At 70.3% G+C, this 56,081-nt stretch carries 55 protein-coding genes and 1 rRNA gene (1 of these 56 running past the window's edge); 13 read left to right on the top strand and 43 right to left on the bottom strand.

Annotated features, from left to right (window positions below; all coding sequences use genetic code 11):
- From ASG30_RS16040 to ASG30_RS22885, 9 genes are all read right to left on the bottom strand, one after another.
- Positions 1-396 carry the 5' portion of a Bug family tripartite tricarboxylate transporter substrate binding protein gene (locus ASG30_RS16040; RefSeq protein WP_055898916.1) on the bottom strand. 582 nt of this gene lie to the left of the window's left edge, so only the first 396 of its 978 coding nucleotides appear in the window; the start codon lies at positions 394-396; its stop codon lies off the left edge, out of view.
- Between the two features lie 31 nt (positions 397-427).
- Positions 428-1,570, bottom strand: coding sequence for a CaiB/BaiF CoA transferase family protein (locus tag ASG30_RS16035; RefSeq protein WP_055898913.1), 1,143 nt, complete (start codon positions 1,568-1,570; stop codon positions 428-430).
- Positions 1,571-2,013: 443 nt separating this feature from the next.
- Entirely contained in the window at positions 2,014-2,313 is a 300-nt protein-coding gene (locus ASG30_RS16030) for a hypothetical protein (RefSeq protein ID WP_235579824.1), read from the bottom strand.
- 42 nt (positions 2,314-2,355) lie between these two features.
- The gene (locus tag ASG30_RS16025) at positions 2,356-4,773 is read right to left on the bottom strand and encodes a xanthine dehydrogenase family protein molybdopterin-binding subunit (RefSeq protein WP_082522143.1); all 2,418 of its coding nucleotides are present in this window, start codon (positions 4,771-4,773) and stop codon (positions 2,356-2,358) included.
- A complete protein-coding gene (locus tag ASG30_RS16020; protein ID WP_055898910.1) occupies positions 4,770-5,825 on the bottom strand; it encodes an FAD binding domain-containing protein in 1,056 nt (351 codons plus the stop codon). The genes ASG30_RS16025 and ASG30_RS16020 overlap by 4 nt, the downstream gene beginning before the upstream one ends.
- On the bottom strand, positions 5,822-6,400 hold the full coding sequence (locus ASG30_RS16015; RefSeq protein WP_055898907.1) for a (2Fe-2S)-binding protein: 579 nt from the start codon (positions 6,398-6,400) through the stop codon (positions 5,822-5,824). Before ASG30_RS16015 ends, ASG30_RS16020 begins: the two co-directional genes overlap by 4 nt.
- 144 nt (positions 6,401-6,544) lie before the next feature.
- On the bottom strand, positions 6,545-6,907 hold the full coding sequence (locus ASG30_RS16010) for a hypothetical protein (protein WP_156385580.1): 363 nt from the start codon (positions 6,905-6,907) through the stop codon (positions 6,545-6,547).
- Positions 6,908-6,913: 6 nt separating this feature from the next.
- Positions 6,914-9,442: a cytochrome c oxidase subunit I gene (gene ctaD, locus ASG30_RS16005; RefSeq protein ID WP_055898901.1), complete on the bottom strand. Its 2,529-nt coding sequence runs from the start codon at positions 9,440-9,442 to the stop codon at positions 6,914-6,916.
- A complete protein-coding gene (locus ASG30_RS22885) occupies positions 9,439-10,443 on the bottom strand; it encodes a cytochrome c oxidase subunit II (protein ID WP_235579823.1) in 1,005 nt (334 codons plus the stop codon). The genes ctaD and ASG30_RS22885 overlap by 4 nt, the downstream gene beginning before the upstream one ends.
- Positions 10,444-10,612: 169 nt before the next feature.
- Between ASG30_RS22885 and ASG30_RS15995 the strand changes: the two genes are divergently transcribed.
- Positions 10,613-10,999 carry a c-type cytochrome gene (locus ASG30_RS15995; protein ID WP_055898897.1) on the top strand — a complete coding sequence of 129 codons (387 nt, stop codon included), beginning with the start codon at positions 10,613-10,615 and terminating at the stop codon, positions 10,997-10,999.
- Between the two features lie 7 nt (positions 11,000-11,006).
- A complete protein-coding gene (locus tag ASG30_RS15990) occupies positions 11,007-11,867 on the top strand; it encodes a c-type cytochrome (protein ID WP_055898894.1) in 861 nt (286 codons plus the stop codon).
- Positions 11,868-11,882: 15 nt separating this feature from the next.
- Here the strand turns inward: ASG30_RS15990 and ASG30_RS15985 are convergent, their stop codons facing one another.
- From ASG30_RS15985 to ASG30_RS15965, 5 genes are all read right to left on the bottom strand, one after another.
- Positions 11,883-12,383, bottom strand: coding sequence for a hypothetical protein (locus tag ASG30_RS15985; RefSeq protein WP_055898891.1), 501 nt, complete (start codon positions 12,381-12,383; stop codon positions 11,883-11,885).
- 92 nt (positions 12,384-12,475) lie between these two features.
- Positions 12,476-13,642, bottom strand: a complete 1,167-nt coding sequence (locus tag ASG30_RS15980) for a mandelate racemase/muconate lactonizing enzyme family protein (protein ID WP_055898889.1) — start codon at positions 13,640-13,642, stop codon at positions 12,476-12,478.
- 55 nt (positions 13,643-13,697) lie between these two features.
- Positions 13,698-14,258 carry a DUF1439 domain-containing protein gene (locus tag ASG30_RS15975; protein ID WP_156385579.1) on the bottom strand — a complete coding sequence of 187 codons (561 nt, stop codon included), beginning with the start codon at positions 14,256-14,258 and terminating at the stop codon, positions 13,698-13,700.
- A 38-nt stretch (positions 14,259-14,296) separates the two neighbouring features.
- A complete protein-coding gene (locus ASG30_RS15970; RefSeq protein WP_055898883.1) occupies positions 14,297-14,677 on the bottom strand; it encodes a hypothetical protein in 381 nt (126 codons plus the stop codon).
- 86 nt (positions 14,678-14,763) lie between these two features.
- Positions 14,764-15,678 carry a LysR substrate-binding domain-containing protein gene (locus ASG30_RS15965; RefSeq protein ID WP_055898880.1) on the bottom strand — a complete coding sequence of 305 codons (915 nt, stop codon included), beginning with the start codon at positions 15,676-15,678 and terminating at the stop codon, positions 14,764-14,766.
- Positions 15,679-15,739: 61 nt separating this feature from the next.
- Here ASG30_RS15965 and ASG30_RS22635 point away from each other — a divergent pair, with 61 nt between their 5' ends.
- The 7 genes from ASG30_RS22635 (at position 15,740) to ASG30_RS15930 (ending at position 23,136) form a co-directional block, all read left to right on the top strand.
- Entirely contained in the window at positions 15,740-16,855 is a 1,116-nt protein-coding gene (locus ASG30_RS22635) for a TIR domain-containing protein (RefSeq protein WP_055898877.1), read from the top strand.
- A 107-nt stretch (positions 16,856-16,962) separates the two neighbouring features.
- Positions 16,963-18,033: a tartrate dehydrogenase gene (locus tag ASG30_RS15955; protein WP_055898874.1), complete on the top strand. Its 1,071-nt coding sequence runs from the start codon at positions 16,963-16,965 to the stop codon at positions 18,031-18,033.
- Between the two features lie 49 nt (positions 18,034-18,082).
- Positions 18,083-19,054 (top strand): tripartite tricarboxylate transporter substrate binding protein, encoded by a 972-nt coding sequence (locus ASG30_RS15950; RefSeq protein ID WP_055898872.1) that lies wholly within the window; start codon positions 18,083-18,085, stop codon positions 19,052-19,054.
- A gap of 9 nt (positions 19,055-19,063) precedes the next feature.
- A complete protein-coding gene (locus ASG30_RS15945) occupies positions 19,064-19,549 on the top strand; it encodes a Mut7-C RNAse domain-containing protein (protein ID WP_055898869.1) in 486 nt (161 codons plus the stop codon).
- Between the two features lie 127 nt (positions 19,550-19,676).
- Entirely contained in the window at positions 19,677-20,900 is a 1,224-nt protein-coding gene (locus ASG30_RS15940; protein WP_055898859.1) for a hypothetical protein, read from the top strand.
- 116 nt (positions 20,901-21,016) lie between these two features.
- Positions 21,017-21,706, top strand: coding sequence for a response regulator transcription factor (locus ASG30_RS15935; protein WP_055900124.1), 690 nt, complete (start codon positions 21,017-21,019; stop codon positions 21,704-21,706).
- Positions 21,700-23,136, top strand: coding sequence for a sensor histidine kinase (locus ASG30_RS15930; RefSeq protein ID WP_055898856.1), 1,437 nt, complete (start codon positions 21,700-21,702; stop codon positions 23,134-23,136). Before ASG30_RS15935 ends, ASG30_RS15930 begins: the two co-directional genes overlap by 7 nt.
- A 3-nt stretch (positions 23,137-23,139) precedes the next feature.
- Here ASG30_RS15930 and ASG30_RS15925 read toward each other — a convergent pair whose 3' ends face one another.
- The 22 genes from ASG30_RS15925 to ASG30_RS15820 form a co-directional block, all read right to left on the bottom strand.
- Positions 23,140-23,814 (bottom strand): HAD family hydrolase, encoded by a 675-nt coding sequence (locus ASG30_RS15925; protein WP_055898853.1) that lies wholly within the window; start codon positions 23,812-23,814, stop codon positions 23,140-23,142.
- A 29-nt stretch (positions 23,815-23,843) separates the two neighbouring features.
- A complete protein-coding gene (locus ASG30_RS15920; protein ID WP_055898850.1) occupies positions 23,844-25,304 on the bottom strand; it encodes a TrkH family potassium uptake protein in 1,461 nt (486 codons plus the stop codon).
- Positions 25,304-26,698: a Trk system potassium transporter TrkA gene (trkA, locus tag ASG30_RS15915; RefSeq protein WP_055898847.1), complete on the bottom strand. Its 1,395-nt coding sequence runs from the start codon at positions 26,696-26,698 to the stop codon at positions 25,304-25,306. The genes ASG30_RS15920 and trkA overlap by 1 nt, the downstream gene beginning before the upstream one ends.
- Before the next feature lie 58 nt (positions 26,699-26,756).
- Positions 26,757-27,884, bottom strand: coding sequence for an acyl-CoA dehydrogenase family protein (locus tag ASG30_RS15910; protein WP_055898844.1), 1,128 nt, complete (start codon positions 27,882-27,884; stop codon positions 26,757-26,759).
- A gap of 19 nt (positions 27,885-27,903) precedes the next feature.
- Positions 27,904-29,253, bottom strand: a complete 1,350-nt coding sequence (locus ASG30_RS15905) for a glutamate carboxypeptidase (RefSeq protein WP_235579822.1) — start codon at positions 29,251-29,253, stop codon at positions 27,904-27,906.
- Positions 29,254-29,293: 40 nt separating this feature from the next.
- Positions 29,294-29,959 (bottom strand): SDR family oxidoreductase, encoded by a 666-nt coding sequence (locus ASG30_RS15900; protein ID WP_055898841.1) that lies wholly within the window; start codon positions 29,957-29,959, stop codon positions 29,294-29,296.
- A 4-nt stretch (positions 29,960-29,963) separates the two neighbouring features.
- Positions 29,964-31,145: an acetyl-CoA C-acyltransferase gene (locus ASG30_RS15895; protein ID WP_055898838.1), complete on the bottom strand. Its 1,182-nt coding sequence runs from the start codon at positions 31,143-31,145 to the stop codon at positions 29,964-29,966.
- 18 nt (positions 31,146-31,163) lie between these two features.
- Entirely contained in the window at positions 31,164-31,649 is a 486-nt protein-coding gene (locus ASG30_RS15890) for a hypothetical protein (protein ID WP_055898835.1), read from the bottom strand.
- The gene (aceK, locus tag ASG30_RS15885) at positions 31,646-33,442 is read right to left on the bottom strand and encodes a bifunctional isocitrate dehydrogenase kinase/phosphatase (protein ID WP_055898832.1); all 1,797 of its coding nucleotides are present in this window, start codon (positions 33,440-33,442) and stop codon (positions 31,646-31,648) included. The genes ASG30_RS15890 and aceK overlap by 4 nt, the downstream gene beginning before the upstream one ends.
- A gap of 3 nt (positions 33,443-33,445) precedes the next feature.
- Positions 33,446-34,099: a carbonate dehydratase gene (gene can, locus ASG30_RS15880; protein ID WP_055898829.1), complete on the bottom strand. Its 654-nt coding sequence runs from the start codon at positions 34,097-34,099 to the stop codon at positions 33,446-33,448.
- Between the two features lie 122 nt (positions 34,100-34,221).
- Positions 34,222-35,397 (bottom strand): isovaleryl-CoA dehydrogenase, encoded by a 1,176-nt coding sequence (locus tag ASG30_RS15875; protein WP_055898825.1) that lies wholly within the window; start codon positions 35,395-35,397, stop codon positions 34,222-34,224.
- A gap of 20 nt (positions 35,398-35,417) precedes the next feature.
- Positions 35,418-35,882 (bottom strand): PaaI family thioesterase, encoded by a 465-nt coding sequence (locus tag ASG30_RS15870; protein WP_055898823.1) that lies wholly within the window; start codon positions 35,880-35,882, stop codon positions 35,418-35,420.
- A 44-nt stretch (positions 35,883-35,926) separates the two neighbouring features.
- Positions 35,927-36,340, bottom strand: a complete 414-nt coding sequence (locus ASG30_RS15865; RefSeq protein WP_055898820.1) for a MerR family transcriptional regulator — start codon at positions 36,338-36,340, stop codon at positions 35,927-35,929.
- Positions 36,341-36,445: 105 nt separating this feature from the next.
- Entirely contained in the window at positions 36,446-37,360 is a 915-nt protein-coding gene (locus ASG30_RS15860) for a M48 family metallopeptidase (protein ID WP_055898817.1), read from the bottom strand.
- 52 nt (positions 37,361-37,412) lie between these two features.
- Positions 37,413-38,147, bottom strand: coding sequence for a lysophospholipid acyltransferase family protein (locus ASG30_RS15855; RefSeq protein WP_055900118.1), 735 nt, complete (start codon positions 38,145-38,147; stop codon positions 37,413-37,415).
- Between the two features lie 3 nt (positions 38,148-38,150).
- Positions 38,151-38,717, bottom strand: a complete 567-nt coding sequence (gmhB, locus tag ASG30_RS15850) for a D-glycero-beta-D-manno-heptose 1,7-bisphosphate 7-phosphatase (RefSeq protein ID WP_055898815.1) — start codon at positions 38,715-38,717, stop codon at positions 38,151-38,153.
- A complete protein-coding gene (gene glyS / locus ASG30_RS15845; protein ID WP_055898812.1) occupies positions 38,714-40,828 on the bottom strand; it encodes a glycine--tRNA ligase subunit beta in 2,115 nt (704 codons plus the stop codon). Before glyS ends, gmhB begins: the two co-directional genes overlap by 4 nt.
- Positions 40,828-41,757: a glycine--tRNA ligase subunit alpha gene (gene glyQ / locus ASG30_RS15840; protein WP_055898810.1), complete on the bottom strand. Its 930-nt coding sequence runs from the start codon at positions 41,755-41,757 to the stop codon at positions 40,828-40,830. The genes glyS and glyQ overlap by 1 nt, the downstream gene beginning before the upstream one ends.
- Before the next feature lie 10 nt (positions 41,758-41,767).
- Complete coding sequence (lnt, locus tag ASG30_RS15835) at positions 41,768-43,306, bottom strand: apolipoprotein N-acyltransferase (RefSeq protein ID WP_055898807.1); 1,539 nt, start codon at positions 43,304-43,306, stop codon at positions 41,768-41,770.
- A complete protein-coding gene (locus ASG30_RS15830) occupies positions 43,303-44,187 on the bottom strand; it encodes an HlyC/CorC family transporter (protein ID WP_055898805.1) in 885 nt (294 codons plus the stop codon). The genes lnt and ASG30_RS15830 overlap by 4 nt, the downstream gene beginning before the upstream one ends.
- A gap of 93 nt (positions 44,188-44,280) precedes the next feature.
- Positions 44,281-44,949 carry a GNAT family N-acetyltransferase gene (locus ASG30_RS15825; RefSeq protein WP_082522141.1) on the bottom strand — a complete coding sequence of 223 codons (669 nt, stop codon included), beginning with the start codon at positions 44,947-44,949 and terminating at the stop codon, positions 44,281-44,283.
- Between the two features lie 102 nt (positions 44,950-45,051).
- Complete coding sequence (locus ASG30_RS15820) at positions 45,052-45,534, bottom strand: Lrp/AsnC family transcriptional regulator (protein WP_055898799.1); 483 nt, start codon at positions 45,532-45,534, stop codon at positions 45,052-45,054.
- Between the two features lie 107 nt (positions 45,535-45,641).
- Between ASG30_RS15820 and hppD the strand changes: the two genes are divergently transcribed.
- Together hppD and ASG30_RS15810 are read left to right on the top strand one after the other, a co-directional pair.
- Positions 45,642-46,775: a 4-hydroxyphenylpyruvate dioxygenase gene (gene hppD, locus ASG30_RS15815; protein ID WP_055898796.1), complete on the top strand. Its 1,134-nt coding sequence runs from the start codon at positions 45,642-45,644 to the stop codon at positions 46,773-46,775.
- Positions 46,776-46,886: 111 nt separating this feature from the next.
- Positions 46,887-47,465 carry an adenylate/guanylate cyclase domain-containing protein gene (locus tag ASG30_RS15810; RefSeq protein ID WP_055898794.1) on the top strand — a complete coding sequence of 193 codons (579 nt, stop codon included), beginning with the start codon at positions 46,887-46,889 and terminating at the stop codon, positions 47,463-47,465.
- Here the strand turns inward: ASG30_RS15810 and ASG30_RS15805 are convergent.
- The 6 genes from ASG30_RS15805 to ASG30_RS15780 all read right to left on the bottom strand — a co-directional run bounded on the left by ASG30_RS15805 (position 47,437) and on the right by ASG30_RS15780 (position 53,118).
- On the bottom strand, positions 47,437-48,093 hold the full coding sequence (locus ASG30_RS15805; protein ID WP_055898791.1) for a Crp/Fnr family transcriptional regulator: 657 nt from the start codon (positions 48,091-48,093) through the stop codon (positions 47,437-47,439). The genes ASG30_RS15810 and ASG30_RS15805 overlap by 29 nt on opposite strands.
- A 59-nt stretch (positions 48,094-48,152) precedes the next feature.
- A complete protein-coding gene (locus ASG30_RS15800; RefSeq protein ID WP_082522140.1) occupies positions 48,153-48,803 on the bottom strand; it encodes a helix-turn-helix transcriptional regulator in 651 nt (216 codons plus the stop codon).
- 142 nt (positions 48,804-48,945) lie between these two features.
- Positions 48,946-50,064, bottom strand: a complete 1,119-nt coding sequence (locus tag ASG30_RS15795) for a response regulator (RefSeq protein WP_055898789.1) — start codon at positions 50,062-50,064, stop codon at positions 48,946-48,948.
- 41 nt (positions 50,065-50,105) lie between these two features.
- Positions 50,106-51,011, bottom strand: coding sequence for an alpha/beta fold hydrolase (locus tag ASG30_RS15790; RefSeq protein ID WP_055898786.1), 906 nt, complete (start codon positions 51,009-51,011; stop codon positions 50,106-50,108).
- A complete protein-coding gene (locus ASG30_RS15785) occupies positions 51,011-52,609 on the bottom strand; it encodes a GMC family oxidoreductase (protein WP_055898783.1) in 1,599 nt (532 codons plus the stop codon). Before ASG30_RS15785 ends, ASG30_RS15790 begins: the two co-directional genes overlap by 1 nt.
- Positions 52,606-53,118, bottom strand: a complete 513-nt coding sequence (locus ASG30_RS15780; RefSeq protein WP_055898781.1) for a hypothetical protein — start codon at positions 53,116-53,118, stop codon at positions 52,606-52,608. The genes ASG30_RS15785 and ASG30_RS15780 overlap by 4 nt, the downstream gene beginning before the upstream one ends.
- A 67-nt stretch (positions 53,119-53,185) precedes the next feature.
- Here ASG30_RS15780 and ASG30_RS15775 point away from each other — a divergent pair, with 67 nt between their 5' ends.
- Both ASG30_RS15775 and ASG30_RS15770 read left to right on the top strand, forming a co-directional pair.
- Complete coding sequence (locus tag ASG30_RS15775; RefSeq protein ID WP_055898778.1) at positions 53,186-53,929, top strand: FFLEELY motif protein; 744 nt, start codon at positions 53,186-53,188, stop codon at positions 53,927-53,929.
- Positions 53,930-53,974: 45 nt separating this feature from the next.
- The gene (locus ASG30_RS15770) at positions 53,975-55,660 is read left to right on the top strand and encodes an AMP-binding protein (protein WP_055898775.1); all 1,686 of its coding nucleotides are present in this window, start codon (positions 53,975-53,977) and stop codon (positions 55,658-55,660) included.
- Between the two features lie 141 nt (positions 55,661-55,801).
- On the opposite strand, the gene rrf is transcribed toward ASG30_RS15770, so the two are convergent.
- Positions 55,802-55,914, bottom strand: a 5S ribosomal RNA gene (rrf, locus tag ASG30_RS15765).
- Positions 55,915-56,081: the final 167 nt, after the last annotated feature.

Below are 56,081 nucleotides of genomic sequence, written 5' to 3'. Positions count from 1 at the left end.
TGCCACGATCAGCGGCACCTGGCCCATGTAGGCGACCGGCGCGAAGGCGGTGTCCTGGTCGTAGGGCAGCTTCTTCATCAGGCTCTTGAGCGCCGCGTTCGTGCTGTTGGTGCCGATCAGGATCGTGTAGCCGTCGGGCGTGGCCCTGGCGACTTCGGCGGCGCCCAGCATGCCGTTGACGCCCGGCTTGTTGTCCACCACCAGCGGCTGGCCGAGCGATTCCTGCATCTTCTGCGTGAAGGCGCGGGCGATCTGGTCGGTCGCGCTGCCCGGCGCGAACGGCACCACCACGCGGATCGGCTTGCTGGGGTAACCGGACGCGCCTTGCGCGAAGGCCGTCGAGGCGGCGAGAAGGGTGGCGGCCAGGACGGCGCGCCTGCAGAGGCCGGATCGCATCGGTGTTGTCTCCTTCATTGGAAAAAAATGCTCAGGGGTTCGGCAGCGGCGCGAGCCCGTGCCGCGCATTGTGCTCACCCAGCCGCGGCGCCGCGGCCGTCAGCGCCGGGCGCTGGCCGTCGACCGTGAAGGGCAGCGCCGTCAGGCGCATCCCCTCCTGTGGCAGCGATTGCAGGATGCCCAGCGCCTGCACCTGCGGGTGCGCCACGGCCTCGGGCAGCGAATGGATCGGCGCGCAGGGCACGCCGGCGCGCTCCAGCCGGTCCAGCCATTCGGCGCGCGGTCGCGCCTGCAGCAGCGGCACCAGCTCGGCGAACAGCTGCGCCTTGTGCTCGAGCCGGGCGCGGTTGGTGGCGAAGCGCTCGTCGCTCGTCCACTGCGGCCGGCCGAGTTCGTTCGCCAGCTTGGCGAACAGGCGGTCGTTGCCGCAGCACACCAGCAGCGGCGCGTCAGCGGTGTCGAAGGCCTCGTAGGGGACGAACCCCGGATGGCCCGAGCGGTGGCGGTCGGGCTGCCGGCCCTCGTTGACGAGGGCGTCGACCTTCTGCGAGTTCCAGCCCATCGCCGCTTCCAGCAGCGAGGTGGCGACGATGCCGCCGCGGCCGGTGTGCTGGCGGCGCTGCAGCAGCGCGAGCGCGCCGATCACGGCCCACATGCCGCTGCCCTGGTCGCACAGCGAGGCGCCCGCGCGCATCGGCGGATCGTCCGGCCCGCCGTTGATCGCCGACAGGCCGCTGAAGGCCTGCACCAGCGGCTCGTAGCCGGGACGCATGCGCATCGGCCCGGTGGCGCCGAAGGCGGAGATCTCGCAGTACACCAGGCGGGGATGGCGCGCGCACACGTCGGGGCCGGCAATGCCCAGCGCGTCGGTCACGCCCGGGCGAAGGTTGTGCACCAGCACGTCGGCGGTGGCGAGCAGCTGCTCCAGCGCGAGCCGGCCTTCCTCGGACTTCAGGTCCAGCGCGACCGACTGCTTGCCGCGGTTGAACACCTGGAAGATGAGCGAGTCGCCGCCGCGGAAAGCCGCGCCCATTCGGCGCGCGTCGTCGCCGCCGTCGAGGCGCTCGACCTTGATCACTTCCGCGCCGAGGTCGGCAAAGATCGCCCCGGCGAACGGCCCGGCCAGCACCTGGCCGAGTTCGAGCACGCGCAGGCCGCGGAGGATGTCTTGCATGGGGGGCAGTCTAGCGGGGGTGTGGGTTTGGCAGGTGCGCGCTCGGGCGGTTGGGGTGCGCGGCAGGGATCGACCCAAGCCGCGCTGCTCGCTTCGGCTCCGGGGCGCCCCCACCCTGCCCTCCCCCGGAGGGGGAGGGAAAAGACAAGGGCTCCGGACCGAGAAACGCACAACGAGCAGCGGGTATTCCTCCCTCCCCCTCCGGGGGAGGGTTGGGGTGGGGGCGCTGGCGGTGGAGAGCGCAGTGTGAGACTCCCTCCCTGGGCCCTGCCAACGAATCACCTCCGCCTCCAGCGGCAGGGGGTCCCCGGCGGGGGGCGATTTCTGTGCCGAGCGTCGCGCAGTGGTGCGGGCCCTGCGAGCGTCAGCGAAGCAGGCGGAGAGGCACAGCATGAGCCCCCCCGCCGGGGACCCCCTGCCGCAGGCCACGAACAGCAATGCGCCTAGCCTTCCTCCCCGCGATAAGGCTCAGAACCAGACGCCCGCCCCAACGGAACCGACGGATCCAGCCGCCGCTTGTAGTGCGCGTAATCCTTCGAAGGATCCGCCACCCCCGCCTGCCCCACCGACTCCGGCAACTCCGACTGGATCGCCACGTGGCTGATCCCCTGGCCTTCACGCCGACGCGCACGCAAGGTCTCGGCGAACTTCAGCGCCTCCCCCAGCCGGTCGGAAGCAAACGACGCATGGCGCGCCGACGCCACGCCCGCACGATCCTGTTCCAGCCAGTAGACGACGATCACGCGGCCATTGTCTCGCAGGCCTGCGCGCAACGGCGACAGGGATCAGGTCTGCCGCGCCATCCGGCCATCGGCCGCCTCCTCGGTGCGCGGCGACCGCACGGGCGATCCGCGACCGGCCGCCGAACCCGCGCGCATCGACCGGAACACCGCAGCGTCCCCCGCCGCCCAGCCATCGCCGGGCGCCATCACCTTGTCGGGCGACATCGGCGTGGTGCGCAGGCGGCGGCCGGTCGCGTGGAAGATGGCGTTGGAGATCGCCGCGGCCACGCCGAGGATGCCGATCTCGCCCACGCCCTTGGCGCCGATGCGGCTGACGACGCGGTCGTCCTCCTGCACGAACAGCACGTCGATGTCGTGCACGTCCGCGTTCACCGGCACGTGATACTCGGCCAGGTTGTGGTTCATGAAGCGGCCCAGCCGGTGGTCGGTGTGCGTCTCCTCGTGCAGGGCCTGGCTGATGCCCCACACCACGCCGCCGACCACCTGGCTGCGCGCCGCCTTGGCATTGACGATGCGCCCGGCGGCCACGGCGCTCACCACGCGCGTCACGCGCACGCGACCGAAGTCCTCGTCCACCCGCACCTCGCAGAACACGGCCGAATGCGTGGCACGGGCGAACTTGTCCTTCGCCTTCTGGTCGGGCTTGAGCTCGAAGCGCGCCTGCACCGGCCCGCCGCCATTCCAGGCCAGCAGGTCCGTGAGGGCCACCGCGCCCTGCCCCGCCTCCGCCGCACCGCCGTCCGCTTGGCGCCAGCGCATCTGCTCTTCGGCGAAAGCGACCTCCGTGGACCGGTGACTGCTCCGGAAGGGTGAGCTTCGCATCGTCCGCGCCATGCTCCACAGCTTGCGCCGCAGCTCGTCGCACACCCCCGCGACGGCCGAGCCCAGCGTGGCCACGTGCGAGGAGCCGCCTTCCAGCGGCGCCTGCGGCAGGCTGGAATCACCCAGCCGGAAAGTCACCTGCTCCAGCGGCAACCCCATCGCCTCGGCCGCCACCATGCACAGCGCCGTGTACGTGCCGGTGCCGATGTCGCTGGCCGCGCTGGCCAGCTCCAGGCGGCCGTCGGGGTGCAGGGTGGCGCTGACCTGGGCCGAGTCCTGCATCGCCTCCCACATCCCCGTGGCCATGCCCCAGCCCACCAGCTCGTCGCCCTCGCGCAGGGCGCGCGGCTGCGGCGGCCGCCGCGACCAGCCGAAGCGCTCGGCGCCCTGCTCGTAGCACTCGCGCAGCGCCTTGCTGGAGAAGGGCTTGCCGGACGTGGGATCGCGCTCCGCGTAGTTCTTCAGGCGCAGCGCCAGCGGGTCCAGGCCCAGTTCGTGCGCCAGTTCGTCCATCGCCACCTCGAGCGCGAACAGGCCGTGCGTCGCGCCCGGTGCGCGCATGTCCAGCGGCGTGTAGCGGTCCAGGTCCACCAGCCGCTGGCGCAGCCGGATGTTGTCGCAGCGGTAGAGGCGGGCGGACCAGTCGACCACCGTCTCCTGGAAGTCCTCCAGCCGCGAGGTCTCCTCGATGGCCTCGTGCACGATGGCCCGCAGCGTGCCGTCGCGGTCGGCCGCCAGCTTCACCCGCTGCCACGCCTGCGGCCGGTGCCCGAAGGTGAACATCTGCTGGCGCGTCAGCACCACCCGCACCGGCCGGCGCAGGTGCAGCGCCGCCATCACCGCCAGGTAGAGCTGGTACTGCGGCCGCAGCCCGGAGCCGAATGCGCCGCCCACGTAGGGGTTGCGCACGACCACCTCGTGCGGCTCGAACCCGAACACCCGGCAGACCACGTCCCGGCTGTTGATCGGGCCCTGGGTCTTGTCGTGGATCACCACCTTGCCGTCGCGCTCGAAATGCACCGTGCTGGCATGCATCTCCAGGGGGTTGTGGTGCTCCACGCCCTGGTGGAACTGCACGTCCACCTGGATCGGAGCGGCGTCGAACGCGGCATCGGCATCGCCGATCGGGCCGGGCGGTCCGTCGCCGCCGGCCGGCTCGTGCGCATCGCCGAGGTTGGACAGCAGGTCCGTCTCGTACAGGCTCTCGCGGTACTCGGCGCGCACGAGCGACGACGCCCAGCGGGCGGCCTCGAAGCTCTCGGCCACCACCAGCGCGATCGGCTGGCCGTTGAAGAACACCTCGTCGCCCAGCAGCGGCTTGAAGGGCGAGCCGGAGGGCGAATCCTCGTCGCGGTAGCAGTCGTCCTGGCGCGGAAGGTCGGGTCGATGGCCGTGCCACAGGACGTCGACCACGCCCGGCACCGCCAGCGCGTCCTCGATGTCCAGGGCCAGCAGGCGCCCGCGCGCCACGGTGCTGTTCACCACCACGCCGAACAGCATGCCGGGCCTGGTGTGCTCGGCGGCGTAGCGCGCACGGCCCGTCACCTTGGCGCGGCCATCGATGCGGTCGACTTCGTCGCCGATCTTCACCGGCCCGGTGCCGGGCTCGGCGACCGGAAGCGCTTCACGCAAGATCATGGCCGTGACTCCCGGAAGGCGCCGGTGTTGATGGTCTCGCCCCGCACGGCCATCTCCAGCGCGCGCACCACGGCGCGCCGCGCCAGCGGGATCTTGAAGCCGTTGTCGCCGGGGCCGAAGCCCTGGGGACGCGCGCCTTCGATCAGCCGCCGCGCGGCCTGGTCGAACAGCTCGCGGCCCGGTGCCTCGCCGACGAGCATCTCCTCGGCTTCGCTCCGGCGCCATGGCTTGTGCGCCACGCTGCCCAGCACCAGCCGCGCTGCGCGGATGCGGCCGTCCTCGCCCAGGTCGAGGGCCGCGGCCACCGACACCAGGGCGAAGGCGAACGAGGAGCGCTCGCGGATCTTGAGGTAGGTCGAGTGCGCGGCGAACTGCGCGGCCGGCGGCAGGTCGATGTGCAGGATCAGTTCGTCGTCGCCCAGCGTGGTGTCCTGCTGCGGCCGGTCGCCGGGCAGCCGGTGGAAGTCCGCCAGCGCGATGTCGCGTTCGCCGCGCGGCGAGCGCACGTGGACCACCGCCTCCAGCGCCGCCAGCGCCACCGCCATGTCCGACGGATGGGTGGCGATGCAGTGCTCGCTCGCACCCAGGATGGCGTGCTGGCGTGCCAGCTGGCCGATGGCCGAACAGCCGCTGCCCGGCGCTCGCTTGTTGCATGGCACCTGCGAGTCGTGGAAGTACCAGCAGCGCGTGCGCTGCATCAGGTTGCCGCCGTTGCTGGCCATGTTGCGCACCTGCGGGGACGCGCCGGACAGGATGGCGGCGCTCAGCAGCGGGTACCGCTCGCGCACCAGCGAATGGTGGGCGGTGTAGGCGTTGCGCGCGAGCGCGCCCAGCCGAAGGCCGCCGTCGGGGCGCGCTTCGATCCCGGCCCAGGGCGACAGGCCGTTGATGTCGACCAGCCGGCGCGGCCGCAGCACGTTCTCCTTCATCAGGTCCAGCAGGTTGGTGCCGCCGGCGATGAAGCGCGCACTGGTGACGGTGAAGAGCGCGGGCTCGGCCAGGCCGAGCGCCTCGTCCAGGTCGCCGGCCCGCACGTAGCCGAAGTCGTTCATCTGGGGAGGCTTTCAGCGGTGACGCGGCCGACGGATCCGGCTTCGCGCTCGCCGGCATCGGATGCGGATTTCGGGGCCAGCGCGACTTCGCACACCGCCCGCAGGATCTGCGGGTAGGCGCCGCAGCGGCAGAGGTTGCCGCTCATCAGCTCGCGCACGTCGTCCTCGGTGCGGGCCTGGCCTTCCTGGATCAGGCCCACGGCCGAACACAGCTGGCCCGGCGTGCAGTAGCCGCACTGCAGCGCGTCGTGCCGCAGGAAGGCCTGCTGCAGCGGATGCAGTTCGTCGCCGTCGGCCAGCCCCTCGACCGTGGTGACCTCGCAGCCGTCGCGCATCACGGCCAGCGTGAGGCAGGACAGGATGCGCTCGCCGTCCACCAGCACCGTGCAGGCGCCGCACTGGCCGTGGTCGCAGCCCTTCTTGGTGCCGGTGAGCGAGAGGCGGTCGCGCAGCAGGTCCAGCAGCGTGACCCAGGGCGGGACTTCGAGCTCGTGGCGGCGTCCGTTGATGCGAAGCCGGACGGCGTGCAGCTGCGGGGGCGCGGCGCCGGCGGCGTCGGAAGGGAGTCTGGCCATGGGCACCTGATCGGATGGGGGTTGTTGCGGAAGGGTTTGCACCCGGCGCGAGCCATTCTGGAAGGCACCCCCGTGCCGGCGCTGTCGGACGCCGCCGCGTGGCGGTTGCAACGGCCGGTCGCCGTTCTCTGCCGTGGGGCGGGCTCAGCGCACCGGGCCCCAGCAGCCCGGCACCAGGAACACCGCCAGCGTCTCCCAGGCGATGGCGAGCAGTGCCAGCGCGTTGAGCGCCAGCGCGATGGCGCGCAGGAAGTCCCGGTTCTGCGCCGAGCCGCTGCGGGGGCGCGCGGCCAGGCTGGCCACCAGCACCGCGGCCGCGACCAGGCCCAGGGCGACGATCGCCCACGCCTCCCACGCCAGGCCCAGCCATTGCGGGCCAGGCCCGGGCCGCGCGCAGGCAACGCCGGTGAAGCCGTAGATCGCGAGGAAGTGCGCGCCCCACACCATCGGGCCGGCGAACAGCAGCAGGAGGTCGTGGCTGGCGGCGGACAGGCGCATGGCGTTCACGGCTTCTCAGGTCGCCAGCCGCGGAAAGCCGTGCACCAGCGCCAGCCCGGCCAGGCCCTGGGCCACGGTGTAGTACCAGAACAGCAGGGTGTTGTCGAAGGTCTGGCGCCGCCGCGCCGACAGCATCCCGCACAGCGAGCGCGCCAGCGTGTACAGGCCCATGCAGGCCACCGTGGCCACGAAGAAGGCCTGCAGCGCGCCGACCATGTAGACGGCCGCGCCGTACGCGTTCTGCGTGGGCCGCAGCGCCGTGGCCAGGTGCGCGCGCAGCTCGACCACGATCGAGGCGCAGAGCAGCACCACCGCCACCGCCAGCACGAGCTGCAAGCCGCGTTGGCCGCCCGGGCCGGACCGCGCGAGCCGTCGGCTGCACCAGCCCACCGCCACGCCGCTGGCCGCCAGCAGCGCCGCCGACGCCAGCGGTCCAGCGGCGCCCGGCAGCGCGCCGGCATCGCGCGGCCACACGTCGGGCGACACCGTCCAGAGGAACAGGTAGGCGAACACCATCGACGCGAAGATCGAGCCCGACACCAGGATCAGCACCACCATGGCCCACCAGGAGTGCGAGGACGGCCCCGTCATCTGCACCGGCAGCATCAGGCCGCCGCCGATGTCCACCGGCGGATGGTCCGGGTCGGGATCGCTGGGCCAGAGCCACAGCAGCAGCATCACGATGGCCAGCACGCCGAACAGCAGCGCCGGCAGCACCAGCTTGACGGTGAGCAGCAGGAAGAAGCCCGCCGTGCCCAGCGCCGACAGCAGCGGCGCCCAGCCCGGGCCGGGCATCTGCAGCACGTACTGCGGCTCGGCGTCGATGGCGCTGGTGACGATGGTTTCGCGCCGGTGGGTGGGCGCATTGGGCAGGTACCAGCGGCCCTCCTCCACTTCGCGCGGCAGCTGCGGGCGCTCCCACAGCGGCTCGCGGCCGGCCACGCGCGGGATGCTGCGGCTGGCGTAGTTGCCCGTGGGCAGCCACTCCAGCGTGCCGGCGTTCCAGACGTTGCCGGCGTTGGTCTCGCTCATCCGGAAGTGCAGCGCCAGGTCGATCACCACCACCAGCACGCCGGCCGCGACCAGGTAGGCGCCGCCGGTGGACAGCAGGTTGAGCGCGCCCCACCCCGGATGGTCGTCATAGGTGTAGACGCGGCGCGGCATGCCCATCAGGCCGGTCAGGTGCATGGGGAAGAAGGTGACGTTGACGCCGACGAACATCAGCCAGAACGCCCACCTGCCCATGCGCTCGGACAGCGCGAGCCGGCTCACGTAGGGCGTCCAGTAGTACAGCGCCGCGAACAGCGGGAACACCATGCCGCCGATCAGCACGTAGTGCAGGTGGGCGACGATGAAGTAGGTGTCGTGCGCCTGCCAGTCGAACGGCACCACCGCCACCATCACGCCGGTCAGGCCGCCCAGCACGAAGACGAAGAAGAAGCCCAGCACGAACAGCATCGGCGTCTTCAGCGGCCGCATGCGCCGCGCCGCGGCCACCGTGGCGATCCAGGCGAACACCTGGATGCCGCTGGGCACGGCCACCGCCATGCTGGCCGCGGAGAAGAAGCTCACCGACAGCTGGGGGATGCCGGTGGTGAACATGTGGTGCACCCACAGGCCGAAGCTGAGGAACCCCGTGCCCACCAGCGCCAGCACCACCAGCCGGTAGCCCACCAGCGGCTTGCCGGTCATGGCGGGGATGATCATGGACACCATCCCCGCCGCCGGCAGGAAGATGATGTAGACCTCCGGGTGGCCGAAGAACCAGAACAGGTGCTGCCACAGCAGCGGATCGCCGCCCTTGGCCGCGACGAAGAACGGCCACTGGAAGCTGCGCTCCACTTCCAGCAGCAGCGTGGCCAGGATCACCGCCGGGAAGGCGAAGATGATCAGGCCGGCCACCACCAGCATGGACCAGGCGTAGATCGGCATGCGGGCCAGCGTCATGCCCGGCGCGCGGGTGCGCAGCACGCCCACCACGATCTCGATGGCGCCGGCGATGGCGGAGATCTCGATGAAGCCGATGCCCAGCAGCCACCAGTCGGCGTCGTCGCCGGGCGAGAACTGGTAGCTGGTCAGCGGCGGGTACATGAACCAGCCGCCGCGCGGCGCCATGTCCCAGAACAGGCTGCCGAAGAAGACCAGGCCGCCGACGGCGTAGGCCCAGTACGCGTACGCCGACAGGCGCGGGAACGGCAGGTCGCGCGCGCCCAGCATGTTGGGCAGCAGCAGCACGCCCACCGCCTCCACCATGGGCACCGCGAACAGGAACATCATCACGGTGCCATGCATCGTGAAGACCTGGTTGTAGGTGTCGGGCGCGAGCAGGTCGTTCCCGGGCACCGCGAGCTGGGTGCGCATCATCAGCGCCAGCACGCCGGCCAGCAGGAAGAACAGGAAGGCGGTGCCCACGTAGAGCACGCCGATGATGTTGTTGTTGACGTCGGTGAGGAAGCGCAGGCCCTTGGGCCGCTCCCACACGCGCTCGAGTTCCTCGAGTTCGCCCGGCGGGCGCGGGAGGGGATTCGGGCACTCCGTCGTCAACGCAGGCCTTCCAGGTACGCGGCCAGCGCGCGCAGGTCCTCGCCCGAGAACTGCCGGTAGGCCGGCATGCGGCTGCCGGGCTTGAGGTGCTGCGGGTCGGCGATCCAGGCGGCCAGCGGGCCGGGGCCGTTGGGCAGGGTGCCCGCGGCCAGGGTCAGGCGCGTGCCGACGTGCGTGAGGTCGGGCCCGAGCCGGCCCTCGGCGGACGTGCCGCGCACGGTGTGGCAGACCCCGCAGCGGGCCTGCTCGAACAGCGCGCGGCCCTGGCGCGCCAGCGGCTCGGCGGGCTCGGCGGCCGGACGGCGACTGGCTTCCCGCCAGGCCGCGTGCTCCGCCGGCGGCTGTGCCACCACGTGCAGCGCCATCTTGGCGTGCTGCTGGCCGCAGTACTCGGCGCACTGGCCGCGGAACACGCCCGGCTCGGCCGCGCGCAGCCGCAGGCGGTTGGTGCTGCCCGGCAGCATGTCCAGCTTGCCGGCCAGGCTGGGCACCCAGAAGCTGTGGACCACGTCGTTGGACACCAGCTCCAGGTCGACCGGCTCGCCGACTGGGATGCGCAGCTCGTTGGCGGTCTCCAGCAGCGTCGCGCCGTCGGGGCCCAGGTAGCGCACGCGCCACCACCACAGCTCGCCCGTCACCTGGATGCGGGTGGCGGCCGGCTGCGCGTTCGCCCGCTGCATGGCGGCGGCGACGCCGAAGGTGTAGACCAGCAGCGCGGTGAGCACCACCAGCGGGAAGACCACGCCGGCGCCGACCATCCAGCCGCGGCGCGCGAGGCTGGCGCGGACCGAGGCCGGGCCCGCCAGCGCCAGCACGCCCAGCGCCAGCACGGCGACGAAGATGAGGCCGCCGCCGACGAACAGCACCCAGGTGATCTCCAGGATGTGGCCCGCGTCTTCGCCATGCGCCCGCAGCGCCGACTGGTGCGGCGCGGCTGCCTGCGCCAGCGCATCGGCTGCGGCGATCGGCAGCGCGAGCGCGGGCACGGCACGCGTAGACAAGGCTGCGGGTGCGGCTCGCATGAATCTCGATGGATGTGCCCATGTTGAAGGACTTGCCCGCCGCCGTGGGCGCGGGGCCAACCCAACCGAACGGCTTTTTTCCTCGAATTTGTTACGGCCGGGCTGGCACGGCCCCACGCCCGCGCGGTGCCTCGCAGAATCGCGAGGCATGCACCGGCCGGACTCCTCCTCGCGACGACGCGGGCGCTGGCCGGCCCTGCTCCTGGCCGCCTTCGCATGCGCGTGCAGCGACGCGCCGCAGCCGCCCCATGTTCCCGGCGGCGATGCCTCCCGCGGCCGCGCGGCCATCGAGCGCTACGGCTGCGTCGCCTGCCACACCATCCCCGGCCTGCCGGCCCACGGCGCCAACGTCGGCCCGCCCCTGGTCAACCTGGCCGAGCGCGGCTACCTGGGCGGCGTGCTGCCCAACACGCCGCAGCAGCTGGTGCGCTGGCTGCAGGACCCACCCGCCGTGGCGCCGCGCACCGTGATGCCCAACCTGGGCGTGTCGGCCGCGGAGGCCGCCGACATCGCCGCCTACCTGTACTCGCACTGAACGCGCGATGACGATCCGGCTGCGCACCCTGGCCATCGCCCTCGGGCTGCTGATCGCGCTGGCGGCCGGCGTCTCGGCGCTGCTGGTCTGGCGCGGGACCTACGACATCTCGGCGACCAACCAGCACACCGACACGGTGTTCAAGGTGCTGGACTACTCGATGCGCCGCTCGGTGCAGTCGCGCATCGAGCAGGCGCCGGCGCCGCCCGACCTGGGCGAGGCGCGGCGGGTGCGCAGCGGCGCCGTGCACTACCGCGACCAGTGCCTCCAGTGCCACGGCGCGCCGGGCGTGGCGCCCGAGCCGCTCGCTTTCGGCCTGACGCCGGCGCCGGCCAACCTGCTGGCCGCCGGCCGCACCTGGGCGCCGGGCGAGATCTTCTGGGTGGTCAAGCACGGCATCAAGATGACCGGCATGCCGGCCTGGGTCTACCGGCTGGGCGACGACGAGGTGTGGGACGTGGTGGCCTTCGTGCGCGCGATGCCGGCGATGTCGCCGCGCGACTATGCGCAGTTCGCCGCGACGCTGCCCCCGCCCGCGGGCCCGCGGACTTCGGCGAGCACGGGCCTGCGCACCGGCGACGTGGAGGCCGGCCGGCGCGCCACCGAGCGCTACCTGTGCGTGACCTGCCACGTGATCCCCGGCTTCGTGAGCGCCCAGCACCACGTCGGCCCGCCGCTGGACGGCATGGGGAAGCGTTCCTTCATCGCCGGCGTGCTGCCCAACACGCCCGAGAACATGGTGCGCTGGCTGCTGCAGCCGCAGCAGGTCGATCCGCTCTCGGCGATGCCCGCGCTGGGCCTGGGCGAGCAGGACGCACGCGACATCGCGGCCTTCCTGGCCACGCTGGACAAGGTGCCGGCCAAGTAGCCGGCGAGCGGAAAGTCAGTCGCGCTCGCGCAGCAGCAGCGAGCCGATCGCGATGCCGGCGGCGATCGCTCCGAACACGCCCACCATGGAGGGCGTGGACAGCCGGTGCTCGTAGCCCGGGGTGAGCCGCTTGGGCACCACGGTGTAGTCGACCGCCGAGGCGGCGGCGCTGGTGGCGATGCCGCCCAGCACCGCGCCGGGCAGCGTGCCCGCCCAGCGGGTGCGCTGCGTGAACTTCGCATACAGCACCGCCCAGAAGATCGCGGCCGCGTGGTTGGTGAGCAAGCCCAGCGCCGTGTGCCGCCAGGTCGGCGCATCCTCGCGCAGCGCCTCGTCGCCCCACACCCAGTGGCTGACCGCGTTGATCGGCGCGAAGGCGCTGCCGGTCTCGCGTCGCCCGGCGCCCGCCAGCACGGCGGTGGACAGCAGGCTGGCCAGGCTGCCGGCGACCAGGCCTTCCTTCAGCGCCGGCACCCAGCCGGCATCGCTCGCGGTCGTGAAGACTTGCGGTTTCATCCCCGCGAGGCTAGCGGCGCGCCGCGTGGCCGTGTTGCCGCCGGAGGTGAAAGCTGTTGCTTGCCGAAGCCGCCGGCAGAGCTGCGGCGCGCTTACTCGGCCAGCGCGCGCATCTCGCGGATCAGGTCGGCCTTGCCTTCGAAGCCGATGCCGGGCAGCTCGGGCAGCACCACGTGGCTGTCGTCCACCTTCACGCCGTCGGGGAAGCCGCCGTAGGGCTGGAACAGGTCCGGGTACGACTCGTTGCCGCCCAGGCCCAGGCCGGCGGCGATGGCCAGCGACATCTGGTGCCCGCCGTGCGGGATGCAGCGGCTGGGCGACCAGCCGTGCTGGCGCAGCATGTCCAGCGTGCGCAGGTACTCGACCAGGCCGTAGCTGAGCGCGCAGTCGAACTGCAGCCAGTCGCGGTCGGGCCGCATGCCGCCGTGGCGGACCAGGTTGCGCGCGTCCTGCATGGAGAACAGGTTCTCACCCGTGGCCATGGGGTTGGCGTAGTAGTTGCGCAGCGTGGCCTGCAGCTCGTAGTCGAGCGGGTCGCCCGCCTCCTCGTACCAGAACAGGTCGTAGCGCGACAGGGCCTTGGCATAGGCGATGGCGGTGTCCAGGTCGAAGCGGCCGTTGGCGTCCACGCACAGGCGCTGGCCGTCCTTCAGGATGGACAGCACCGAGTCGATGCGGCGCAGGTCCTCGTCCAGCGGCGCGCCGCCGATCTTCATCTTCACCACCGAATAGCCGCGGTCGAGGTACTTGCGCATCTCGTCCTTGAGCTGGCTGTCGTCCTTGCCCGGGTAGTAGTAGCCGCCGGCGGCGTAGACGAAAACCTTGCGGTCGGGCTTGCCGTCGCCATAGCGCTCGGCCAGCAGCTGGAACAGCGGCTTGTCCTCGATCTTGGCCACCGCGTCCCAGACCGCCATGTCGATGGTGCCGATGGCCACGGAACGCTCGCCGTGGCCGCCGGGCTTCTCGTTCCTGAACATGCAGGCCCAGACCTTGTGCGCATCGAGGTTGGTGCCGGCGTCGTCGAGCAGCGACGACGGCTCGGCTTCCATCAGGCGCGGGATGAAGCGCTCGCGCATCAGCTGGCCCTGGCCGTAGCGGCCGTTGGAGTTGAAGCCGTAGCCCACCACGCGGCGGCCGTTGCGGACCACGTCGGTCACCACCGCCACCAGGCTCAGCGTCATCTTGCTGAAGTCGATGTAGGCGTTGCGGATCGGGGAGGAGATGGGAACGGTCTTTTCGCGGACTTCGAGGATCTTCATGGCAGCGGCCTTCCAGGAACGGACCCGGGATCATCGCGCAAGCCGCGCCTCAGATTCAGCGCGCGGACCTGGGCCCGAAGGACACCAGCAGGCCGTCTTCCTGGACCGTGAGGCCCTGCGGCTCGAAGCCCATGGTGTCGGCGACGGCCAGGTCGCGCGCGGTGAACCTGTACAGCACCACTTCGCGCAGCGCTTCGCGCGCCATCACGGGGACCATGGCCTGCAGGGCTTCGACAGCCTCCGGCGGCAGGCCGGGCCCGCGCAGGAACAGCACCTCGGGCTGGTGCGCGCGCACGCTGCGGTCGGCGGCCTCGTAGCTCAGGGCGAAGGCCACGTCCACCTCGGCGGGCGGCACGTCCTGCAGCCGCGCGCCGCTCACCTGGGCCTGCAGCCCGGCACCCAGCTTGTTGCGGGACGGCAGCATGTGCAGGCTGGGCGCGGTCACCTCGATCTCCAGCAGGCCACCCAGCCCGAATCGCAGCGGAAACCGCTGCGCCAGCGACTGGTGCAGCGTCGCCGCGGAAATCTTGTGGCGCGGCCGCGAAGCGTCGTCCTGGGCGAGCAGGCGCCCGGTCGGCCAGCAGGCGAGCGCGGCGATCAGCAACCGGCGGTCCATGGTGATCCCATTGTGGCCGGGGATCGGCCCGCCGTCAGTCAGCGGCTGCAGGCGGCGCGGGCCTTGGGGAAGAACAGGAGCACGATGAACAGCACCAGCAGGGCCAGCACCAGCAGCGTCACCAGCCCCGGCAGGCGCGGCGCGCCGGCACTGGAGAAGATCGGGTAGACGATGCGCCAGACCTGGAACAGCGCCGCCGCCAGGCCCAGCCACCACGCCCACGCGAACCGCATCCAGAGGAAGCAGCCGATGAAGACGGCCAGGAGGCCGATCAGCCAGGCGACCGGGTTGCCCAGGCTCAGGCGCATGGTCAGCGCCTGCGAGCCCGCACCCAGCTGCACCGGTCCGCCGACCAGCACCCACAGTCCGTAGCCGATCGCGAGCAGCGCCGCGATCCGGATGGCGGTCAGCCCGCTCATGCCCGCGGCTCCTTGTGTTCTGCCTGATGAGTCATGCGCGCGATTCTAGGGACGCCGCGGCCGGCCGACCTAGGGAAGTTCGCCGCTCAGTCCGCCGGGCCCGAGTCGCGGCGCAGCTGCGCCGCCAGGTGCTCCACGAAGGCCCTCACCCGCGCCGCGCCCTGCTGCTGCACCGGGTACACCGCATAGACGTCGGCCGGCGGCGTGTGCCAGTTGGCCAGCACCTCGCGCAGCCGCCCGCTCCTGAGGTAGCGCGCCACGTCCCATTCGGCCCGCATCACGATGCCGTGGCCGGCCAGCGCCCACTGCACGGCGATCTCGCCGTCGTTGCTGCTCAGGGGCCCCTGCACCTTCACGGTCTCGGTGCGCTTGCCCGACTGCAGGCGCCACACGCCGTAGGCATCGTCGCCCTGGCGGATGGCGATGGTGTCGTGCCGCGCCAGGTCGGCCGGCGACTTGGGCGTGCCGCGGCGGGCCAGGTAGCCGGGCGAGGCGCACAGCAGCCGCCGGTTGGGCGCCAGGAGGCGCGCGATGACGCGGGCGTCGGGCGGCTCGCCGAAGCGCACGCAGACGTCGAAGGCGTCCTGCGTCAGCGGCGGCGGGCTGGCCGACAGCTGCAGCTGCACCTGCACGCCGGGGTGCTCGCGCACGAAGCTGGAGATCAGCGGCGCGATGCGCAGGCGCCCGAAGCCCAGCGTGGCGTTCACGCGCAGCAGGCCGGCGGGCTGCTCGGTCGCGCCGCGCAGCCGGCCTTCGAGCGCCTCGATCTCCGCCAGGATGCGGCGCGCGTCGGCCAGGTACGTCTCGCCCTCGGCCGTGAGCGCCATGCGGCGCGTCGTGCGGCGCAGGAGGCGCACGCCCAGGTGCTGCTCCAGCAGCGCCAGCCGCTTGCTCACCGCGGGCGTGGTGACCTGCAGTTCGCGCGCGGCCGCCGACAGGCTGCCGCTGCGCACCAACAGGCTGAAGAACTGCATCTCGGCGGAAGCGGCGGGCGTGAACATGCCTGCATTCTGCTCAACGGGACCAGTTAAAGTGGCAGCCGTCGCAGCTTCCCACCTCCGCATGTCGAACGGCAACTCCCACTCGCGCAACCACGGCGCAGCCGATCCCGAGGCCGCGATCGAGCGGCTGGAGCGGCTGGCGCAGGAGGCGCGCCGCTTCGACCTCAGCGGCCTGCAGGACCGCTGGGACCCGCGCATCGAGGGCATGCAGAACCGCATCAACGGCGTGCTGGCCGAGGTCTTGGGCGGCGGCACGGCCGACTACAAGGACCACAAGGTCGGCGCGCTGGATGCGTCGATGGAGACCAGCTTCGGCGACCGCTACACCGACGAGGAGCTGCGCGACGGCATCAAGGCGGGCCTCGACAAGGCCATCTCCAGCATCAACTCGGCGATGAAGGTGCTGGCCAAGCGGATGGAGTCCGGTGCGAAGCCCGCGCCGGCGCCGAAGCATTCGAAGGCGGCACCGACGCCGGCGCCGACTCCCGCACCCACGCCTGCACCTACCCCCGCGCCAACGCCTGCGCCCGCCGCGACGCCTGCTCCGACGCCGGCGCCCCCTCCGGCCTCTACGCCCGCTCCGACTGCGGCGCCCACGCCTGCTCCGACTCCCGCTCCCACGCCGGCTCCGACCCCGGCGCCCACACCCGCCCCGACACCCGCTCCCACGCCCGCCCCCACGAAACCGCCCATGCCGACACCTGCCACCCCGTCCCCTTCCACGACCTCCGCCGCCACCGGCGGGCGCCGCGTCGCCATCGTCGGCGAGCCGGACGACGCGGGCACGCGCTCGGTCGCCGCCTTCGTCGAGCAGCTCGGCCTGGAGGCGGTGACGCTGGGCGCGCCGGCCGTGAGCGACGACAGCACCTTCCTGGACCGTTTCGAAGGCGTGCGCGGGGCCGACTACGCGATCGTGCTGGTCCCGGCCACCGACCTCGCCCCCGCGGCGGGTGGTGCCGGCCTGAAGCCGCAGACGCTGATGGAGATCGGCTTCCTGTTCGGCCTGCTGTCGCGGCGCAAGGTCTGCTTCCTGGCCGGCGGCAAGGCCGCGCTGGCGCCCGAGCTGGAAGGCCTGGTGCAGCTGCACGCCCGCGACGAGGCCCAGCTGTGGCACCTGCTGGTCGCGCGCGAGATGCGCAAGGCCGGGCTGGACGTCGACATGAACAAGGCCGTCTGAGCCGCTCCCCATTCTTCACCTGGGGGTGAAGGGTCGCTTGAGGACCGCGCCGATTCGGCGCCGCCCGCAGCCCCCATGATCGGTCGCTCACAACCCAAGGAGCGACGATGAAGACACACCGTATCGCCTGCATTCCCGGCGACGGCATCGGCAAGGAAGTGGTCCCCGCGGGCCAGCAGGTGCTGCAGGCCCTGGCCGCCTCGCAGGACGGCCTGCGTTTCGAATTCCAGAGCTTCGGCTGGGGCGGCGACTGGTACCGCGAGAAGGGCGAGATGATGCCGGCCGACGGGCTGGACGAGCTGCGCGGCTTCGACGCCATCCTGTTCGGCTCGGCCGGCGACCCGCAGATCCCCGACCACGTCACGCTGTGGGGCCTGCGGCTGAAGATCTGCCAGGGCTTCGACCAGTACGCCAATGTGCGGCCCACGCGAATCCTGCCGGGCATCGATGCGCCCCTCAAGCGCTGCACCCCCAAGGACCTGGACTGGGTGATCGTGCGCGAGAACTCCGAGGGCGAGTACGCCGGCGTCGGCGGCCGCGTCCACCAGGGCCATCCGATCGAGGCGGCGACTGACGTGTGCATGATGACCCGCGCCGGCGTCGAGCGGATCATGCGCTACGCCTTCCGGCTGGCCCAGTCGCGCCCGCGCAAGCTCCTGACCGTGGTGACCAAGTCCAACGCGCAGCGCCACGCGATGGTGATGTGGGACGAGATCGCGGTCGCGATCTCCAGGGAGTTCCCCGACGTGAAGTGGGACAAGGAACTGGTCGACGCCTGCACCGCACGCATGGTCAACCGGCCCGCGTCGCTCGACACGCTGGTGGCCACCAACCTGCACGCCGACATCCTGAGCGACCTGGCCGCCGCACTGGCCGGCAGCCTGGGCATCGCGCCCACCGGCAACATCGACCCCGAACGCCGCTACCCCAGCATGTTCGAGCCCATCCACGGCTCGGCCTTCGACATCATGGGCAAGGGCCTGGCCAACCCGGTGGGCACGTTCTGGAGCTGCGTGATGCTGCTGGAGCACCTGGGCGAGACCGCCGCGGCAAGGCGCCTGATGAAGGCCGTCGAGGCCGTCACCGCCGACCCCAAGCTGCACACCGGCGACCTCGGCGGCAAGGCCACCACGGCGCAGGTGACCGATGCGGTTTGTCACCGATTGAAGAACGCCTGAATTTCTGCGACAAGGGTTCATTGGTAAGCATGCCAACAAGGAGACAAGGATGAGAAAGATCGCGATCGCCCTCGGGCTCGCCCTGGCCGCGCCGCTGGCGCTGGCCCAGACCCCGTCCGCGGGCGCCCCGCAGGGCTGCCCCGACAAGAACGTGATGTACTGGCAGGCCTTTCCGCCCGGCGGCGAATCGGACCTGTCGGCGCGCCACCAGCAGGTGGTGCTCAAGAAGAAGTGCCCCGCCGTCGAGACCATCATCCAGTACAAGGCCGGCGCCGGCGGCGCGCTGATGTGGACGCAGATCAACCAGCTGCCCGGCGACGGCGCCAACGTGGTGGGCATCAACCTGCCGCACATCGTGTTCCAGCCGATCGAAGGCACGGTGCAGTACAAGACCCAGGACATCACGCCGGTGTTCTGGTTCCACTTCACGCCCGACATCCTGGTGGTGCCCGAGTCCAGCCCGATCAAGAACTTCCAGGACTTCCTGCGCAACGCCAAGTCCAACCCCGGCAAGCTCAACCTGGGCGGCTCGGGCCTGAACTCGGCCAACCACGCGGCGCACGAGCGCATGAACGCGGCCTTCGGCGTGAAGACCGTGTACGTGCCGTTCAAGGGCACGGGCGACATGGCGACTTCCGTGATCGGCTCCCAGGTCGACGGCGCCATGACGTACGTTCCGTTCGCCATCGCCAACAAGGGCCGCATCCGGCCGCTCGCCGTGGCGATGGAGAAGCGCCATCCGCTCATGCCGGACGTGCCCACCTTCAAGGAACTGGGCGTCGACTGGGTGGACGGTGCCTACCGCGGCATCGGTGTCCCGAAGTCCACGCCGCCGGAAGCGCGCAAGCGCATCAGCGACATGTGGATGGCGCTCAACAGCGACCCGGAGATGAAGGAGCTGGCCAGCAGGTCCGGCTTCGAGCTGGTCAACGTCGGCCTCGAGCAGATGGATGCGTTCATGGCGGACAAGACCAAGCTCTACACCGAGGGCGCCGGCCGCCTGCAGCTGGGCAAGAAGTAAGGGGCTTCCATGGCCGGCGCGGCGCCGCGCTTCGCCGCCGACGCCATGCTGGCGCGCCTGGCGCGCTGGCTGCGGGTCCTGGGCTGGGACACCACGTTCGAGCCCGGACTCGCCGATCCCGAGCTGGTGTTCCTGGCCAACGAGCAGCGCCGCATCCTGCTCACGCGCGACCGGCACCTGCTGCGCGAGCTCAAGCCGCATCGCGCGCACGAAGTGCGCAGCGATGCGCCGCTGGAGCAGCTGCGCGACCTCGTGCTCTCGCTCCGGCTGGAGCCGCCGGCCGAACTCTTCACCCGTTGCACGGTCTGCAACACCCTCCTGTCCGAGCCCCTTTCGCAGGAGCAGCGCGACGAGCTGCTGCCGCCCGACGTGCGCGCCCTGCCCGGCCCGGCCCGCCGCTGCCCGGGCTGTGGCCGCCTCTACTGGCAGGGCTCCCACGCCCGCCGCATGCGGGCCGCGCTGGAGCGAACCCTGTCCGGATGGCTGCCATCGTGAATTGCTTCGCGCATCGCTGGACTCAGCTGTAAAGACCCCGACCTCATCTTTGCACCTCGACACGGTTGTAAGCCCCGCGTCCCGTCGAGGATGAGGGGTCACCGAACTGCTGAGTCTGGAGAACAAGATGAAGAAGAAGCAACGCAGGGGCGCGATCGCCCTGCTGACGACAACCGCGGCCGTGGCCACGCTGATCGCCTGCGGCGGTGGCGGTGGCGGCGGCAGTGCCGCGGCCGGCGCGTCGGGCGACATCCCGGCGGGCAGCACCATCGCCGCGCCGGCGCCCGGGACCGGCGCCGGCGCGACCGGCCCGGCCCCCGTGCTGGCCGATTGCGAGCTGTTCCCGCAGGAGGCGGTGTTCAACACCCGCATCGACGACACCAGCCGCTTTCCGGCCCACGCCAACAGCGCGGCCTGGATCGCTTCGGTGGGCACGTCCACGCCTTTCCGGGCCGACTGGTGGCGCGGCGAGGATCCGACGCAGCGCGACGCCTACTACGGCATGCCGGTGAACGTGGTCGACGGCTCGGCCGCCACCACCTCCTGGAACCAGGTGCAGTACGACTTCAGCCCCTCGGGCGTGAGCAGCCAGGTGGGCTGGCCGCACGAGAGCGACTGCGCCGTGGCCGATGGCGCCGGCGGCCACACGCTCACGCGCGGCTGCAGCGCGGTGCCCGCCGACCAGCGCCGCTTCCCCTTCCCGCGCACCAACGTCAAGAACGAGGGCGGCACCTGCCACGACCCCAACAGCTGCGGCGACCACCACGTGCTGGTGGTCGAACAGGGCGCCTGCCGGCTGTGGGAGGGCTACGCCACCTATCCGATCGGCGGCCAGTGGTACACGATGTCCAGCGCGGCCTGGGACCTGAAGTCGCTGGCGCTGCGGCCCTCGGGCTGGACCGCGGGCGATGCGGCGGGCCTTCCGATCACGCCCTTCCTGGCCAAGGCGGCCGAGGCCGACACCGGCGAGATCCGCCACGCGCTGCGCGTGACGTTCCGCGACGCGGTGCTGGCGCGCAGCTTCAACTGGCCGGCGCGCCACTTCGCCGGCGGCGACACGCCCGGCGGCATCCCCTTCGGCGCGGTGCTGCGCCTGAAGGCCGACTTCGCCATCCCGGACCACTGGACGCCGCAGGCCAAGGCCATCGCGACCGCGGCCAAGCGCTACGGCCTCTACGTGTCGGACATCGGCATGGACTTCTACGTGCAGGGCGAGCCCAACGCGGCATGGAGCGAGCAGATGTTCCGCGACGTCAGCTCGATCCCGCTGTCGCAGATGGAGTTCGTGGACCTGGGCGCGATCACCCGCGATCCGCGCTTCTCGGCCGATTCGATGGCCGCGCGCTGGTAAGACCTGGGCGCCTGGGCTCCCAGGCGCCCTTCACCCCCCACCCGAGGCCCCCGCCAGCCTCAGGCTTGCGGAAACTGCGTAGCATGGACGGGCGGCCGAGCCTGTACACCCCCGCCATGCGCATCCTGCTCATCGAAGACGACCTGGTGCTGCGCGACGTGATGCTGCGCAGCCTGCACGACGCCGGCCACCGCGTGGACGTGGCCGGCTCGGTGGCCGAGGCCGACCAGGTCTGGCAGATGCAGGCCTTCGACGCCGTGCTGCTGGATCTGAACCTGCCGCACGGGCCGGGGCCGCGCAGCGGCCTGGCCAGCGGCCTGGCGGTTCTGAAGGCGGCCCGCGCCCGCGGCGACCGCACGCCGGTGCTGGTGCTGACGGCGCGCAACCGCACCGACGAGCGCATCGCGGGGCTCAATGCCGGCGCCGACGACTACCTGGGCAAGCCGTTCGACCTGGGCGAGGTGGAGGCCCGCCTGCGCGCCGTGGTTCGCCGCACCCAGGGCACGCAGGACCAGGTGCAGGTGGGCGCGCTGGCGCTGGACCGGGTGACGCGCCGCTTCGTGCTGCACGGGCACCCCCTGGACCTGCCGGCGCGCGAGTTCGAGGTGCTGTGGGAGCTGATGACGCCGGCCGGCCGGGTGGTGAGCAAGCGCGAGCTGTCCTCCAAGCTGTCGGACCTGCAGGACTACCTGGGGGACAACGCCCTGGAGGCCTTCGTGTCGCGGCTGCGCAAGAAGCTCGCGAGTGGCGGCGTCCACATCCGCACGCTGCGCGGCCTGGGCTACGTGCTGGAGGCCGAGTGCTGAGGCGCGATGGCCAGCAGCCGCTGTCGGCGCGGCTGCTGCGCCTGGTGCTGCTGCCGCTGGCGCTGACCTGGCTGGCGGGCAGCCTGGTGGCGGCCGGCATCGCCTACCACTTCACCCAGCGCGCCTTCGACCGCTCGCTGCTGGACGACGCGGTGCTGATCGCCTCCAACGTGCAGCTGCGCGGCGACAAGCTGGAGCTGGCGCTCACCCTGGACGAGGTCAACCGCGTGCTGTTCGACCAGGTCGAGCGCATGCTGTTCTCGGTGCGGGGGGCCGACGGCACGCTGGTCGCGGGCCGTGCCGACCTGCCGGCCGCGGGGCCCGACCTGCCGGGCGCGAGAGCCGACCTGGCCGCCGCCGCAGCCGCAGCCGGAACCGGCCCCTTCCGCTTCCGCGACTTCGAGCACGACGGCCTGGCGCTGCGCAGCGTGAGCCTGCACCGTGATTCGCCGATGCCTTTCGACGTGGTGGTGGCCGAGACCACGCGCGGGCGCACCGAGACCCTGCAGCGGCTGGTCTGGTACTCGCTGGTGCCGCAGGGCCTGCTGCTGGTGGTGCTGGCGTTCTGGCTGCGGCGCGCCATCCGCGACGAGCTGCATCCGCTGGCCGAGCTGGAGGCCGCGCTGGGCCGGCGCGGCGCCAACGACCTGGCGCCGGTGCAGGTCCACCACTCCAGCCGCGAGGTGACCGCGCTGTCGGCCGCGCTCAATGGCCTGCTGGCGCGGCTGGACCTCAGCCTGCGCAGCCAGCGCGAGTTCGCCGGCAACGTGGCCCATGAGCTGCGCACGCCGCTGGCCGGCATCCGCGCCCTCGCCGACTACGGGCTGGCGCAGCAGGACCCCCAGGCCTGGCGCGAGCAGCTGCGCAAGATCGCCGCCAGCCAGGCCCGCGCCAGCCGCCTGGTGGACCAGCTGCTGGACCTGGCGCTGGCGCTGGAGGGGGAGGCGGGACTGCAGGTGGGCGAGGTGGCGCTGGACGAACTGGTGCGCGATGCCGTCCTGCGCTTCCTGCCGCGCGCCGACGCGGCCGGCGTGGACCTGGGCGCGCGCGGCATCGACGTGCCCGCGCCGGTGCACGCCGATGCCTCGATGGTGGACGGCATCCTCAACAACCTGCTGGACAATGCGCTGCGCTACGGCGGCCGCAGCGACGGCGAGGCGTCGGCCGTCACGGTGGCGGTGGAACGCACGCCCCGGGAGGTGGTGCTCTCGGTGCAGGACAACGGGCCGGGGCTGCCGGGCGAGCTGCAGGCGCAGCTGGTGCAGCGCGGCGCGCAGGGCGAGACCGGCCAGCTGCTGGGGGAAGGCGCGGGCCTGGGCCTGGCCCTGGTGGCGCAGTACGCGCGCCTGATGAACGCGCGCATGGCCCTGGGCGCCGGCGAGGACGGGCGCGGCTGGCGCTGCGAGATCCGCTTCGCGCCGCCCGCGTGAGGGTCAGGCCAGCATCCCGGGCAAGTCCCGCATGCGGGTGAAGATGCGCACCGCGCCGGCCGCGAGCAGCGCCGCCGGGGCGTCGTGCCCGGCCTCGGGCGGGCTGTAGCCGAACACGGTGGCGCCCGCGGCCACGCCCGCGGTCACGCCGGTCACCGTGTCCTCCACCACCGCGCAGCGGCGCGGGTCCACGCCGAGCGCCGCGGCCGCCGCCAGGTAGACGTCGGGCGCGGGCTTGGACCGCGGCTGCTCATGGCCGCTGAAGATGCGGCCCTCGAACCAGCGCATCAGGCCGCACTTGGCCAGCTGCAGTTCGACCTTGATCCGGTCGGCGCCACTGGCGCAGGCGATGCGGCCGCCGCAGGCCGCGTGGGCCGCGGCGACCGCGTGGTCGGAGTCCTCGATCGGCGTGAGGTGCCGCTCCAGCATGTGGTTGCGCCGGTCGCGGAACTGCGCCAGCCACTCGTCGGTGAGCGGCTTGCCGGTCCGCGCCTCGATGAGGGCCCACTCGTCCTTGACGGCCTTGCCGATGAACAGGCGCATGCATTCGGCCGGCGTGAGCGTCCAGCCCAGCTCCTGCAGCATCTCGCGCAGCACGCCGATGGTGATGGGTTCGCTGTCGACCAGCACGCCGTCGCAGTCGAACAGCACGGCCTCGTAACGGGAAGGAAGGGTCATCGGGGCGGCATCGTAGCAAGCGACCCGGCTCACTTGCGCCAGAACTGCCCGGTGAACAGCACGAACACCGACATCAGCTCCAGCCGGCCGATCAGCATGCCGAAGCTGAGCACCCAGAGCTGGAACTCGGTGAGCAGCCCGAAGTGCCCGGCCGGTCCCACCAGGCCCAGGCCGGGGCCGATGTTGTTCACGCAGACGATGACGGCGGAGAAGGCCGTCACCAGGTCCAGGCCCGACAGCAGCAGCAGCATGGTCAGCCCGATCAGGCTGGCGCCGTAGATCAGCATGTAGGCCAGCACGTTGGCGATGACCTGCCCCGACACCGTGGTGCCGCCCAGCGTGACCGGGTTGACGACGCGCGGGTGGATGATGCGCACCAGCTCGCGCCGGGCCTGCTTGACCAGCAGCAGCATGCGGACCATCTTGATGCCGCCGCCGGTGGAGCCGGCGCACGAGACGAAGCAGCCCAGGAAGATCAGCAGCACCGGCGCGAACACCGGCCACTGCGCATAGTCGGTCGAGGCGTAGCCGGTGGTGGTGGCCAGCGACACCACCTGGAAGGCCGCCGCGCGCAGCGCCGACCAGCGGTCCTCGTGCACCCCGTGCTCCTCCAGCAGCAGCGTGAGCAGCACGATGGACGCGGCCAGCACCGCCGCATAGGCCCGCACCTCGGTGTCGGCCAGGAGGCTGCGCACCGAGCGCTGGCGCCAGGCGATGAAATAGCGGGCGAAGCTGATGCCGGACACCGCCATGAAAAAGATCGCCACGCCTTCGATGACCGGCGAGTCCCAGTAGGCGAAGCTGGCGTCGTGCGAGGAGAAGCCGCCCAGGCCCATGGTGCTGCACATGTGCATGAAGGCGTCGGACCAGGACATGCCGGCCCAGCGGTAGGCCAGCAGGCAGGCGCCGGACATGGCGAAGTAGACCGTCCACAGGCCGCGCGCCGTCTCGGCGATGCGGGGCGTGAGCTTGGCGTCCTTCAGCGGCCCGGGCGCCTCGGCCCGGTACAGCTGCACGCCGCCCAGGCCCAGCAGCGGGAGCACCGCCACCACCAGCAGGATGATGCCCAGGCCGCCGATGAACTGCAGGAAGCAGCGCCACACGTTCACCGAGATCGGCAGGCTGTCCAGGCCCGACAGCGCGGTGGCGCCGGTGGCGGTGATCGCGCTCATGGCCTCGAAGTAGGCATGGGCCACGTCGATGTCCGGCACGATCCAGTACAGCGGCAACGCCGCGAAGGCGGGCAGGACCACCCACACCAGCGTGACCAGCAGGAAGCCGTCCTTGGGCTGCAGCTCGCGCCGGAAGCGCCGGGTGGCGGCCTCCAGCAGCACGCCGGCCACCAGCGTGGCGGCCAGGCTGGTGAACCAGATGCCGCGCAGTGCCGGGTCGTCCAGCCGCCAGGCCCAGGCCAGCGGCACCAGGAAGGCGGCGGCAAAGCCCAGCAGGACCCTTCCCACCACCGACAGGACGGGGCCCAGGCTTTCCATCAGAAGAAGGTGGCGCTCACCTGGAACAGCCGCTCCACCTCGCGCACCAGCTTCTTGTTGGGGATGAAGATGATCAGGTGGTCGTCGCTTTCGATCCGGGTCTCCGGGCTGGGCATCAGCACGCGCTGGCCGTCGCCCTTGCCTCGCACGACCGCCCCCAGGCGCACGCCGGCAGGCAGCAGGCCGTCGACCTCGGGCACGGTGCGGCCCACCAGCCTGGAGGTCTTGGCATCGCCGTGCGCCACGCCCTCCAGCGCCTCGGCCATGCCGCGCCGCAGGCTGTGAACCGCCACCACGTCGCCGCGCCGCACGTGGGCGAGCAGCTCGCCGATGACGGTCTGCGCGGGCGAGACGGTGATGTCGATCGTGCTGCCCTGGATCAGGTCGGCGTAGGCGCGCCGGTTGATCAGCGCCAGCACGCGGCGCGCGCCCAGCCGCTTGGCCAGCATGGCCGCCAGGATGTTGTCCTCGTCGTCACTGGTCAGTGCGAGGAAGAGGTCCATGTCGCCGACGTTCTCGTCGCACAGCAGCTCCTCGTCGGTGCCGTCGCCCTGGAGCACCAGCATGTCGGTCGGCAGTTCGGTGGCCAGGTACTCGCAGCGCTTGGCGCCGCGCTCGATCAGCTTGACGTCCACCTGGCCGCGCAGCCGACGCGCCAGCCGCAGGCCGACGTTGCCGCCCCCGGCGATCATCACGCGCTTGACTGGCTTGTCGGCGCTGTGCACCGCGGCCAGCACCTTGCGCAGGTTCTCCTCGTCGGCCAGCAGGAACACCTCGTCGCCCACCAGCACGCGGGTGGACGGCTCGCAGGGCTGTTCGGCGTCCTGCCGGTAGATGGCCACCACCCGCACCGGCACGTTGGGAAAGTCATTGAGGAAGTCGCCCAGCGTGCGGTCGGCATAGCGGCTGTCGCGGGTGACGCGCACGGCCACCAGCTGCGCGAGGCCCTTGGCGAACTCCAGCACCTGCAGCGCCTCGGGGAACTCGATCAGCTTCTGCAGGTAGCGCACCACCGATTCCTCGGGGCAGATCACGTGGTCGACCGCGAAGCCGCCGCGCTCGAGCAGCTTGCTGCCCTCGACGAACTCCGACGAGCGCAGCCTCGCGATGGTCAGCGGCACGTTGAAGACGTCGTGGGCGATCTTGCAGGCCACCAGGTTGGTCTCGTCCTGGGCGGCGCAGGCGATCAGCATGTCGGCGTCGGGCATGCCGGCGCGCTCCAGCGTGGAAGGGTGCACGCCGTTGCCGGGCAGGCCGCGCAGGTCCAGCCGCTCCTCCAGCTCGCGCAGGCGCTGGACGTCGGGGTCGATCAGGGTGATGTCGTTGCGCTCGGAGACCAGGCTCTCGGCAACGCTCTCGCCGACCCGCCCCGCCCCGAGGATGACGATCCTCATCGGCAAGCCTCCGTGCTTTGCACGCAGGCGCGAGCGCCTTCGGGCGGCGGGGCGGCGCTCATAGCGCGCGCTGGATGAGGATCTTCTGCACGTCCGACGTCCCCTCGTAGATCTGGCACACGCGCACGTCGCGCCAGATGCGCTCCAGCGGGAAGTCGTTGACGTAGCCGTAGCCGCCCAGCGTCTGGATCGCCGCGCTGCACACGCGCTCGGCCATCTCGCTGGCGAACAGCTTGGCCATGGCGGCTTCCTTCAGGCAGGGGCGCCCGGCATCGCGCAGGCTGGCGGCATGCCAGATCAGCTGCCGCGCGGCTTCGAGCTGCGTGGCGCAGTCGGCCAGGCGGAAGCCCACCGCCTGGTGGTTGAAGATCGCCGTGCCGAAGCTCTGGCGTTCCTTGGCGTAGTCCACGGCGACCTCGAAGGCGCTGCGGGCCATGCCCACGCTCTGCGCGGCGATGCCGATGCGGCCGCCTTCGAGCGCGGACAGCGCGATGCGGTAGCCCTCGCCCTCCTCGCCGATCAGGTTCCCGGCGGGGACCCTGCACTGGTCGAAATTGATCTGCGCGGTGTCGCTGGAACGCTGGCCGACCTTGTCCTCCAACCGCGCCACCACGTAGCCGGGCGAGTCGGTGGGCACCAGGAAGGCGCTCATGCCCTTCTTGCCCGCGCCCTTGTCGGTGACGGCGATCACGACGGCGAGATGCCCGTACTTGCCGCTGGTGATGAACTGCTTGACGCCGTTGATCACGTAGTCGCCGCCCTCGCGCGTGGCCGTGGTGCGCAGCGCCGAGGCATCGCTGCCCACGTGCGGCTCTGTCAGGCAGAACGCGCCCAGCATCTCGCCCCGGGCCAGCGGCGCCAGCCAGCGCTTCTTCTGGGCGTCACTGCCGTAGCGCATCAGGATGGCGTTGACCGGGCAGTTGGTGACGCTGATCGCCGTGCTGGTGCCGCCGTCGCCGGCGGCGACCTCCTCCAGCACCAGGGCCAGGCTCACGTAGTCGAGGCCGGCGCCGCCGAACTCCTCGGGCACGCAGATGCCGTAGGCGCCGAGGGCCGCGAGCCCGCGGTGCGCCTCGCGCGGGAAGGTGTGCTCCTTGTCCCAGCGCGCGGCGTGCGGCCACAGCTCTTCCTTCGCGAACGCGCGCACGGCGTCGCGGATCATTTCCTGGTCGGGGGTCAGCAGCATCGCGTGTCGCTTTCGTCGGTCAGCGGCCCGCGCCCAGGTCCATCGTCAGCCGGCTGGCCAGGTACAGGCGGCGCGGGATCGCGTCGACCATCACGTACTCGGCCTGGTTGCTGTGGTAGCCGAAGCCGGGCAGGCCCAGGCTCTCGATCACGGGCTTGCCCGACAGCGCCGCGTACGCCGCGTCGGTGCCGCCGCCGGTGCGTTCCACGACGTTGAGCTTGCCGCCCACTTCCGAGTAGATGGCGACGGCGCGCTGCACCAGCGCGCGGCCGGCGGCATCGGCGTTGAACGCCGGGCGGCCGAACTCCGGCGCGATGGTGATCTCGCTCTTGGGGTTCTTCTTGCGGCCCTGGATGCGCTGCTCCAGCGTCTTGAACAGCGCGTCCAGGTCCTCCTTGCGCGCGTAGCGGATGTTGGCTTCCAGCTCGGCCGCGTCGGGGATGATGTTGGCGACCTGGCCGGACTTGCCGATGGTCCAGTTGAAGCGCAGGTCGCGCGACTTGTCGTCCAGGTCCATGGTGCGCAGCACGATGTCGGAGGCCTCCACCAGCGCGTTGACGCCCAGCTCGGGCGCGGCGCCGGCGTGCGAGGCCAGGCCCTTGACCTTGACGCGGTAGTACACGATGCCCGCGGTGCCCAGGGTCAGGCCCTCGGCCATCGCCAGCGTGGGCTCGAACGACAGCACGTAGTCGCTCTCGGCCGCCAGCTTCTGGATCAGGTCGCGCGAGCCGAAGGAGCCGCGCTCCTCGTCGGTGTTGAACATCACCGTGATCTCGCCGAAGTCCTGGAAGTTGCGCGCCTTGAGCAGCTTGAGCGTGTGCAGGATCATCGCCACGCCGGCCTTGTCGTCGGCGATGCCGGGGCCGAAGGCCCGGTTGCCGTCGACGCGGAACGGTGCCTTGGCCAGCGTGCCGCGCGTGTACACCGTGTCCATGTGGGCCATCATCAGGAGCTTGCGGCCGCCGCGGCCGGCCAGCTTGCCCACGATGTTCTCGCCCACGACGCCGGACGTGGCCGGCACGCGGGTCACGGTGGCGCCCAGCGTCTTGAGCTCGCCTTCCAGCAGGCGGCCCATCTCCGTCATGCCCTGCGCGTCGCCGGTGCCGGTCTCGATGTTGACCAGGCGCTCGAGCGTCTTGACCACGGCCGGCTGCTCGGCCGTGGCGGCCGCGAGCAGCGCGGCGTCGGCCGGGCGCACGGCCGCGGTCGGGGCGGCGGGCGGTGTTGCCTGAGCGGACTGCGCCGCCGGGGTGGGGGCCGCGCTCATCGCGGCAGGCGTCGTGGATGACGTCGGAGCCGTCGACGACGCGCAGGCGCCGAGCGCGAGCAGCGCGGCCAGCAGGCCGGCGTGGGTAAGGTTCGAAGCCATGGTCTTGTTCTTTCTTGTTGCGGGGAAAGGGGCTGGCGCGCTACCAGCCTTCGAACGGCGTGCCGTCGTGGTCGAGGAAGCTTCCGCTCTGGCCGGGGGCCAGGCCGGCGATCGCCCTGCGCATCGACGCGACGCTCTGGGCGGCCGTGAGCGGCGCGCCGGGGCCGCCCATGTCGGTCTGCACCCAGCCGGGACTCATCGCAACGAGAACGGCCCGGGGATGGTCGTGGCTGGCGGCGCGCACCGCCATGTTGAGCGCCGCCTTGCTCGCGCGGTACAGCCAGCCGAAGCTGGAGTGGGTGCCGCTGATGTGGCCCATGCCACTGGTGATGAAGACGAAGCGCCCGCCCGCGGCTTCCACCAGCGGACCGACCAGGGGGATGGCCTGCATCGCGCCCAGCACGTTGGTGCGCATGACGAGGTCGAAGTCCTGCTGCGTGGGCGGCGTGGTCGCGCCCGCGGTGCTGTAGACGCCGGCCACGTAGAGCGCGACGTCGAACTTCTCGCCGCGCAGCGCGCCGGCCAGGCCGCCGACGCTGGCGGGATCGGCCACGTCCAGCTGCAACGGCCGGGCGCCCAGGTCCTTCAGCTTTTGCAGGCCCGCCGCGTCGCGCGCGGTGGCGACGACGTTGTCCCCGGCCGCGCGGTACTGGCGGGCGAACTCCAGCCCGATGCCGCGCGATGCGCCGAGGACCAGGACGTTCACGGCGTCAGAGCAGTTCCAGCGCCAGCGCGGTGCCCTCGCCGCCGCCGATGCACAGCGTGGCGATGCCGCGCTTGCCGCCGCGGGCCTTGAGCGCGTGGATCAGCGTGACCATGATGCGGGCGCCGGAAGCGCCGATCGGGTGGCCCAGCGCGCACGCGCCGCCGTTGACGTTGACGATGTCGTGCGAGACCTTGAGTTCCTCCATCAGCGCCATCGGCACCACGGCGAAGGCCTCGTTCACTTCCCACAGGTCGACGTCGGCCACCTTCCATCCCGTCCTGGCCAGCAGCTTCTGCGTGGCGCCCACCGGCGCGGTGGTGAACCAGTTGGGTTCCTGCGCGTGCATGGCGTGGCCGGCGATGCGAGCGATCGGCTTGCAGCCCAGGCGCTTGGCCGTGCTCTCGGTCATCATCACCAGCGCCGCGGCGCCGTCGTTGATGCTGGAGGACGAAGCGGCGGTGATGGTGCCGTCCTTCTTGAAAGCGGGCTTGAGCGTGGCGACCTTGTCCAGCTTGACCTTGCCCGGGCCCTCGTCCTTGGCGACCACCGTCTCGCCGGAGCGGGTCTTCACCGTGACCGGCGTGATCTCGGTGGCGAAGGCGCCGGACTCGGTGGCTTTCTGCGCGCGGGTGACGGAGGCGATGGCGAAGGCATCCTGCGCCTCGCGCGTGAACTTGTACTTGGCCGCGCAGTCCTCGCCGAAGGTGCCCATGGAGCGGCCCGCCTCGTAGGCGTCTTCCAGGCCGTCCAGCATCATGTGGTCGTAGACCTTGTCGTGGCCCATGCGGTAGCCGCCGCGGCCCTTGAGCAGCAGGTAGGGCGCGTTGGTCATGCTCTCCATGCCGCCGGCGATCATCACCTCGTGGCTGCCGGCCAGCAGCATGTCGTGGGCGAACATCGCGGCCTTCATGCCGGAGCCGCACATCTTGGACAGCGTGACGGCGCCGGCGCTCTTGGGCAGCCCGCCCTTGAAGGCGGCCTGGCGCGCGGGCGCCTGGCCCTGGCCGGCCATCAGGCAGTTGCCGAACAGCACTTCGCCGACGGCGTCGCCCGGGATGCCGGCGCGCTCGACCGCGGCGCGGATGGCCGCGCCGCCCAGGTCGTGGGCGGACAGCGTGGAGAAGTCGCCCTGGAACGACCCCATCGGGGTCCGGGCGGCACTGACGATGACGACGGATTCAGCCATTTTTCACTCCTGTGATGGTCAATAGGTGGAGAGGAGCGCGCCGCGCTCCTCCTCGGCGATGCGGCGCAGGTACTCCTGGAACTCAGGGTCCTCGCCCCGCAGCAGTTGCGGCAGCAGGTTGCGGAAATCTTCGCGCCGGCACCATTCGCGCATGTAGTCGTCCCAGCTGTTCCAGCGGCGGCGGTCCACGTCGCCCATGTCGTCCTTGTACGCGACCAGGAAGGCGCGCTCGAACAGCGACATCAGCATATCGAAGATGACCAGCATGCGCTCGCGCTGCTCGGCCGTGGGGTTGTCCAACGGCTCGTTGGTGCGCAGCTGCAGGTCGGGGTGGAGCAGCACGATCTTGAGGAAGTCGATGTAGGCGTCCGAGAGCAGCTGGTACTGCTCCTCCTCCTCGTTGTCGCGCTCCTTGCGCTGCTCCCAGATGAAGATGGCGAGCGCCGTCGGAAGGCCCAGCACCGTCACCACGTAGCTGGCGAGTTCCCAGGCCTCTGCGCTCATGCATGGGCTCCTGCCGCCGCGTGCTCGAAGCGCTTGTCGTGCTCGTAGGGGAAGACGTCGTGCACGTGGCCGGCCTGGATGCGGGCCTTGTGGCTCTGCCAGAACTCCGCGTCCAGCAGGTCGCCGTGGTGGGCCAGGAACACGTCGCGCACCGACGGGTTGCCCAGGAGGAACGGGCCGAACGTCTCGGGGAAGACGTCCTTGGGCCCGACCGAATACCAGACCTCGCCGGACATCTCCTCCTCCTCGTTGCGCGCGGTGGGCACCTTGCGGAAGTTGCACTCGGTGAGGTATTCGATCTCGTCGTAGTCGTAGAAGACGACCTTGCCGTTGCGCGTGACGCCGAAGTTCTTCCACAGCATGTCGCCCGGGAAGATGTTGGCGGCCACCAGGTCCTTGATGGCGTTGCCGTACTCGACCACGGCGCGCTCCACCTGGTCGGCGGCGCCGGCGTCGAAAGCCTCCTGCAGGTAGATGTTCAGCGGGATCATGCGGCGCTCGATGTAGAGGTGCTTGATGATCACCTCCTCGTGGCCGTCGCCGTCGCGGTCGCTGATCTCCAGCTGGCTGGGCGCGAACTTGCGGATCTCGTCCAGAAGGTCCTCCTCGAAGCGCTCGCGCGAGAAGGCCACCTCGCTGTACTCCAGCGTGTCGGCCATGCGCCCGACGCGGTCGTGCTGCTTGACCAGCAGGTACTTGCCCTTGATCTGCTCGCGCGTGGTGTCCTTCTGCGGCGGGTAGTAGTCCTTGATGACCTTGAAGACGTAGGGAAAGGACGGCAGGTCGAACACCAGCATCACCATGCCCTTGATGCCGGGCGCGATGCGGAAGCGGTCGCTCGAGTGCTTCAGGTGGTAGAGGAAGTCCCGGTAGAACAGCGTCTTTCCCTGCTTGGCCAGCCCCAGCGCGTTGTAGATCTCGGCGCGCGGCTTGCGCGGCATCAGCGAGCGCAGGAACTGCACGTAGGCCGCGGGGATCTCCATGTCCACCATGAAGTAGGCGCGGGCGAAGGAGAACAGCATCTGCAGGTCGTCCTCGCCGAACAGGCAGGCGTCGATGACCAGCTCGCCCTCTTCGTTGTGCAGGATGGGCAGCGCGAAGGGCACCTCGTTGAAGCCGTTGATCAGCTTGCCCACCACGTACGCGCCCTTGTTGCGGAAGAACAGGGACGACAGCACCTGGATCTGGAAGTTGGCGCGCAGCTTCACCTGCGCCAGCCGCGCGCCCATGGCGGCCAGCACGTGGCTGGCGTCGCGGGCCAGGTTCTCGAAGGGGCGCTGCAGCCGGAAGTTGGTGACGATGCGCACGATGTTCTCGTGCAGGGTCTCGCGCGTGGGGTAGTACGCGCGGTAGGTGGGTGCGGCGGCGGGCTCGTCGTTCTCGATGTACTCGGTGCTGACCGCCGGCCGCACGAAGATGAAGTCGTTGTGGAAGTAGGTGCGGTGCAGGATCTTGGTGGTGACCGAGTTGAAGAAGGTCTCCGCCAGCTCCGGCTGGTGGTGCTCGATCAGCAGGCCGATGTAGTGCAGCTTGACCTGGTGCCACACCTCCATCGACTGCTCGCCGGCCTTGTATTCCTTCTCCAGCCGCACCACCGCTTCCTTGACGCGCAGGTCGTAGAACTCGATGCGCTCGCGCTGGGCGCGCTGCTGGCCGTGCCAGTCGGCCATCTCGAAGCGGTGCTTGGCGCGCTGCGACTCCAGCCGGAACAACCGGTAGTGCCGGTTGAAGCCGTCGAGCATCGCCTTGGCGATGTCGTAGGCCAGGGAAGAGTCGAGGCGTTGCGGGAACATGGCCTAGCGGCGCGCCTCTATGACACCTTGCACCGCAGCACGGTAGAGCGGTTCGATCGAATCGACGCTGGTGACGTTCATGTGCAGGTCCTGCAGCAGGCCGTCGTGCACGCCGAACGCCCAGCCATGGATCGTCACCTTCTGACCCTTGGCCCAGGCGTCGGTCATCACGGTGCTGACGCAGACGTTGACCACCTGCTCGATGACGTTCAGGTCCACCAGGGCATCGCCGCGGTTCTCGGGCGAGATGTTGTCCAGGATGCCGCGGTGCCGGTCGCGCACGTCCTGGATGTGGCGGATCCAGTTGTCGGCCAGGCCCACGCGCGTGTTGTTCAACGCGGCGAGCACGCCTCCGCAGCCGTAGTGGCCGACCACCATGATGTGTTCGACCTTGAGCATCTCCACCGCGAACTGGATGGCCGACAGCGCATTGAGGTCGGAGTGCACCACCACGTTGGCCACGTTGCGGTGCACGAACACCTCGCCCGGCTCCAGGCCGGTGATCTGGTTGGCCGGCACCCGGCTGTCGCTGCAGCCGATCCACATGAACTTGGGCCGCTGCTGCTTGACCAGGCTGGTGAAGAAGCCGGGGCGCTCGCGCTCCATCTGCGCGGCCCAGGCCCGGTTGTGGGTGAAGAGGTCTTGGATGTCGGGCATGGGCTTTATTGTCGAGGGACTAGGGGCTAGGGACTGGGGGCTAGGGGTTCTGCGTACCGGGGTACTCCCTAGTCCCTAGCCCCCAGCCCCTAGCCCCTGTTGCTCGCGCTGCGCGCGAGCAACTACATCGTCTCCGCGAACAGCTCCCGCCCGATCAGCATCCGCCGGATCTCGCTGGTGCCGGCGCCGATCTCGTAGAGCTTGGCGTCGCGCCACAGGCGCCCCAGCGGGTACTCGTTGATGTAGCCGTTGCCGCCGAAGACCTGGATGCCCTCGCCGGCCATCCAGGTGGCCTTCTCGGCGCACCAGAGGATGACGGAGGCGCAGTCCTTGCGCACCTGGCGCACGTGGTCGCTGCCCAGCATGTCCAGGTTCTTGCCCACCGTGTAGCAGAAGGCGCGGCCGGCCTGCAGCACCGTGTACATGTCGGCGACCTTGCCCTGGATGAGCTGGAACTCGCCGATGCTCTGGCCGAACTGCTTGCGGTCGTGGGTGTAGGGCACGACGTTGTCCAGCACCGCCTGCATGATGCCGATGGGACCGGCGGCGAGCACCGCGCGCTCGTAGTCCAGGCCGGACATCAGCACCTTGGCGCCGCCATTGACCGTGCCCAGCACGTTCTCGGCCGGCACCTCGACGTTCTGGAACACCAGCTCGCCGGTGTGGCTGCCACGCATGCCCAGCTTGTCGAGCTTCTGCGCGATGGAGAAGCCCTTCATGCCCTTTTCGACCAGGAAGGCGGTAACGCCGCGCGCGCCCAGCTCGGGCTCGGACTTGGCGTAGACCACCAGCGTGTCGGCGTCGGGGCCGTTGGTGATCCAGAACTTGGTGCCGTTGAGCAGGTAGTAGCCGCCCTTGTCCTCGGCCTTGAGCTTCATGGAGATCACGTCGCTGCCGGCGCCGGACTCGCTCATCGCCAGCGCGCCCACGTGCTCGCCGGAGATCAGCTTGGGCAGGTACTTGCGCTTTTGCGCCTCGTTGCCGTTGCGCTTGATCTGGTTGACGCACAGGTTGCTGTGCGCGCCGTACGACAGGCCCACCGAGGCCGAGGCGCGCGAGATCTCCTCCATCGCCACCATGTGGGCCAGGTAGCCCATGTTGGCGCCGCCGTATTCCTCGGGCACGGTGATGCCGAGCACGCCCAGCTCGCCGAACTTGCGCCAGAGGTCCGCGGGGAACTGGTCGCTGCGGTCGATCTCGGCCGCGCGCGGCGCGATCTCGCTCTCGGCGAACGACCGCACGGCCTCGCGCAGCGCGTCGATGTCTTCGCCCAGCTGGAAATTCAGGCCCAGGTTCATGGGATGCTCCTTGTCTCGGTCTAGTGCTTGACGTCGTCGCGTCCGGCGACGGCCATCAGCGTGGTGCTCATGGTGGCCACGAGCTTCTCGCGGCCGTCCTCGATCGCGAAGGCCCGCCCCTCCACGACCGTGATGGTGCGGCCCGGCTTGACCACCGTGCCGACCATGCGGAACTTCTGCCCGCGCGCGGGGGCGACGAAGTTGATCTTGAATTCGATGCTCAGGACGCCGACGTCGGCCGGCATCAGCGTGGAACCCGCGTATCCGCAGGCCGAGTCGAGCGCCGCGCCGACGATGCCGCCGTGCAGGAAGCCGTGCTGCTGGGTCAGGTGGGCCGCCCAGGGCAGCTGGATCTCGACCTCGCCGGGCACGGCGCGCACCAGGGTGGCGCCGAGGGTGGCCATGGCGGTCTGGCGCGCGAAGCTGGCGCGCACGCGCGCTTCGAATCCGTCGTCGGCGGGCTGGAAGGCGGGGGCGTCGGGCATGGCGATTCCGCTGGATTGAAGATTGACGTTTACGTAAACGTCAATTATGCCTGCCGCGCGCGGCCGGGCTCCTTCTCCAGCCGCGCCAGCAGCGCCCGGGCCTCCCGCTCGTGCACTTTCACCTCGTCGAGGTTGGCCTGCAGGTCGGCCATCTGGTCTTCCAGCTGACGGCGGTGCTGCGCCAGGATGGCCAGGAACTTCCTCAGCTGCGGCCCGGTGTCCCGCGGGCTGTCGTACATGTCGATGATTTCGCGGGCCTCGGACAGCGACAGGCCCAGGCGCTTGGCCCGCAGCGTGAGCTTGAGCCGGGTGCGGTCGCGCGAGCTGTAGATGCGGTTGCGCCCGCCGGGGCCGGAGCGCTCGGGCTGCAGCAGGCCCATGTCCTCGTAGAAGCGCATCGCGCGCGTCGTGAGGTCGAACTCCTTCGCCAGGTCGCTGATCGTGTAGGTGGTGGGCATTCGGTTGGGTTGCGGCTGCGGCCGGACGGCCGCGCGGCCTTGCCTGCGATGCGAGGATTACATCTGACGTTTACGTCAACGTCAATTCACCCCGTGGGGGTGGGCTCACCAGGGCGGCAGCGCCTCGTCGCGCAGCGCGCCGCGCAGCTGCGGGTAGTCGGGAACCACGGTGGCCACCGTCTCCCAGAAGCGCGGGCTGTGGTCCATCACCCGCAGGTGCGACAGCTCGTGCGCCACCACGTAGTCGATCACCGGCAGGCGGAAGTGGATCAGGCGCCAGTTCAGGCGGATGGTCCCGTCCGAATGCGCCGTGCCCCAGCGCGTGCCGGCGTTGCTCAGGACCAGCTTGCGCCACTGCACGGACAGCTGGGGCGCGAAGTGGTCCAGGCGCTCGGTGAACAGGCGCTTGGCCTGGCGCATCAGCCAGGCCTGGACCGTGTCGCGGATCTGCTCGGCGGTCGCGGTCTGCGGCAGGCCGACGTGCAATGTGAGGCGGGGCACGCCCGGCAGGGCCTCGCCGGCGGTGTTCAGTTCGGCGGTACCGCCCCGGCGCGGGTCCAGCACCAGGATCACCTGCTCGCCCAGGAAAGGGAAGGCCGCGCCTTCGCGCCACTGGATGCGGGCCGACTCGATGCGGTCCTGGCGCTGCCGGGCCGACTCCAGCTTGGACAGGATCCAGGACGACTTGCTCTGGACGGCGGCGTCCACTTCGTGCATCGGGACCCAGCGCGGCGCGCTGACCGTCAGGCCCTCGGGCCCGACCACGAAACCGATGTTGCGGCGCTTGCCGCGGCGCAGCTCGAAGGCCACGAAGGTGTGGCCCAGGGTGGCCTGCCGGTTGGCGCGCGGATGGTGGAAGGTGGCGGGCGCCAGCACCGCATCCAGCGGCTCCGCGGGCGCGTCCACGTGCAGCGGCTCACTCGGCAGCGGGGCCGGTGGGGCAGCGGAGGGGGCGGGAGCCGCGGGTCGCGGGGGCGCAGGATCGAAAAGATCGAGCGTGAGCTGGATGAGCTTCAGCACGGCCGCGAGTATAGGCAGCGCCGGGCCCGTCGCCGCCCCCGGCGACCGACTGTTACTCGTACGCCTCGGGATCCAGGCGGCGCATCTCGGCCTCGATCCAGGCCTCGACCTCGCGCATCAGCTCCTCGGGCTGGCGGCCCTGGCTCGGGATCGGCTTGCCGATGGAGACGTCGACCACGCCGGGGTGCTTGAGGAAGGACTTGCGCGGCCAGCACTTGGCGGACGTGACCGCCACCGGGATCACCGGCGCACCGGTCTCCACCGCCAGGCGCGTGCCGCCCGACTTGTAGGTGCCCTTCTGCCCGCGCGGGATGCGGGTGCCCTCGGGGAACATGATGATCCAGATGCCCTGCGCCAGCAGGCGCTTGCCCTGTTCGACCACCTTGTTGAAGGCCTGGGCGCGCTGGCTGCGGTCGATGTGGATCATGTCCAGGCGCGCCATCGCCCAGCCGAAGAACGGCACGTGCAGCAGCTCGCGCTTGAACACGTAGGCCAGCGGATGCGGCATCAGCACCGGCATCAGGAAGGTCTCCATGGTCGACTGGTGCTTGACCAGCAGGACGGCCGGCGCGGTGGTGCCCACGGGCAGGTTCTCCCTGCCGATGACGCGCCACTTGACGCCGCAGATCACCCGCGCGCCGTGCACGGCCCAGCTCAGCCAGGTCACGGCCATCCAGTACATCGGGATGCCGCGGCGCCAAATCGAGGCGACCAGCATGACGATCGCCCAGGGCATCACGGTCACCAGCATCCACAGCGCGTGGACGGTGGAGCGAAGGAACGCCAGCACTCAGGTCAGCGGACGCGGCGCGGGCCGGGTCACGAGATAGTCCGCGAAAGCCGCGAGGTCGCGGTGCACGCGCGTGCCGGCCGGGAAGGTCTCGGGCAGCGGGCGGCCGATGAATTCGGCGCCCTTGCCGGTGAGCACCAGGTGCGGCTCGCAACCGGCCGCGACGCCGGCCTGCAGGTCGCGCAGGCCGTCGCCGACCACCGGCGTGCCCTTGAGCTCGATGCCGAAGCGCTCGCCGATCTGCTCGAAGAGGCCGGGCAGCGGCTTGCGGCAGTTGCAGCCGTCCTCGGGCGTGTGCGGGCAGTAGAAGATGGCGTCCACCTTGCCGCCGTGCGCGGACAGCAGCTTGTGCATCTTGGCGTGCATGGCATTGAGCGAGGCCACGTCGAACAGGCCGCGGCCCAGCCCCGACTGGTTGGACGCGATGGCCACGTGCCAGCCGGCGTGGTTGAGCCGCGCGATGGCTTCGAGCGCGCCGGGCAGCGGCTCCCACTCCTGCGGCGATTTCACGAATTCGTCGCTGTCGGCATTGATCGTGCCGTCGCGGTCGAGGATGACGAGTTTCATGTGGCCAGCCTTGAAAGATCGGCCACGCGGTTCATGGCGCCGTGGAGCGTGGCCAGCAGGCCCAGGCGATTGAGGCGCAGGTCGGCTTCTTCGGCGTTGACCATGACGCCGTCGAAGAACGCATCGACCGGCGCCCGCAGCGCGGCCAGCGTCTGCAGCGAGCCGGTGTAGTCGCCGGCCTCGAACTTGGCCTTGGCGGCGGGCGCGAGTTCGCGGGTGGCGGCGTAGAGGGCCTTCTCGGCGTCTTCCTTGAGCAGGACCTCGCTGACGTGCGGATCGACGGCGCCATCGGCCTTCTTCAGGATGTTGCCGATGCGCTTGTTGGCGGCGGCGAGCGCGGGCGCCTCGGGCAGCGCGGCGAAGGCACGCACGGCCTCCAGCCGCGGCTTGACCTGATTCCAGGGCGGGCGGACGGCGATCACGGCGTCCACTTCGGCGGGGCCATGGCCCTGGTCGCGCAGGTAGCCGCCGATGCGCTCGTAGATGAACTGCAGCACCTGCTCGTTGCTTTCCTTCGGCTTGGGCAGCAGCGGGCCGAAGCTCGCGCCGGCCACGTCGACCAGCGACGGCAGGTCCAGCGGCAGGCCGCGCTCGATCAGGATGCGCACCACGCCCAGGGCGTGGCGGCGCAGCGCGAACGGGTCCTTGTCGCCCGAGGGCAGCTGGCCGATGCCGAACAGGCCGACCAGCGTCTCCAGCTTGTCGGCCAGCGCCACCGCCACGCCGACGTCGCCGCGCGGCAGCTCGTCGCCGGCGAAACGCGGCTTGTAGTGGTCCTCGATGGCGTCGGCGACCGGGGCCGGCAGGCCGTCGTGCTGCGCGTAGTAGCGACCCATGGTGCCCTGCAGCTCGGGAAACTCGCCCACCATGTCGGTGAGCAGGTCGGCCTTGGCCAGCCGGGCGGCCGTGTCCGCCGCCTGCGCGAGCGGCTCGCCGCCCAGCTGCGTGCCGATGGCGCGCGCGATGGTGCGCACGCGCTCCATCCGGTCGCCCTGCGTGCCCAGCTTGTTGTGGTAGACCACCTTGGCCAGGCCCTGCACCCGCGACTCGAGCGTCTTCTTGCGGTCCTGGTCGAAGAAGAACTTGGCGTCGGCCAGGCGCGGACGCACCACCCGCTCGTTGCCGCCGATCACCGCCGAGGGGTCCTGCGGGCGGATGTTGCTCACCACCAGGAAGCGGTGGGTGAGCCTGCCCTGCGCGTCCAGCAGCGGGAAGTATTTCTGGTTGGCCTTCATCGTGAGGATGAGGCACTCCTGCGGCACTTCGAGGAATTCGCGCTCGAACTGGCAGGCCAGCACGTTGGGCCGCTCGACCAGGGCGGTGACTTCGTCGAGCAGTGCTTCGTCGTCGATGGCGCGCGCGCCCGCGCCGACCTGCTGGGCCGCGGCGGCGAGCTGGCGCGCGATGTCGGCGCGGCGGGCGTCGAAGCCGGCGATCACAGCGCCCTGCTCCTGCAGCACCGCGGCGTAGCTGTCGGCGTCGGGGATGTCGACCTGGGCCTTGGCGGCCTCGAAGCGATGGCCCTGCGTGGTGCGACCGGCCTTCAGGCCCAGCGCCTCGACCGGCACCACCTCGCGGCCGTGCAGCGCGACCAGCGCATGCGCCGGGCGCACGAACTTCACGTCGCTCCAGCCGTCGGCCAGCTGGTAGGTCATGACCTTCGCGATGGGCAGGCGCGCGATGGCCTCGGCCAGCGCCTTCTGCAGGCCTTCGGCCAGCGTCGCGCCCCGGGCGGTGCTTTCGTAGAACAGCGCTTCGGCCTTGCCGTCGGGCGCGCGCCGCAGCGAAGCGACCGCCGACGCATCGGCGCCCAGCGCCTGCAGCTTCTTGAGCAGCGCCGGCGTGGCCTGGCCCTGCGCATCGAGGCCGACGCTCGCCGGCATCAGCTTCTGCGACACGGCCTTGTCGGCCGCGCGATCGGCCACCGCAGTGACGTGCGCGGCCAGGCGTCGCGGCGATGCGTAGGGCGTGAGGACCGATGCGTCGCCGGCCAGGCCTTGCGACTTGAGCTGCTCCAGCAGCGTGGCGCCGAACGCCTCGCCCAGCTTCTTCAGCGACTTGGGCGGCAGTTCCTCGACGAAGAGTTCGACCAGCAGGTTGGCATTGGCCATCACGCAGCCTCCACCAGCTTGTCGGCGACCATCCTGGCCGTGGCCGCTTCGGCCCAGGCCTTGGGCGCCATCGGGAAGCCCAGCCGTTGCCGGCTCAGCAGGTAGGCCTGCGCCACGGCGCGCGCCAGGTTGCGGATGCGGCCGATGTAGGCCGCACGTTCGGTGACGCTGATCGCGCCGCGCGCGTCCAGCAGGTTGAAGGTGTGCGCGGCCTTGAGCACCTGCTCGTAGGCCGGCAGCGCGAGCTGCTGCTCCATCAGGTGCCTGGCCTGCTTCTCGTGCGCGCCGAACGCGGTGAACAGGAACTCGGCATCGCTGTGCTCGAAGTTGTAGGTCGACTGTTCGACCTCGTTCTGCTTGTAGACGTCGCCATAGGACAGGCCTTCGGTCCACTTGAGGTCGTACACGTTGTCGACACCCTGCAGGTACATGGCCAGCCGCTCCAGCCCGTAGGTGATCTCGCCGGTGATGGGCTTGCAGTCGATGCCGCCCACCTGCTGGAAGTAGGTGAACTGCGTGACTTCCATGCCGTTGAGCCAGACCTCCCAGCCCAGGCCCCAGGCGCCCAGCGTGGGGTTCTCCCAGTCGTCCTCGACGAAGCGGATGTCGTTCTTCTTCAGGTCGAAGCCCAGCGCCTGCAGCGAGCCGAGGTACAGCTCGAGGATGTTGTCCGGCGCGGGCTTGAGCACCACCTGGTACTGGTAGTAGTGCTGCAGGCGGTTGGGGTTCTCGCCGTAGCGGCCGTCCTTGGGCCGGCGGCTGGGCTGCACGTAGGCGGCCTTCCAGGGCTCGGGCCCGATGGCGCGCAGGAAGGTGGCGGTGTGGGAGGTGCCTGCGCCGACTTCCATGTCGTACGGCTGCAGCAGCGCGCAGCCCTGGGCGTCCCAGTACGACTGCAGCTTCAGGATGATTTGCTGGAAAGTGAGCATTGGCTCGATTTTAAGTGCCCGCTCTCCTGCGAAGCCGCGGCAGCGCTCCCAAAACAGGAGCAAGGCCGAGCAGCCACAGCGGCAGCAGGCCCAGGCGCGAGGCCCACCACGCGAACGGGGTGGTGCCGCTGCGGCCCGCCACCTCGCCGGTGAGCGCGCCGCGGGTGTGCGGGGGCAGCGAATGGGTCACGCGGGCCCGGTGGTCGATGATGGCCGTCGCGCCGGTGTTGGTGGCGCGGATCACCGGCCGGGCGAATTCCAGCGCCCGCATGCGGCTGATGTGCAGGTGCTGGTCGATCGCCACCGTGTCGCCGAACCAGCCGATGTTGCTCACGTTCACGAACACGGTGGGCGCGCGGACCGGGTCGGCGAATCGCGCCGCCAGCTCCTCGCCGAACAGGTCTTCGTAGCAGACGTTGGGCGCCAGCCGCTGGCCCTGCCACTCGAACGAGGGCTGGCCGACCGAGCCGCGGTTGAAGTCCCCCAGCGGGATGTTCATCAGGTCGGTGAACCAGCGGAACAGCGGCGGGATGAACTCGCCGAAGGGCACGAGGTGGTGCTTGTCGAAGCGGTAGGCGTCGGCGCCGGGCTTGAGGCCCACCACCGAGTTGGTGTAGCCCTGCTCCAGGCTGCCCAGCGGCATGCCGATCAGCGCCGCACGGTCACCGCGCGAGAAGTGCTCGGCCAGGCCTTGCAGGTAGCCCTCGGGCAGTTGCTGCGGCAGCAGCGGCAGTGCGGTCTCGGGCGCCACCACCAGGCTGGAGCGGCTGGCCTGCAGCTGCTCGGCATACCAGGCCAGTGCGACCGGCACCCCGGTGCGTCCTTCGAACTTCTCGTCCTGCGGGATGTTGCCCTGCAAGAGCGTGACGGACAGGGGCGCGCCGGCGGCCTGGTCGTGCGAGGGAGCCACTTGCGTGCACGCGGCCAGCAGCAGCACGGAGGCGCCGGCCGCGGCCCAGTACCGGCGCGAGCGCCAGGCCTGGGGCAGCCACGACAGCGCCACCGCGATCGCCGCTGCCAACGCACCGATGCCATACACGCCGATCCACGGCGCCAGGAAGGCCAGCGGTCCGTCCACGTGCGCGTAGCCGCCCGCGCCCCAGGGGAAGCCGGTGAACCAGCGCCCGCGCAGCAGCTCGGCCAGCAGCCACAGGGCCGCGAACGAGACGGTGGCGATCAACGGCCCGCGCGGAGCGAGCCAGCGCCAGAACGCCGCAGCGGCCGCGTAGTAGCTCCCCAGGAACGCCGCGAGCGCCAGCACCGCGAACGCCGCCAGCGGCGCCGGCAGGCCCCCGTAGGTGTGCATGGAGATGAACAGCCACCAGAAGGTGCCGGTCAGCCAGGCCGTGGCGAACAGCCAGGCTTGCAGGAAGACGGAGCGCAGCGACGCGGGCCGGGCGATGCACCCCGCCAGCACCGCCAGCGAGGCGACCTGCAGCCACCAGAGCGGCTGACCCGACCACGGCGTGGCGATCGAGATCGCCTGGGCCAGGCCGGCGACGGCGGCCAGCACCCAGGGCAGCGCCGCGGAGCGGGCGGCGCCGATCACCCCGTGTCGTCGTCGCTGTGGGCGGGCGCCACCTTGAACCAACGGACGGCGCCGCCCTTGGTGTGCAGCACGACGAAGTCCAGGCCCGCCATGCGGTGGTGCTCGCCGCGCTTGGGCACGTGGCCCATCTCGTGGGCGATCAGGCCGCCGATGGTCTCGAAGCGGCGGTCGCCTTCGGCCGTCGCCGCCGGCGCCAGGTCGACGCCGAAGGCCTCGTTGACCTTCTCGATCGCCGTGTCGCCGCTCACGCGGTAGGTGCGGTCGGCCAGGGCGAAGATGTCGCCCTCTTCCTCGGCGATGTCGAATTCGTCCTCGATCTCGCCGACGATCTGCTCGAGCACGTCCTCGATGGTGATGAGGCCGGCGACGCGGCCGAATTCGTCGATCACCACGGCCAGGTGGTTGCGGTTGCCGCGGAACTCCCGCAGCAGGTCGTTCAGCCCCTTGCTTTCGGGCACGAAGACCGCGGGCCGCAGCAGCGCGCGGATGTTCAGCTCCGGGGCGCGCTGCAGCTTGAGCAGGTCCTTGGCCAGCAGGATGCCGATGATGTTTTCGCGATCGTCCTCGTAGACGGGGAAGCGCGAGTGCGCCGTGTCGATGACGAGGTGCAGGATGTCGTCGTAGGGCGAGTCGATGCTGATCAGGTCCATCCGGGGGGCCGCGACCATCACGTCGCCGGCGGTGAGGTCCGCCATCCGGATCACGCCTTCGAGCATCACGCGCGATTCGGCGTCGATGATCTCGTTGTCTTCGGCGTCGGCCAGGGTTTCGATCAGTTCATCGCGGGAATCCGGGCCGGGATGGATGAACTCGGCGACCTTCTGCAGGAACGTGCGACGGTCTTCTTTCTCATGGGACCGCGCAGGGTGGGGGTCGGACACAGCCTGTGCGTGCAGTACGTGCGGTGGTTGGGGGACGAATAGGATAGCGCATCGCACTGCGCGACCGTGGCGGGCCGCGGCCCCGCCCACGGTTCAGCTGCCGGAGCGGTGGCGCGCTTCGCGCACGCCCTGCCGCGTCTCCTGCACCCCGTCCAGGAAGTCCCAGAAGCTCTTGGCCTGCTGCTTGAGCCGGTAATCGGTCTGGGCCAGCTGCTCGTTGACCAGCTCGCTCATGTGCGTGTCCAGCGTCGCGGGCGGCAGGCGCAGGAAGGCTTCGGTCTCGGTGCCGAAGCGCTCCAGCGTGGCGCCGGCCGAGCGGGCGATCTTGAGCATGGCCACGTTCTCGCTGAGCGCATGGATGAAGAGCAGCTCCACGCCCTCGTTGCGGGCATGGAGCACGGCGCGCTCGAAGAGGCGCCGGCCAAAGCCGCGGCCACGCGCCCGGGGCAGCACCGACACGCCGAACTCGGCGCAGTTGGCCGAGTTGGGGTCGCGCGAATACGCCAGGTGCGCCATGGCGATGAGCTCCAGGCGCCGGTTGTAGATGCCGAAGATGTCGTCCTGCTCGAAGTCCAGCTGCTCCACGTAGCGCCGGATGTGCTCATCGTTGGCCGCGTAGCCGAACCGCAGGTAGCGGTCTTCGGGCGGCAACGCCAGCAGGTGGGTGGCGATCCGGTCCCGGTGTTCGGGCCCCAGCGATCGGATGGGGACGACCACGGGCAGGAGCCGGGTGTCGGAGGCCATGGGTAGTTCAGAGGCCATGGGACCAATTTAAGGGTTTTCACCGGGCTCCCAAGCCCGGCCGTTCTGGGGAGGTAGTTCTACCTAATCGGCCGTGTCCCTCGTGCCACGGCGGCGGAACTCCTACACGGGCATGGCGGTGGTGGCTTTCACGCTGTCGAGCACGAAGCTGGTCTTGCAGTCCTGCACGCTGGGGTGCTTGAGCAGGGTGTCCAGGATGAAGCGGCTGTAGTGCGCCATGTCCTGCACCACGACGCGCAGCAGGAAGTCCATGTCGCCGGTGAGCGCCGCACATTCGACCACTTCCGGCCAGCCCTGCACGCTGGCGCGGAAAACGTCCATCGGGTTGCGCTTGTGGGACTCGGTGTGCTTTTCAAGGCGCACGTTGATGTACGCCGTCAGCCCCAGGCCCACCGCCTCGGGGCGCACCAGGGCCACGTAGCGGTCGATCACGCGGGCGTCCTCCAGCCGCTTGACCCGGCGCAGCACCGCGCTGGGCGACAGCCCGACCTGCTCGCCGATCACGTCGTAGGTCTCGCGGCCGTTCTGCTGGAGCGCGCGCAGGATGGCCTTGTCGAGCTTGTCGAGTGCGAAGGAGTCGGCCATGTCGCAGGTTTCCTGCGCAAGGATACCTTTTGGAGCCGTTCTCCGGCGGAAACCTGAAGGGGCCTGCGCTTAGAGTTCCGGCTTCACCGCATTCCAAAGGAGACAGCATGGACGCCGCCCCGACCGCGCGCACCTTCACCGCCTGGGACAACCCCATGGGCACCGCCGGCTTCGAGTTCATCGAGTACGCGGCGCCCGATCCCAAGGCCATGGGCGCGCTGTTCGAGCGCATGGGCTTTCGCCCGATCGCGCGGCACCGCCACAAGGACGTGGTGCTGTACCGCCAGGGCGGCATCAACTTCATCGTCAACGCGGAGCCGGACTCCTTCGCGCAGCGTTTCGCGCGGGCGCACGGGCCCAGCATCTGCGCCATCGCCTTCCGCGTGCAGGACGCCAAGTCGGCGTACGAGCGGGCCATCGGCCTGGGCGCCTGGGGCTACGCGGGCCAGGCGGGGCCGGGCGAGCTGAACATCCCCGCCATCAAGGGCATCGGCGACAGCCTGATCTACCTGGTGGACCGCTGGCGCGGGAAGAACGGCGCCCGGGCCGGTGACATCGGCAACATCGGTTTCTATGACGTCGATTTCGAGCCGCTGCCCGGCATCGACGCGCAGGAAGCGCTGGACCCCAAGGGCTTCGGCCTCACCTACATCGACCACCTTACGCACAACGTGCACCGGGGCCGCATGGCCGAGTGGTCGGAGTTCTACGAGAGGCTGTTCAACTTCCGCGAGGTGCGCTACTTCGACATCGAAGGCCAGGCCACCGGCGTCAAGAGCAAGGCCATGACCAGCCCCTGCGGGAAGATCCGCATCCCGATCAACGAGGAAGGCAACGAGAAGGCCGGCCAGATCCAGGAGTACCTGGACAAGTACCGCGGCGAAGGCATCCAGCACATCGCCCTGGGTTCGACCGACCTGTACGACACGGTCGACTCGCTGCAGATGGCCGGCGTGAAGCTGCTGAACACCAGCGAAACGTACTACGAGCTGCTGCCCCGGCGCATCCCCAACCTGGCCGAGGACGTCAACGCGCTCCAGCAGCGCAACATCCTCGTGGACGGCCAGCCGGGCGAGCTGCTGCTGCAGATCTTCAGCGAGAACCAGCTGGGGCCGATCTTCTTCGAGTTCATCCAGCGCAAGGGCAACGAAGGCTTCGGCGAGGGCAACTTCAAGGCCCTGTTCGAGACGATGGAGCTGGACCAGATGCGCCGCGGCGTGCTGGCTACGCAGAAGTCCTGAGTCTGCGGCGCCCCTGTCAGGATTGACAGAGCGGCGCTTGCGAAGCCGGCCCGTGGCCTTGCGCGGGCGGAGGTCAGCTCGACAATTCCCGCTGGTCTTCGCCCTGCCCAGATGAACGCGCCCGCGCCTTCCACCCCGCCGGTTTCCTCGCCCCGCACCCGGGTCATCATGGTGCTGGACGTGGTCGAGTCGGTGCGGCTGATGGAAGGCGACGAGCCCGGTTTCATCGAGCGCTGGCAGCGTTTCGTGCGCGAAGCCGACCAGGTGGTGCCGGCGTTCGGTGGACGCATCCACAAGAGCACGGGCGACGGGCTGATGATCGAGTTCGGGCACGCCGATGACGCGATCGCGGCGGCCTTCGAACTGCTTCGCATCATCGAGGCCGGCAACGAGGGCCGCGGTCCCCATGAGCAGATGCAGCTGCGCATCGCGGCCCACATCGCCCGCTTCGTGGCCGACGAGTACGACATCTACGGCTGCGGCGTGAACCTCACCGCGCGCCTGGTGGACATCGCGCGGCCCGGCGAGGTGTGCGTCACGGCCGCACTGCGCGCGCTGCTCGAGGACGATGCGGCGCGGCGGATGGAAGACACCGGCACGCACCAGCTGCGGCACCTGAGCGAACCCGTCCAGGTGTACCGCGTGCAGCCCGCGCCAACCGTCACCAGCGGGCCGGAAGCTTGCGCTTGAGGACGACGCGGCGCAGGCCCAGTTCGACGTAGCCGCCCCGCTCCAGCTCCTTGAGGATGCGGCTGACCATCTCGCGCGACGAGCCGACGCGGCTGGCGATCGCCTGGTGCGTGAGGGGCGAGAGCACCACCGGCCAGCCGTCGCCCACGGAGCCCTGGTGGCCTTCCAACAGGCTGGCCACTCGCTCGTAGACATTCTTCAGGGCCAGCTGGCGTGCCTTCTCCGTCGCCGCGCGGACCCGCTGGATCATGCGAGCCAGCAGGTGCCGGGCGAAGTCGGGCGATTGCTCCAGGTGCTCGAACATGGCGGCGCGGCCGACCACCGCGCAGACGCAGGCCTCCAGCGTGATGACCGATGCCGAGCGCGGACCGCCATCCAGCCACATGTCGGCGAAGTAGTCGCCGGGGTGCACGAGGTCGTAGGTGATCTCGCGGCCGTCCACGTCGTTGGAGTACACCTTCGCGCGCCCCTGCAGGAGCACGAAGGTGGTGTCGCCCACCTCGCCCTCGTGGACGATCACCGTGTTCCTGCGGAAGCTGCGCAGCACGCCCCGGGAGGCGAAGGCGCGGACGGTGGGGGAGAGCGAGGAGAGGAGACGGTCTTGCGCCGCCGTATCGGACGTGGTCATCGGAAGGTGCGCGGCCACTCTAGCAGCGGTGCCGCGCCAGCCAAGGCCTGGCGGCCTGTTCAATGCATCGGCTCTTGCAGCAGCGGCGCGGGCGCGAGCGGCGGCAGCATGGCGACCCGGTTGACCAGCTCCCGCACGCCGCTGGTCCGCGTCTTGGCGCACAGGCTGCGGACGTGGCTGCGCACGGTGGAGACCGCCACCTGCAACTTGCGGGCGATCTCCGGCGCCGAATGGCCCTGGCACAGGATGGTCAGCACGTTCTCCTCGGCCGTCGTGAGGGAATGGCTGCGCGCGAAGAAGCAGAGCATCAGCGAACCGCACACCGTCGGCCGCGAGAAGACCAGGGCGGCGTGCGCCGCACCGCCCTCCTGCAGGCGGCGCAGGGGAACCACCGCCAGGCTCAGGCGGTGCGCCTCGGCGCCGCCCAGGGCGATCAGACTGCGGCGGCCCGCCGTCGCCTTGGCCAGGGCGCCGTGCAGCGTCTGCAGGTCCTGCGGGGTTTGCACCCGCAGGCGACCGTTCTGCACCCACAACGTGTGCTGGCGGCCCAGCTCATGCCGCGCCGCGTGGTTGGCATGGACCAGGTCGCCCACGCCCGTGGTGACGGCAACGCCGTAGGCGAGTTCGTCCAGTAGCAGGTCCAGTTGCGGCGATGCGGCCGGGTGCGCCGCGCCGTGGTTGCCGGCCTGCGATGTGAGGGTTGCCTGCATTTTTTCCTCCTGAGTCCTGGTGAGGCGCAAGCTTAGGAAGGCGAGCAGGTGCCGGGGCGTGAATAGCGCCGCGCCGGCTTGTGAAATGGATCACCGGACCGGGCGGTCCGGCGGGGCCGCAGACGCTCTGTCCGGCGCCCGTCTACTGGGCCAGGCCGGTGATTTCGGCGACGTCCAGGGGCTCGTTGCGCCCGCTCAGCCGCACGGCCGCGCGCCGACCGACGGTGACGGCGCCGGTCACCTGGCGCAGCGACGCGATGCTGGCCACGACCGACCACCCGAGTTCCCGGGCCTGGTGCTGCAGCAGCATGGTGGCGCTGACCGCGTCGCCCACCGGCAGGGTCTGCGCCACGGGCGAATGCAGCGGGTCGTGCAGCACGGTCAGCGTGACCGGCCCGGCATGGAGGGCGACATGGGCCTCGAAGCGAGGCAACTGCCGGTCGGCGTATGTCGACGAGAGGTACTGCTGGATCCCTCGCCCCGCCTCGATCAGCCCGAAGGCGGCGCGCAGGGCCCTCAGGCCATGGTTGACCGTGCGGGTGTCGCTGGCGTCGACGAACACGGCGAGCACGCCCTCCCCCACGAACTGGATGTGGCGGGCGCCAAAGAGGTTAGCCGAGTCGTTCGCGCTGCCGTAGAACCGCCGCACCAGCTCGGCCAGCTCGGCCGCGTCCAGGCGATCGGCCACGCCGGCGTAGTTGGGGACGTCGACGAAGAGCAGCGTGGCGGAGGGAAACCGCTCGTCGCCGGCGCCGCCGCCTTCCGTGGGCCAGCGGCCGCTCAGCTCGTTGGCCAGCCGCTGCTCGTAGAGCCTGGACAGCTGGTGACGCTGCTCCTCGAGCGCGGACTCGACCGCCCTTTCCACCACCATGCTCTGCAGGCTGGTGTGGATGGCGCGCTTGTTCAGCTGCGCGGCCACCGCTTCGCGCAGTTCGCCCGGGCGCAGGGGCTTGGTGAGGTAGTCGTCGGCCCCGGCGGTCATGCCGATGCGCATGTGCGCCCGCTCCGGCAGCGAGGTGAGCAGGACGACGGGGGTGCGGGCGATCGCGGGATTGCGCCGCAGCGACGCGACCATGTCGAAACCGTTGAGCCGCGGCATCTGGACGTCGCTGACGACCAGGTCGGGGCGCCGGGACTCGACCAGCGACAGCCCCTGTTCCCCGTCCTCGGCGGCGAGCACCTCGTGCCCATCCTTCTTCAGCACGGTGGCGATCAGGTTGCGCGTGAAGGCGTCATCCTCCATCACGACGATCAGGGCCATGGGGTCTTTCTTTCGGCGTCTTCGTCCGCGTCGGATCGATCTTACAGGCGAGCCGCCAGTTCGAACGTGTGGTCCATCACGGCCGGGCGAAACGCCAGGTCGACATGGGCGGCGCCTTCGTGCAGGCGGTTGTCGGCCGCCGGCAGCGTGGCCATGGAAGGCGGGAAGACGACGTTGTCGCAGTTGGAGTACCAGCAGGTGAACAGGCGCGACGCCTCCGGCTCGGCTCCCGGCAGGGCCGCGATCCAGTCGCAGCCCACCTGCATCTGGCGCCCGTTGGGAAGCCGGCTGAACCGCGCCAGCCAGGTGCCGCGGTGGGGCGTGCCGATGGTGACCACGTGCGCCGCACGCGTTCGGCCGCCGCAACGGCGCAGCCAGGCCCGGGCGGCCAGCCCGCCCATGCTGTGGCAGATGAGCAACGGTGCCCGCCCCGTGGCCCGGGTGACGGCGGCGACCGCCTGGTCGATGGTGTCGCAGTAGTCGTCGATCGAGCAGAACACCGGCTCCAGGTTCACCGCCACGAAAGCATGACCGCGGGCCCGCGCCTGGCGCATCCAGGGGTTCCAGAAGCCGCGGTTGCACAGAAAACCGTGGACGAAGACGATCCCGGCCGCCGGCGAGCCGGCCGGCAGGTGGTCGGGCTCGCGCCGCCAGTCGAACGGCTGCCGCCAACCGAAGATTAGGGCGTCGTAGGCCACCTCACGGGCCCATGCCGACAGCAGTTGCCCGAACGAAGGCCGCGGCGCCGGATCGCCCCGACTCTGGAAGCGCAACAGGGCGAACTCGATGCCCAGCGGGGCGGCGTGCGCGAAGGCGATCAGGAGGGCCACGACGCAGGCGACCCAGGGCGACCAGGGCCACAACAGCACCAACGCGGCAAGAGAGGCGGCCAGGAGCCCGATGGGCGCCCACATCTGCAGGCGGGCGAGCTGGGAACCCGGGGACATCAGGCGAGTATGGCCTCGCGTCCGCCGAGGCGCCGGACCAGCCCCTGGCCCAGCCGGTTCACGATGCCGTAGATGGACAGCTGCGGATTGGCGCCGATGCTGGTGGGGAACAGGGAGCCGTCGTGGATGGACAGGTTCTCCAGTTGCCAGTGCACCCCGTCCGGCCGCACCACGCCCAGCTCGGGCCGGCCGGCCAAGCCGCAGCCGCCCATGACGTGAGCGCTGACCACCTTGGTCAGCAGCGGCTTCATGGGCAGCGCGGCGATGGCGGACCGCGCCTCGCTCCAGCTGCGGTACGGGCGGGCGCTCTCGTGGACCGGCAGCACCTGCTGCGCGCCGGCGGCGAACTGGATCTCCGCCATGCTGAGGAAGGCTCGCCTGGCGCCGTCCATGACGAAGTCGGTCAGCGGGTAGTCGAGTTCGGGCGACCCGTCGCTGCGCAGCCGCACCGTGCCGCCGGGCGACTGCTCGTGGAAGCCATCGCGCAACAGGGCGAGCTGCACGTGGGTGCTGGGGAACTGCCGCAGCAGCCCGGACTGCTCCTGGCCATGGCCGGTCACGGTGGACGCGAAGATCACGGGGTGCAGCGGCGGGGCTTCCAGCTTGTAGCCGATGGGGCCGTCGATCGGGTGCGTCTCCAGGAAGTGGTCGGTGTAGATGGTCTGGGGCGCGCCCTGCCAGCCTTCGACTTTGGCGGGCATCTGCGCGGCCGACATCACCACCGGGTGCAGGAAGGTTCGGATGCCGAGTCGTCGATGCGGATCGGGGGCCTGCGAGCGCAGGAGCACGGCGGGGGAGTTGATCGCCCCGCCCGCCAGCACGTAGTGGCGGGCCACGATGCGGGTGGAAGGTCCGGGCTGTCCGGCAGGCGCGCAGAGGAGCGCGCTGACCTTGCCGTTGGCCAGCTCGAAGCGTTCGGCCCGGGTCTCGACCAGCAGCGTGGCCCCCAGCTCCAGGGCCGACGGGATCGTGGTCACCAGCATCGATTGCTTGGCGTTGGTGGGACAGCCCAGGCCACAGGACCCCAGGTTCCAGCATCCCTTGACGTTTCGCAGGATGGCGGCGGCGGGGATGCCGAGGCGGGCAGCGCCACGGCGCAGCAGGTCGTTGTTCTCGTTGGGCGGCGTCAGCCAGGGCCCGATGGAAAGACGCCGCTCCGCCTGCTCGAAAAATGGCGCGAGCGGGTCGTCGGCGAAATCGTGCAGCGCGAAGCGTTCGCGCCAGAAGGCCAGTGTCGCCGACGGCGTGCGGAACGAACTGGTCCAGTTCACCGTGGTGGAGCCGCCCACGCAGCGGCCCTGCAGGATGTTGATGGCCTTGTCGCGCGTCTTGCGGGCGGCGCTTTCCTGGTAGAGCGCCGGGTAGGCGTCGGACTCCAGCTGGCGGAAGTCCGAGCTGCTGCGCAGCGGTCCTTCCTCGACGATCACGACCTTCAGGCCCGACCTGGCAAGCAGTTCCGCGGTGATTCCGGCGCCGGCGCCGGAGCCGACGATCGCGACGTCGCAATCCAGGCGCGCCGGCCGCGGCGCGTGCGCCCCGCCGGTCACGCGCCAGCCGCGGCGCAGGCCGTCGACGATGGGGTCGGGCAGCTTGTTCATGCGCCGACCGCGATCGGGCCGGGGTAGCCGAGGACGGACCAGGTGCTGGGGTCTGAGAAGTAAGCCCCGCCCGTGATGTCGTGGAGCGCTTGGTAGGCCTGTTGCCGCAGGGTGAGCGAGGAGACGCGCATCGACTGCAGGGCGTTGCGGATCTCGGGGACGGTGGCGGTGCTCCAGTCCGGCGCGAGCCCGACAAGGCTTCTCCGACCGGCGCCCGTGGCGAGCAATGCCAGCAGCTGCGAGAGCTCCCGCTGCGCGTGGGCAGGCAATGCGCCGATCAACGCATCGGTGCGATCCAGGAAGGCGGCCAGGGCGTGGGTTCGCTGCTCCTCATCCGCCGGCAAGGAACCGTCCAGGAATGCGCGGGCGGTGTGCGTGAACACGAGGCGGCCGGCCGGGGACAGACGGCCGTTTCGCCATCCAGGCTCGATCCATGCGACCGCGCCTCCGCCGACCGCGAGCACCGCAGCCGCTCCGAGGCCCAGCTTGAGCCAGCTTCTCCTGTGCATGCGGGCACTATCGCAGGCGCCTGCCGCCCTCGGTAGAGCCCCTTGCCTAGTTAGACTGCGGGTTTGCATGGAAGCCGCCCGCGCCATCCGAGATGCCGTCGCCGCCGTCACGCGGCTGCGTCAGAGCGCCGCCGGTGATGCACCGCTGCGCGAGGCCCTCTTCGAGATCAAGCGGCTGCAGTCGCACCGGTTCGCGGGGACCTACGCCGACCTCCTGGCGGGCGGGCCTTTCGAGCCGGCCACGCGCTTCTTCCTCGAGGAGCTGTACGGCAACAAGGACTACACGCGGCGCGACGAGCAGTTCTCGCGCATCGCCGTCGCCATCGAGAAGCTGTTCCCCGCGCACGTGGCCGGCACCGCCGCCGCCATGGCGCAGTTGCATGCGCTGACGGAGGACCTCGACATGCAGATGGCACGCTTGTGGCGCCAGCAGGCGGACGCGCAGGCTCCCTTGGCGCGTCGCTACGTGCTGGCCTGGCAGGCGCTCGGGCGCAGGGACGAGCGTGAACGGCAGCTGGCGTCGGTCCTGGCCCTGGGCCAGGAGCTGGCGCGCCTGACCCGCATGCCTGGGCTGCGCACCATGCTGCGCATGATGCGCGGGCCCGCGGCCGCGGCGGGACTGGGCGATCTGCAGCACTTCCTGGAAGAGGGCTTCGACACGTTCGCCGGCATGGCGCGTCGAGCCGGCACCGTCGAGCAGTTTCTGCAGACTGTGCAGCAGCGTGAGCACCAGTTGTTCTCGCTGCTGTACGGCCGGGACCTTGTCGCCTGCGAGACGGAACTGGTTCGCGTCCTAGGACAAGCCCCGTAGCCCCATCGCGCGCGCTGATGACAATCGCGCGCAAGGAGACCACGGATGGACCGAATCTGGTTGCGCAACTATCCCGATGGCGTGCCGCACGACATCGATCCCGGGCAGTACCGCTCGCTCACGCAACTGCTGGAGGAGTCGTTCCGCAAGAACGCCAGGCGGCCGTTCTCGGTCTGCATGGAGCAGTGGATGACGTATGGGGAGGTGGACGAACTGTCCACGGCCCTGGGCGCCTGGCTGCAGGCGCAGGGGCTCGAACCCGGCGCGCGCGTCGCGCTGATGCTGCCCAACATCCCGCAGTTCGCCGTGACGATGGCGGCCATCCTGCGCGCCGGGTACACGTGCGTGAACGTGAACCCGCTCTACACGGCACGCGAGCTCGAGCACCAGCTCAAGGATTCAGGCGCCACGGCGATCGTGATCCTGGAGAACTTCGCCCACACGCTGTCCGAGGTCGTGAACCGCACGCCCGTGCAGCACGTGGTCGTCACCTCCATGGGAGACCTGCTGGGCTTCTGGTACGGGCGCTGGATCACTTTCGCGGTCCGCCACCTGGCCAAGATGGTCCCGGCGTTCAAGCTGCCGCTGGCCGGCGGACGCAAGGTCACGCCGTTCACCCGGGCCCTGGCGCAGGGGCGCTCGATGCAGCTGAGGCCGGCGGCGCAGACGCTGGACTCCGTCGCTTTCCTTCAGTACACGGGTGGAACGACGGGCCTGTCGAAGGGCGCCGTGCTGACGCACGGTAACGTGGTGGCGGCCATCCTGCAGGCGGAGGCCTGGTTCACGCCGGCGCTCGCTCGCATCGGGGACGTCAGCCGCACCAACGGGATCATGGCGCTGCCGCTCTACCACATCTTCGCGTTGACGCTGTGCATGCTGTCGATCCGCTGGGGCGCTCACCAGACGCTGATCCCCAATCCGCGCGACATTCCGCGGTTCATCGAAGTGCTCAAGCGGCGGCCCTTCCATCTGTTTCCCGCGGTGAACACGCTGTTCAACGCGCTGCTGCAGCACCCGCAATTCCGGAGCATCGATTTCTCCCAGCTGTGCGTGACCCAGGCCGGCGGCATGGCGGCCTCGGAAGGAACTGCGCGCGCCTGGCAGAAGACCACGGGCTGCACGATGGTGGAAGGCTGGGGGATGAGCGAAACCTGCGCGATCGGCACCAACAATCCCGTATTGAGCCGGGAGTTCTCGGGAACGATCGGGCTGCCGCTGCCGGGCATCGAGATCGCCATCAAGGACGATGACGGCCGCAGTCTTCCCCAGGGGGATTCGGGGGAGATCTGCATCAGGGGACCGAACGTGATGGTCGGCTACTACCAGCAGCCGGGTGAAACCGAAAGGGCGTTCACGCCGGACGGCTTCATGCGCACGGGCGACGTCGGGATCATGGACGCGAGCGGCTACACGAAGATCATCGACCGCAAGAAGGACATGATCCTGGTCAGCGGCTTCAACGTCTTTCCGAACGAACTCGAGAACGTCATTTCGATGTGCCCTGGAGTCGTGGAGTGCGCTGCGGTCGGCGTGGCGGACGAGAAACAGGGCGAGGCGATCAAGGTGTTCGTCGTCAAGAACGACCCGATCCTCACCGAGGAAGACGTGGCCAAGTACTGCCGGCAGAACCTGACCGGCTACAAGGTCCCCAAATACATTGAATTCCGCGAGGATTTGCCGAAGACGAACGTGGGCAAGATCCTGAGGCGGGAACTGCGGAACGGGAAGTAGGTCGGGCTAGACGTTCAGGGCCCTGATTCGCTGTGGACTGGAAATACCGGCCGTATTTCCACAATCTCGGGCCCGCGCAAGGAATCGTTTGCCCAAAGCAAAAGGCCCAGCATTACTGCTGGGCCTTTTGGGGCTGTAAGAGCCTGACGATGTCCTACTTTCACACGGGAATCCGCACTATCATCGGCGCAGAGGCGTTTCACTGTCCTGTTCGGGATGGGAAGGAGTGGGACCACCTCGCTATGGTCATCAGGCATAACTTTTTGCCATCTTGCAGAGTCTGCAAGACGACCAATTCATAGAGCAAATCAGCTTTTATTTTGATTGCGCCGACCGGGCATAACTCTTTGATCGACTGATCAAAGTTATAGGGTCAAGCCGCACGAGCAATTAGTATCGGTTAGCTTAACGCATTGCTACG

It is taken from the genome of Ramlibacter sp. Leaf400 (assembly GCF_001424545.1).
Lineage (GTDB): Bacteria > Pseudomonadota > Gammaproteobacteria > Burkholderiales > Burkholderiaceae_C > Ramlibacter.
Note: the sequence above shows the minus strand (reverse complement) of the source record. Positions and strands in the feature narration are given on the sequence as shown.

Bases quoted from the DNA above. Each gene is read 5' to 3' on its own strand.
- ASG30_RS15975 (WP_156385579.1), bottom strand. From the start codon at position 14,258: ATGGACCGCCGGTTGCTGATCGCCGCGCTCGCCTGCTGGCCGACCGGG.
- ASG30_RS15905 (WP_235579822.1), bottom strand. From the start codon at position 29,253: ATGGCTTCGAACCTTACCCACGCCGGCCTGCTGGCCGCGCTGCTCGCG.
- ASG30_RS15865 (WP_055898820.1), bottom strand. From the start codon at position 36,340: ATGCCCACCACCTACACGATCAGCGACCTGGCGAAGGAGTTCGACCTC.
- ASG30_RS15810 (WP_055898794.1), top strand. From the start codon at position 46,887: ATGAACGCGCCCGCGCCTTCCACCCCGCCGGTTTCCTCGCCCCGCACC.
- ASG30_RS15955 (WP_055898874.1), top strand. From the start codon at position 16,963: ATGAAGACACACCGTATCGCCTGCATTCCCGGCGACGGCATCGGCAAG.
- ASG30_RS15950 (WP_055898872.1), top strand. From the start codon at position 18,083: ATGAGAAAGATCGCGATCGCCCTCGGGCTCGCCCTGGCCGCGCCGCTG.
- ASG30_RS15785 (WP_055898783.1), bottom strand. From the start codon at position 52,609: ATGAACAAGCTGCCCGACCCCATCGTCGACGGCCTGCGCCGCGGCTGG.
- ASG30_RS15910 (WP_055898844.1), bottom strand. From the start codon at position 27,884: ATGCTGCTGACCCCCGACCAGGAAATGATCCGCGACGCCGTGCGCGCG.
- glyS (WP_055898812.1), bottom strand. From the start codon at position 40,828: ATGGCCAATGCCAACCTGCTGGTCGAACTCTTCGTCGAGGAACTGCCG.
- ASG30_RS15920 (WP_055898850.1), bottom strand. From the start codon at position 25,304: ATGGAAAGCCTGGGCCCCGTCCTGTCGGTGGTGGGAAGGGTCCTGCTG.
- ASG30_RS15985 (WP_055898891.1), bottom strand. From the start codon at position 12,383: ATGAAACCGCAAGTCTTCACGACCGCGAGCGATGCCGGCTGGGTGCCG.
- ASG30_RS15990 (WP_055898894.1), top strand. From the start codon at position 11,007: ATGACGATCCGGCTGCGCACCCTGGCCATCGCCCTCGGGCTGCTGATC.
- ASG30_RS15770 (WP_055898775.1), top strand. From the start codon at position 53,975: ATGGACCGAATCTGGTTGCGCAACTATCCCGATGGCGTGCCGCACGAC.
- ASG30_RS15800 (WP_082522140.1), bottom strand. From the start codon at position 48,803: ATGCAGGCAACCCTCACATCGCAGGCCGGCAACCACGGCGCGGCGCAC.
- ASG30_RS15795 (WP_055898789.1), bottom strand. From the start codon at position 50,064: ATGGCCCTGATCGTCGTGATGGAGGATGACGCCTTCACGCGCAACCTG.
- ASG30_RS15945 (WP_055898869.1), top strand. From the start codon at position 19,064: ATGGCCGGCGCGGCGCCGCGCTTCGCCGCCGACGCCATGCTGGCGCGC.
- trkA (WP_055898847.1), bottom strand. From the start codon at position 26,698: ATGAGGATCGTCATCCTCGGGGCGGGGCGGGTCGGCGAGAGCGTTGCC.
- ASG30_RS15970 (WP_055898883.1), bottom strand. From the start codon at position 14,677: ATGAGCGGGCTGACCGCCATCCGGATCGCGGCGCTGCTCGCGATCGGC.
- ASG30_RS16015 (WP_055898907.1), bottom strand. From the start codon at position 6,400: ATGGCCAGACTCCCTTCCGACGCCGCCGGCGCCGCGCCCCCGCAGCTG.
- ASG30_RS22635 (WP_055898877.1), top strand. From the start codon at position 15,740: ATGTCGAACGGCAACTCCCACTCGCGCAACCACGGCGCAGCCGATCCC.
- ASG30_RS15995 (WP_055898897.1), top strand. From the start codon at position 10,613: ATGCACCGGCCGGACTCCTCCTCGCGACGACGCGGGCGCTGGCCGGCC.
- ASG30_RS15890 (WP_055898835.1), bottom strand. From the start codon at position 31,649: ATGAGCGCAGAGGCCTGGGAACTCGCCAGCTACGTGGTGACGGTGCTG.
- ASG30_RS16025 (WP_082522143.1), bottom strand. From the start codon at position 4,773: ATGATCTTGCGTGAAGCGCTTCCGGTCGCCGAGCCCGGCACCGGGCCG.
- can (WP_055898829.1), bottom strand. From the start codon at position 34,099: ATGCCCGACATCCAAGACCTCTTCACCCACAACCGGGCCTGGGCCGCG.
- ASG30_RS15940 (WP_055898859.1), top strand. From the start codon at position 19,677: ATGAAGAAGAAGCAACGCAGGGGCGCGATCGCCCTGCTGACGACAACC.
- ASG30_RS15895 (WP_055898838.1), bottom strand. From the start codon at position 31,145: ATGGCTGAATCCGTCGTCATCGTCAGTGCCGCCCGGACCCCGATGGGG.
- ASG30_RS15825 (WP_082522141.1), bottom strand. From the start codon at position 44,949: ATGGCCTCTGAACTACCCATGGCCTCCGACACCCGGCTCCTGCCCGTG.
- ASG30_RS16020 (WP_055898910.1), bottom strand. From the start codon at position 5,825: ATGAACGACTTCGGCTACGTGCGGGCCGGCGACCTGGACGAGGCGCTC.
- ASG30_RS15820 (WP_055898799.1), bottom strand. From the start codon at position 45,534: ATGGCCGACTCCTTCGCACTCGACAAGCTCGACAAGGCCATCCTGCGC.
- ASG30_RS16035 (WP_055898913.1), bottom strand. From the start codon at position 1,570: ATGCAAGACATCCTCCGCGGCCTGCGCGTGCTCGAACTCGGCCAGGTG.
- ASG30_RS15805 (WP_055898791.1), bottom strand. From the start codon at position 48,093: ATGACCACGTCCGATACGGCGGCGCAAGACCGTCTCCTCTCCTCGCTC.
- ASG30_RS15980 (WP_055898889.1), bottom strand. From the start codon at position 13,642: ATGAAGATCCTCGAAGTCCGCGAAAAGACCGTTCCCATCTCCTCCCCG.
- ASG30_RS15790 (WP_055898786.1), bottom strand. From the start codon at position 51,011: ATGTCCCCGGGTTCCCAGCTCGCCCGCCTGCAGATGTGGGCGCCCATC.
- ASG30_RS15965 (WP_055898880.1), bottom strand. From the start codon at position 15,678: ATGTTCACGCCCGCCGCTTCCGCCGAGATGCAGTTCTTCAGCCTGTTG.
- ASG30_RS15870 (WP_055898823.1), bottom strand. From the start codon at position 35,882: ATGCCCGACGCCCCCGCCTTCCAGCCCGCCGACGACGGATTCGAAGCG.
- ASG30_RS15935 (WP_055900124.1), top strand. From the start codon at position 21,017: ATGCGCATCCTGCTCATCGAAGACGACCTGGTGCTGCGCGACGTGATG.
- aceK (WP_055898832.1), bottom strand. From the start codon at position 33,442: ATGTTCCCGCAACGCCTCGACTCTTCCCTGGCCTACGACATCGCCAAG.
- ASG30_RS15875 (WP_055898825.1), bottom strand. From the start codon at position 35,397: ATGAACCTGGGCCTGAATTTCCAGCTGGGCGAAGACATCGACGCGCTG.
- hppD (WP_055898796.1), top strand. From the start codon at position 45,642: ATGGACGCCGCCCCGACCGCGCGCACCTTCACCGCCTGGGACAACCCC.
- ASG30_RS15780 (WP_055898781.1), bottom strand. From the start codon at position 53,118: ATGCACAGGAGAAGCTGGCTCAAGCTGGGCCTCGGAGCGGCTGCGGTG.
- glyQ (WP_055898810.1), bottom strand. From the start codon at position 41,757: ATGCTCACTTTCCAGCAAATCATCCTGAAGCTGCAGTCGTACTGGGAC.
- gmhB (WP_055898815.1), bottom strand. From the start codon at position 38,717: ATGAAACTCGTCATCCTCGACCGCGACGGCACGATCAATGCCGACAGC.
- ASG30_RS15925 (WP_055898853.1), bottom strand. From the start codon at position 23,814: ATGACCCTTCCTTCCCGTTACGAGGCCGTGCTGTTCGACTGCGACGGC.
- ASG30_RS15775 (WP_055898778.1), top strand. From the start codon at position 53,186: ATGGAAGCCGCCCGCGCCATCCGAGATGCCGTCGCCGCCGTCACGCGG.